Origin of the sequence: Shewanella sp. SM20 (assembly GCF_025654545.1) — a bacterium.
Taxonomy (GTDB): Bacteria; Pseudomonadota; Gammaproteobacteria; order Enterobacterales; family Shewanellaceae; genus Shewanella; species Shewanella oncorhynchi.
The window spans coordinates 1-57,671 of record NZ_JAKKRK010000029.1 but is presented as its reverse complement, the minus strand read 5'-3'; the positions used below and the strand labels follow the sequence as shown (position 1 = coordinate 57,671).

General features: G+C 46.2%; 52 protein-coding genes and 1 pseudogene (1 of these 53 running past the window's edge). 17 read left to right on the top strand and 36 right to left on the bottom strand.

Going from position 1 to position 57,671, the window contains the following annotated elements:
* Both L5M18_RS13495 and L5M18_RS13490 read right to left on the bottom strand, forming a co-directional pair.
* A protein-coding gene (locus tag L5M18_RS13495; protein ID WP_263197299.1) for a 3'-5' exonuclease crosses the window boundary here: on the bottom strand, positions 1 to 889 show its 5' portion. It extends 44 nt beyond the left edge of the window; 889 of the gene's 933 nt are visible here — the first part of the coding sequence; the start codon lies at positions 887 to 889; its stop codon lies beyond the left edge, outside the window.
* Positions 890 to 924: 35 nt separating this feature from the next.
* Entirely contained in the window at positions 925 to 1,857 is a 933-nt protein-coding gene (locus tag L5M18_RS13490; protein ID WP_105251669.1) for a DUF808 domain-containing protein, read from the bottom strand.
* A 239-nt stretch (positions 1,858 to 2,096) separates the two neighbouring features.
* Here L5M18_RS13490 and rpiA point away from each other — a divergent pair, with 239 nt between their 5' ends.
* Positions 2,097 to 2,759: a ribose-5-phosphate isomerase RpiA gene (rpiA, locus tag L5M18_RS13485; protein WP_028761507.1), complete on the top strand. Its 663-nt coding sequence runs from the start codon at positions 2,097 to 2,099 to the stop codon at positions 2,757 to 2,759.
* Between the two features lie 171 nt (positions 2,760 to 2,930).
* Here rpiA and L5M18_RS13480 read toward each other — a convergent pair whose 3' ends face one another.
* The gene (locus tag L5M18_RS13480; protein ID WP_113941194.1) at positions 2,931 to 4,121 is read right to left on the bottom strand and encodes a class I SAM-dependent rRNA methyltransferase; all 1,191 of its coding nucleotides are present in this window, start codon (positions 4,119 to 4,121) and stop codon (positions 2,931 to 2,933) included.
* A gap of 281 nt (positions 4,122 to 4,402) precedes the next feature.
* The gene (locus tag L5M18_RS13475) at positions 4,403 to 5,608 is read right to left on the bottom strand and encodes an endonuclease/exonuclease/phosphatase family protein (protein WP_263197297.1); all 1,206 of its coding nucleotides are present in this window, start codon (positions 5,606 to 5,608) and stop codon (positions 4,403 to 4,405) included.
* Between the two features lie 772 nt (positions 5,609 to 6,380).
* Between L5M18_RS13475 and L5M18_RS13470 the strand changes: the two genes are divergently transcribed.
* From L5M18_RS13470 to L5M18_RS13455, 4 genes are all read left to right on the top strand, one after another.
* Positions 6,381 to 7,088, top strand: coding sequence for a hypothetical protein (locus tag L5M18_RS13470; protein ID WP_263197296.1), 708 nt, complete (start codon positions 6,381 to 6,383; stop codon positions 7,086 to 7,088).
* A 19-nt stretch (positions 7,089 to 7,107) separates the two neighbouring features.
* A complete protein-coding gene (gene mgtE, locus L5M18_RS13465; protein ID WP_173243187.1) occupies positions 7,108 to 8,481 on the top strand; it encodes a magnesium transporter in 1,374 nt (457 codons plus the stop codon).
* Positions 8,482 to 8,774: 293 nt separating this feature from the next.
* On the top strand, positions 8,775 to 9,863 hold the full coding sequence (locus L5M18_RS13460; protein ID WP_028761511.1) for a methyl-accepting chemotaxis protein: 1,089 nt from the start codon (positions 8,775 to 8,777) through the stop codon (positions 9,861 to 9,863).
* Between the two features lie 216 nt (positions 9,864 to 10,079).
* A complete protein-coding gene (locus L5M18_RS13455) occupies positions 10,080 to 10,853 on the top strand; it encodes a substrate-binding periplasmic protein (RefSeq protein ID WP_263197295.1) in 774 nt (257 codons plus the stop codon).
* Between the two features lie 94 nt (positions 10,854 to 10,947).
* On the opposite strand, the gene L5M18_RS13450 is transcribed toward L5M18_RS13455, so the two are convergent.
* From L5M18_RS13450 to L5M18_RS13415, 8 genes are all read right to left on the bottom strand, one after another.
* Positions 10,948 to 11,682: an RluA family pseudouridine synthase gene (locus tag L5M18_RS13450; RefSeq protein ID WP_263197293.1), complete on the bottom strand. Its 735-nt coding sequence runs from the start codon at positions 11,680 to 11,682 to the stop codon at positions 10,948 to 10,950.
* Positions 11,683 to 11,898: 216 nt separating this feature from the next.
* A complete protein-coding gene (gene carB, locus L5M18_RS13445; protein WP_263197291.1) occupies positions 11,899 to 15,123 on the bottom strand; it encodes a carbamoyl-phosphate synthase large subunit in 3,225 nt (1,074 codons plus the stop codon).
* 27 nt (positions 15,124 to 15,150) lie between these two features.
* On the bottom strand, positions 15,151 to 16,311 hold the full coding sequence (gene carA / locus L5M18_RS13440; RefSeq protein ID WP_263197289.1) for a glutamine-hydrolyzing carbamoyl-phosphate synthase small subunit: 1,161 nt from the start codon (positions 16,309 to 16,311) through the stop codon (positions 15,151 to 15,153).
* Positions 16,312 to 16,479: 168 nt separating this feature from the next.
* Entirely contained in the window at positions 16,480 to 17,292 is an 813-nt protein-coding gene (dapB, locus tag L5M18_RS13435; RefSeq protein WP_105251661.1) for a 4-hydroxy-tetrahydrodipicolinate reductase, read from the bottom strand.
* 71 nt (positions 17,293 to 17,363) lie between these two features.
* Positions 17,364 to 17,981 (bottom strand): FKBP-type peptidyl-prolyl cis-trans isomerase, encoded by a 618-nt coding sequence (locus tag L5M18_RS13430; protein WP_006083907.1) that lies wholly within the window; start codon positions 17,979 to 17,981, stop codon positions 17,364 to 17,366.
* A gap of 218 nt (positions 17,982 to 18,199) precedes the next feature.
* Positions 18,200 to 19,009 carry a M48 family metallopeptidase gene (locus L5M18_RS13425; protein ID WP_168822741.1) on the bottom strand — a complete coding sequence of 270 codons (810 nt, stop codon included), beginning with the start codon at positions 19,007 to 19,009 and terminating at the stop codon, positions 18,200 to 18,202.
* A 149-nt stretch (positions 19,010 to 19,158) separates the two neighbouring features.
* A complete protein-coding gene (locus tag L5M18_RS13420) occupies positions 19,159 to 19,743 on the bottom strand; it encodes a GNAT family N-acetyltransferase (RefSeq protein ID WP_263197286.1) in 585 nt (194 codons plus the stop codon).
* Positions 19,744 to 19,880: 137 nt separating this feature from the next.
* Positions 19,881 to 21,206: a DEAD/DEAH box helicase gene (locus L5M18_RS13415; RefSeq protein ID WP_263197284.1), complete on the bottom strand. Its 1,326-nt coding sequence runs from the start codon at positions 21,204 to 21,206 to the stop codon at positions 19,881 to 19,883.
* 526 nt (positions 21,207 to 21,732) lie between these two features.
* On the opposite strand from L5M18_RS13415, the gene L5M18_RS13410 reads away from it, so the two are divergent.
* The gene (locus L5M18_RS13410; RefSeq protein ID WP_113941185.1) at positions 21,733 to 22,011 is read left to right on the top strand and encodes a DNA polymerase III subunit epsilon; all 279 of its coding nucleotides are present in this window, start codon (positions 21,733 to 21,735) and stop codon (positions 22,009 to 22,011) included.
* 730 nt (positions 22,012 to 22,741) lie between these two features.
* Here the strand turns inward: L5M18_RS13410 and L5M18_RS13405 are convergent.
* The 3 genes from L5M18_RS13405 to dnaK form a co-directional block, all read right to left on the bottom strand.
* Positions 22,742 to 23,335, bottom strand: coding sequence for a hypothetical protein (locus L5M18_RS13405; RefSeq protein ID WP_263197283.1), 594 nt, complete (start codon positions 23,333 to 23,335; stop codon positions 22,742 to 22,744).
* 296 nt (positions 23,336 to 23,631) lie between these two features.
* Positions 23,632 to 24,753 carry a molecular chaperone DnaJ gene (dnaJ, locus tag L5M18_RS13400; protein WP_263197281.1) on the bottom strand — a complete coding sequence of 374 codons (1,122 nt, stop codon included), beginning with the start codon at positions 24,751 to 24,753 and terminating at the stop codon, positions 23,632 to 23,634.
* A 110-nt stretch (positions 24,754 to 24,863) separates the two neighbouring features.
* Positions 24,864 to 26,783, bottom strand: coding sequence for a molecular chaperone DnaK (gene dnaK, locus L5M18_RS13395; RefSeq protein ID WP_105251655.1), 1,920 nt, complete (start codon positions 26,781 to 26,783; stop codon positions 24,864 to 24,866).
* Positions 26,784 to 27,071: 288 nt separating this feature from the next.
* Between dnaK and L5M18_RS13390 the strand changes: the two genes are divergently transcribed.
* The 3 genes from L5M18_RS13390 (at position 27,072) to L5M18_RS13380 (ending at position 29,126) form a co-directional block, all read left to right on the top strand.
* On the top strand, positions 27,072 to 27,992 hold the full coding sequence (locus L5M18_RS13390) for a DMT family transporter (protein ID WP_113941182.1): 921 nt from the start codon (positions 27,072 to 27,074) through the stop codon (positions 27,990 to 27,992).
* 119 nt (positions 27,993 to 28,111) lie between these two features.
* Positions 28,112 to 28,588 (top strand): Cys-tRNA(Pro) deacylase, encoded by a 477-nt coding sequence (gene ybaK / locus L5M18_RS13385; protein ID WP_263197278.1) that lies wholly within the window; start codon positions 28,112 to 28,114, stop codon positions 28,586 to 28,588.
* A 229-nt stretch (positions 28,589 to 28,817) separates the two neighbouring features.
* Complete coding sequence (locus L5M18_RS13380; protein ID WP_219251162.1) at positions 28,818 to 29,126, top strand: hypothetical protein; 309 nt, start codon at positions 28,818 to 28,820, stop codon at positions 29,124 to 29,126.
* A 104-nt stretch (positions 29,127 to 29,230) separates the two neighbouring features.
* On the opposite strand, the gene L5M18_RS13375 is transcribed toward L5M18_RS13380, so the two are convergent.
* The 5 genes from L5M18_RS13375 to L5M18_RS13355 form a co-directional block, all read right to left on the bottom strand.
* Complete coding sequence (locus tag L5M18_RS13375) at positions 29,231 to 30,508, bottom strand: glutamate-5-semialdehyde dehydrogenase (RefSeq protein WP_263197275.1); 1,278 nt, start codon at positions 30,506 to 30,508, stop codon at positions 29,231 to 29,233.
* A gap of 12 nt (positions 30,509 to 30,520) precedes the next feature.
* On the bottom strand, positions 30,521 to 31,639 hold the full coding sequence (gene proB, locus L5M18_RS13370) for a glutamate 5-kinase (protein ID WP_105251651.1): 1,119 nt from the start codon (positions 31,637 to 31,639) through the stop codon (positions 30,521 to 30,523).
* Positions 31,640 to 31,840: 201 nt separating this feature from the next.
* Positions 31,841 to 33,130: an NCS2 family permease gene (locus L5M18_RS13365; RefSeq protein ID WP_263197273.1), complete on the bottom strand. Its 1,290-nt coding sequence runs from the start codon at positions 33,128 to 33,130 to the stop codon at positions 31,841 to 31,843.
* 240 nt (positions 33,131 to 33,370) lie between these two features.
* A complete protein-coding gene (locus tag L5M18_RS13360) occupies positions 33,371 to 33,709 on the bottom strand; it encodes a carbon starvation protein CstA (RefSeq protein ID WP_263197270.1) in 339 nt (112 codons plus the stop codon).
* 25 nt (positions 33,710 to 33,734) lie between these two features.
* Positions 33,735 to 34,061, bottom strand: a complete 327-nt coding sequence (locus L5M18_RS13355; protein WP_028761704.1) for a winged helix-turn-helix domain-containing protein — start codon at positions 34,059 to 34,061, stop codon at positions 33,735 to 33,737.
* A 207-nt stretch (positions 34,062 to 34,268) separates the two neighbouring features.
* On the opposite strand from L5M18_RS13355, the gene L5M18_RS13350 reads away from it, so the two are divergent.
* Both L5M18_RS13350 and L5M18_RS13345 read left to right on the top strand, forming a co-directional pair.
* The gene (locus L5M18_RS13350) at positions 34,269 to 34,820 is read left to right on the top strand and encodes a DUF924 family protein (protein WP_263197268.1); all 552 of its coding nucleotides are present in this window, start codon (positions 34,269 to 34,271) and stop codon (positions 34,818 to 34,820) included.
* Between the two features lie 151 nt (positions 34,821 to 34,971).
* Positions 34,972 to 35,829, top strand: coding sequence for a substrate-binding periplasmic protein (locus L5M18_RS13345; protein WP_173243155.1), 858 nt, complete (start codon positions 34,972 to 34,974; stop codon positions 35,827 to 35,829).
* A gap of 15 nt (positions 35,830 to 35,844) precedes the next feature.
* Here the strand turns inward: L5M18_RS13345 and L5M18_RS13340 are convergent, their stop codons facing one another.
* The 3 genes from L5M18_RS13340 to L5M18_RS13330 all read right to left on the bottom strand — a co-directional run bounded on the left by L5M18_RS13340 (position 35,845) and on the right by L5M18_RS13330 (position 37,377).
* The gene (locus L5M18_RS13340) at positions 35,845 to 36,282 is read right to left on the bottom strand and encodes a universal stress protein (RefSeq protein WP_028761701.1); all 438 of its coding nucleotides are present in this window, start codon (positions 36,280 to 36,282) and stop codon (positions 35,845 to 35,847) included.
* Between the two features lie 171 nt (positions 36,283 to 36,453).
* Positions 36,454 to 36,885: a universal stress protein gene (locus L5M18_RS13335; protein WP_028761700.1), complete on the bottom strand. Its 432-nt coding sequence runs from the start codon at positions 36,883 to 36,885 to the stop codon at positions 36,454 to 36,456.
* A gap of 108 nt (positions 36,886 to 36,993) precedes the next feature.
* Complete coding sequence (locus tag L5M18_RS13330) at positions 36,994 to 37,377, bottom strand: STAS/SEC14 domain-containing protein (protein ID WP_263197266.1); 384 nt, start codon at positions 37,375 to 37,377, stop codon at positions 36,994 to 36,996.
* Positions 37,378 to 37,603: 226 nt separating this feature from the next.
* Between L5M18_RS13330 and L5M18_RS13325 the strand changes: the two genes are divergently transcribed.
* The gene (locus L5M18_RS13325; RefSeq protein ID WP_028761698.1) at positions 37,604 to 39,028 is read left to right on the top strand and encodes a coniferyl aldehyde dehydrogenase; all 1,425 of its coding nucleotides are present in this window, start codon (positions 37,604 to 37,606) and stop codon (positions 39,026 to 39,028) included.
* Positions 39,029 to 39,045: 17 nt separating this feature from the next.
* On the top strand, positions 39,046 to 39,651 hold the full coding sequence (locus L5M18_RS13320) for a TetR/AcrR family transcriptional regulator (RefSeq protein WP_198571794.1): 606 nt from the start codon (positions 39,046 to 39,048) through the stop codon (positions 39,649 to 39,651).
* A gap of 147 nt (positions 39,652 to 39,798) precedes the next feature.
* On the opposite strand, the gene L5M18_RS13315 is transcribed toward L5M18_RS13320, so the two are convergent.
* From L5M18_RS13315 to L5M18_RS13270, 10 genes are all read right to left on the bottom strand, one after another.
* Positions 39,799 to 40,605 (bottom strand): CsgG/HfaB family protein, encoded by an 807-nt coding sequence (locus L5M18_RS13315; protein ID WP_105251644.1) that lies wholly within the window; start codon positions 40,603 to 40,605, stop codon positions 39,799 to 39,801.
* Complete coding sequence (locus tag L5M18_RS13310) at positions 40,605 to 41,000, bottom strand: curli assembly protein CsgF (RefSeq protein ID WP_131523187.1); 396 nt, start codon at positions 40,998 to 41,000, stop codon at positions 40,605 to 40,607. The genes L5M18_RS13315 and L5M18_RS13310 overlap by 1 nt, the downstream gene beginning before the upstream one ends.
* A 10-nt stretch (positions 41,001 to 41,010) precedes the next feature.
* Complete coding sequence (locus L5M18_RS13305; RefSeq protein WP_131523186.1) at positions 41,011 to 41,421, bottom strand: curli production assembly/transport protein CsgE; 411 nt, start codon at positions 41,419 to 41,421, stop codon at positions 41,011 to 41,013.
* 298 nt (positions 41,422 to 41,719) lie between these two features.
* A complete protein-coding gene (locus L5M18_RS13300) occupies positions 41,720 to 43,408 on the bottom strand; it encodes a sensor histidine kinase (RefSeq protein WP_263197262.1) in 1,689 nt (562 codons plus the stop codon).
* A 71-nt stretch (positions 43,409 to 43,479) separates the two neighbouring features.
* Positions 43,480 to 44,958, bottom strand: a complete 1,479-nt coding sequence (locus L5M18_RS13295; RefSeq protein WP_263197260.1) for a sigma-54-dependent transcriptional regulator — start codon at positions 44,956 to 44,958, stop codon at positions 43,480 to 43,482.
* Positions 44,959 to 45,081: 123 nt separating this feature from the next.
* Entirely contained in the window at positions 45,082 to 46,281 is a 1,200-nt protein-coding gene (locus L5M18_RS13290) for an FtsX-like permease family protein (protein WP_263197259.1), read from the bottom strand.
* 10 nt (positions 46,282 to 46,291) lie between these two features.
* The gene (locus tag L5M18_RS13285) at positions 46,292 to 47,602 is read right to left on the bottom strand and encodes an ABC transporter permease (RefSeq protein WP_113941170.1); all 1,311 of its coding nucleotides are present in this window, start codon (positions 47,600 to 47,602) and stop codon (positions 46,292 to 46,294) included.
* Positions 47,603 to 47,613: 11 nt separating this feature from the next.
* Positions 47,614 to 48,363: an ABC transporter ATP-binding protein gene (locus tag L5M18_RS13280; protein ID WP_028761691.1), complete on the bottom strand. Its 750-nt coding sequence runs from the start codon at positions 48,361 to 48,363 to the stop codon at positions 47,614 to 47,616.
* A gap of 98 nt (positions 48,364 to 48,461) precedes the next feature.
* On the bottom strand, positions 48,462 to 48,725 hold the full coding sequence (locus L5M18_RS13275; RefSeq protein WP_263180161.1) for a hypothetical protein: 264 nt from the start codon (positions 48,723 to 48,725) through the stop codon (positions 48,462 to 48,464).
* 109 nt (positions 48,726 to 48,834) lie between these two features.
* Complete coding sequence (locus L5M18_RS13270) at positions 48,835 to 50,097, bottom strand: efflux RND transporter periplasmic adaptor subunit (protein ID WP_113941198.1); 1,263 nt, start codon at positions 50,095 to 50,097, stop codon at positions 48,835 to 48,837.
* Between the two features lie 354 nt (positions 50,098 to 50,451).
* Between L5M18_RS13270 and pyrC the strand changes: the two genes are divergently transcribed.
* Both pyrC and L5M18_RS13260 read left to right on the top strand, forming a co-directional pair.
* On the top strand, positions 50,452 to 51,483 hold the full coding sequence (gene pyrC / locus L5M18_RS13265) for a dihydroorotase (RefSeq protein ID WP_263197258.1): 1,032 nt from the start codon (positions 50,452 to 50,454) through the stop codon (positions 51,481 to 51,483).
* Between the two features lie 131 nt (positions 51,484 to 51,614).
* A complete protein-coding gene (locus L5M18_RS13260) occupies positions 51,615 to 52,661 on the top strand; it encodes a hypothetical protein (RefSeq protein ID WP_263197257.1) in 1,047 nt (348 codons plus the stop codon).
* Between the two features lie 383 nt (positions 52,662 to 53,044).
* Here the strand turns inward: L5M18_RS13260 and L5M18_RS13255 are convergent, their stop codons facing one another.
* Together L5M18_RS13255 and L5M18_RS13250 are read right to left on the bottom strand one after the other, a co-directional pair.
* Entirely contained in the window at positions 53,045 to 54,232 is a 1,188-nt protein-coding gene (locus tag L5M18_RS13255; RefSeq protein WP_263197256.1) for an MFS transporter, read from the bottom strand.
* A 98-nt stretch (positions 54,233 to 54,330) separates the two neighbouring features.
* Positions 54,331 to 55,020, bottom strand: coding sequence for an SDR family oxidoreductase (locus tag L5M18_RS13250; protein WP_049821802.1), 690 nt, complete (start codon positions 55,018 to 55,020; stop codon positions 54,331 to 54,333).
* Between the two features lie 118 nt (positions 55,021 to 55,138).
* Between L5M18_RS13250 and L5M18_RS13245 the strand changes: the two genes are divergently transcribed.
* Together L5M18_RS13245 and L5M18_RS13240 are read left to right on the top strand one after the other, a co-directional pair.
* Positions 55,139 to 56,062, top strand: coding sequence for a LysR family transcriptional regulator (locus tag L5M18_RS13245; protein WP_263197255.1), 924 nt, complete (start codon positions 55,139 to 55,141; stop codon positions 56,060 to 56,062).
* A 298-nt stretch (positions 56,063 to 56,360) separates the two neighbouring features.
* Positions 56,361 to 56,813, top strand: a complete 453-nt coding sequence (locus tag L5M18_RS13240; protein WP_263197254.1) for a hypothetical protein — start codon at positions 56,361 to 56,363, stop codon at positions 56,811 to 56,813.
* 676 nt (positions 56,814 to 57,489) lie between these two features.
* Here the strand turns inward: L5M18_RS13240 and tnpA are convergent.
* Positions 57,490 to 57,671, bottom strand: a pseudogene (gene tnpA, locus L5M18_RS13235) (IS200/IS605-like element ISSod23 family transposase); the annotation flags it as partial.

Genomic DNA, 57,671 nt, shown 5'->3' with positions numbered 1-57,671 from the left:
TTGAAGGAATTAATAATGCGGCTTTTGCGGCACTCGATGCATGATAAAAGGGTGTCAGTTGAGTGATTAGCGCGTTGAAGCATTTGAGTGCGGCCAAGGCATCGGCGGCGGCATAATGAATTTGCGCACTGGATAAAGGCACGAGCTGCCAATTCGATAAGGTGACTTTTTTAGGTTTGTCGATACGAACACCCAAAAGCGCCGCAACTAACTGGCGCGTCCCCATTTCCTTCTCCGCTCCAAGTTGAGCCAGTGCCCAATTTAAATCTAATGTTGATGCGACATTAATGCCCCATTGTCGCCTGAGAGCATGTGCATCACTGCGTAAACCAACCCCGACTTTGAGTATGGTTTCATCTTCTAATAAGGCTTTTAACTGGGTGAATTGCTCGCCCAAAATGGCATGCTGAAATAAATAACAGGTATCCACTGTCGCGATTTGAATAAGACTCAAGGGATGTTGCACGCCGCGCTCAAAGCTTGCACGGGTTTCAGTATCAAAACCTAAGACTTGCTCAGCCTGTAATAGTGCTAATACTGTATTAAACTCCGACGGCTCAACTACCTCGATGCGGACATGTTGAAATTCAAAAGCGGCTAACGCTGCAAGTTCAATATCATCAATACGTGTAGTCAAAGTGATACGTTGCTGCAGCCACAAATATGCCCACTGACGCTGCGCTTGAAGTTGAGTTTTAGCTTTAATCGCATTTTCAGCCTCGGCCGATACCCGCTCACTTTTCAGCGACTCAGTCGAGGCATTGAGGTTATCAAGATAAGCCGTGCCAGCAGCATCCATTGCCGCCATTAACCCATCGGCATCTTTGCCAAACTCTTTACGTAACCAAGCCAACTTACTCGGGGAGACACAGTACTTCATTAACTTCATCGTGCTCATCCTTGATGGTTGATGCGCGCAGCTAGTTAACTACGCAATTTCTGTATTCCAGTCATCGCAATAAGTGCAACAGCGCCAGCAACGACACCAAATAAGCCATTAAGAATACTTGGCGTGAGCACAGCAAACACAGGTCCAACAACACCTATGGCAGCAACCGCTTGTTCAGCATGGTGGATTTGCTCGCCGACCAGGTGTAGGCCATGAGTTAAAATCCCACCGCCCACCATAAACATGGCTGCCGTGCCAATAATCGTTAAACTTTTCATTAATACGGGAGCTGCACTCAATAAACCAAAACCTAATTTACGGTTCATTTGAGTTAATACAGAGGCGCCTTCACGTTGGCTTAAGTACAAACCCGCATCATCCATTTTCACAATTGCCGCCACTAAGCCATACACGCCTATGGTCATGACTATCCCAATGACAGCTAACGTAAAAAACTGTGTCGATAGGGATTTGTCCGCCACGATACCAAGGGTAATGGCAATAATTTCCGCCGATAACACAAAGTCGGTACGAATCGCCCCTTTGACTTTTTCGGCCTCGTAGGCGGCGAAATCTTTAATCTCAGGTAACTCATTCTCTACTTGGGTTTCGTGTTGTTGCTGGCCTTTTCTATGGCTATAGCTGTGATGCAGTTTTTCAAACCCTTCGTAGCATAAAAACAGTCCACCAAACATTAATAAAGGGGTGACAGCCCAGGGAATAAAAGCGCTGATAAGCATTGCTGCTGGCACTAAAATCAACTTATTACGGAATGATCCCTTGGCCACTGCCCACACTACAGGTAATTCACGATCGGCGCTTACGCCAGTCACTTGCTGGGCATTGAGGGCTAAATCATCCCCCAGTACACCCGCGGTTTTCTTTGCCGCTACTTTACTCATTACCGCTACGTCATCCAAAATCGATGCGATATCGTCGAGTAAGGTTAATAAACTCGCTCCTGCCATGCTAAATCCTCAATAAATCATTCTGCTTTTGCCATAGTAGCTTAGTTAGATTAGTGGCGTATAGCGAAATGCTTTCCAACTTAACTGCTTAAGTTACTTACGTTATTGGGACTGGTTGCTAATGTGAAAATGCCAGCAATCTAGATCACACCCACGGTGGAATTGCGCCACATTATTTATCGGAAAAGAGTATACTAAGCCCAGAATTTTTTACTCATTTGCCGTTACAGGATGTCAACATGACTCAAGATGAAATGAAAAAAGCTGCCGGTTGGGCCGCACTTAAGTACGTTGAAAAAGACAGCATTGTTGGTGTTGGTACGGGTTCGACTGTGAATCACTTTATCGATGCACTGGCGACCATGAAAGCCGATATCGAAGGCGCAGTCTCTAGCTCTGAGGCATCAACTCAGAAAATGAAAGCGCTGGGTATTCCCGTTTATGACTTAAACAGCGTCGATCGTTTATCTGTCTATGTGGACGGTGCCGATGAAATCAACGACCGCATGGATATGATTAAAGGTGGCGGCGCGGCATTAACTCGCGAGAAAATTGTCGCGGCTGTGGCTGAGAAGTTTATCTGTATCGTGGATAACACTAAGCAAGTCGACATACTAGGCGAATTTCCACTACCCGTAGAAGTCATTCCGATGGCACGCTCTTATGTGGCGCGTCAACTCGTTAAACTTGGCGGCGATCCTGTGTACCGTGAAGGCGTTGTGACCGATAACGGCAACGTGATCCTCGATGTGTACAATCTTAAGATCCTTAATCCAAAAGAATTAGAAAGTCAGATCAATGAGATAGTCGGTGTAGTGACTAACGGTCTGTTTGCCAAACGCGGGGCGGATGTGTTACTCGTTGGCACCCCTGATGGCGTAAAAACCTTTACCGCCAAATAAGTTCTGCGTTTAAAGAATCCATCGCAGTCACAAGGCTGCTGATTGTAAAAATACGCTGTAAAAATGCCAGCCACTTTTTTCAAAGGGCTGGCATTTTTTATGGTTCTTTTTAGGGTTCAATGTTATCTAACTCAGCTGCCCATCGCAGACAGCTTATATCAAACGCTTGGCTTACCAAGCTCTGGCGACTAGACCTTTTAAGTAGAATCCTTCTGGGAAGGCGCTACCGATAGGGTGATCGCTCGCTTGGCTTAAGCGTTCGATAAACTGGATTTCACGTTTCGCATCGAGCGCGGCATCGGCCACGATTTTTTGGAACAGATCCGCAGGCATTAATCCTGAGCAAGAGAAGGTCAATAACACGCCGCCCGGATTCAATAACTGCAATGCAATCATGTTGATGTCTTTATAACCACGGCAAGCCCCGTTTAACTGCGCTTTGTTATCGGCAAACTTAGGTGGGTCGAGTACAATCACATCAAAGGTTTTGCCTTCATCACGGTACTGGCGCAGCAACTTGAACACATCGGCTTCGTTGTAATGCACATTGTCATCACTCAAACCGTTCACTTGCATATTGAGGCGCGCTGTCGCCAAGGCGAGAGAAGACACATCGACGTTTTCAATACAGGCAGCGCCTGCTTTCGCAGCGTACAGACCAAAAGTCCCCGTGTAGCAAAAACAGTTCAATACCGATTTATCTTTGACAAAACGGGCGGCAATGGCGCGGTTATCACGCTGATCGAGATAGAAACCTGTCTTATGGCCTTTAATCACATCGACGGCGATCTTGATGCCGTTTTCTTCGATAATCACTGGCATTTCTGGCAGAGTGCCGTGCAGTAAACCCGTAACAGGCAGCAGGCCTTCTTTCTTACGTGAATCCACATCGGAGCGCTCATAGATAGCACAATCTGGATATTGCTCAGCCAATAGCTCGACTAAGGTATCGCGCCATAGATCAGCACCTGTGCTCAGTAACTGACACACCAACACATTGGCATATCTGTCGATGGTGATCCCAGGTAAACCATCGGACTCAGCAGCCACTAAACGGTAACCCGTTAAGCCTTGCTCGCGAATTAGATCGTTACGGCCGATTTGCGCCCGCTGTAAACGTCTGGCAAAAAACGCGCGATCAATTTCTTCTTCGCGATCGAAAGTCCAAATCCGCACTTGAATTTGCGACTCAGGCGACCAAGCACCACGACCTAACCAATGACCATCATGCGCGACCACATCGACTGTCTCACCCGCTTCAGGTTTTCCCTTAATGTTATGAATAGCATTGGAAAATACCCAAGGATGGCGACGCTCAAGTGACTTCTCGCGGCCGGGTTTAAGTTTGATTCTGATAGCCATAGTTGCCTTTAAAAATAGGGCCGCCACTAAAAAAGGGCTGCTGTCTAAAAAATGGGAAACGGATGATATACCCAATGTCACCTAAGTGCGAGTACCGAACACGCCGAAGCGCTTATTTACCATCATCCACGGGTGGCCGATCATACCTTATTTTAACGGTTAATTCTGAATGATATTCATGCGAAATAATGTTGGAATGGTTAATGAAACAACGCTAACAAAACCGTAAAGACAACTGACATGATTTGAAATAAGACGAATTAATCAGTGAACACGAGAACTTAGCTACGTAGCGCTAACTCAACAATGACGGGCGCATGGTCAGTACTGTAGGCGTCGCGTTCATATTCAGGTCTGACTAAGTGTCTATCGCAGGTCTGATAATCTACGACTTGTGCTAAACTGCGGCCATGGCTCGCATCAAACTCACTCGAAAGCAAAATATAATCCAGCACTGAACCTTTAGGGCCATAGTAATGGGTCGCCGCTCTGTGTTCCCTATGGTAAGCGGTATTGCCAGTCAAACTGTCCCTCAAGTTCGCTTCAATAAATAACTCATAGGCATCCTTAAGTTGATACTGAGCAAACACCGCCGCTAATGCCGCATCGGATAAATGCCCAAGGCCAGCGGCTTTAATGTCATTACTGTGGATACTCTCGCCCTGTATCGTTAACGCATCTAAGGCGCCCATTGTCAGACTGTCATTAAAGTCTCCCATCACGATAACGGGATGTTTAGATTCTTGCCTGCGTACCAATATGCCATTGAATAATAATGCAGCTTCCGCGCCGCGCTGCATGGTAGATGCCCAGCGGCCTAAGGCTTGCTCTGTGAGTAATTGGGTTTCTGAATGCAGTTTCATGCTTGCTGCGGGAGCCAAGTTATCTAACCCAAGTGGCTGATGTTCGAGAGGTTGATGTTCAAGGGACTGATGTTCAAATAGCTTAGGCTCGAGCGCTAATCCGGCACGTTTTGACTTAAAGTGCATCACATAATAGTCACACTTGCCGATATGTGGCACTTCAACGGTTGCGCGCAGCACCTTACGGCTAAAGGCAAATTCACTCGATAATCCCATGGCTGCCACTAAACGCGCATCAGGTTCGACACTGCTGATTTCCACTATGGGATAACGGGAGGCAAGCGCGACCACAGGGCTACGATAAATGTAATCACTGATAAGAGTTGGCTCATCAACGATCGCAAAATACCCTAGACCTTGCTCACTGGCGATTTGTTTGAGCGGTTCAGGGCTAAACACTTCTTGAAATCCCACAATATCGGGCTGGCGATGTGCGAGAAACTCACTCAACCACTGACACTTTTTCTGCCATTGCCCATGGCTATAGATATTTTCAAAATCATAGTAAGCCAAAGGCGGCTCAATAAAGTTAAACAGATTGATACTGGCGATCTTGATATTCGCGGTGCATTTATGATCGATAGGTGCAGCCATTGATTCCAACTCATCAATATTGTGTGCCACAGCTTAATCCCCCAAATCTGAATACAGCAAACTCTCTTAATCTGACTTAATCTGACTTAATCTGAGTGAGCACAATGACTCACCGCAGGCACGACAAGGGTATACCCGAAGTGCACTAATGCCAAATCCCCCAATGGATAAAGTGTTAACTCATCTCTGGCGACTCAAATACAGCTTACTGAGATAAGTCATACCGTTAAAAACCACAATTCAATATCACAGTTAAATCCGACAACAAAAATCAACCGCTACCCGCAAAAAAAACAAACAATCACACAACAATGATTAGTACACAAAACCATCAGCACTCCCAACAAAATCACGCAAGCCCAAGAATGATCATAAAATTAACTTTTACTTAAAGTGTAAATTCAAACAAAAACATATGTAATAACATGTGCGGTTGACTTTACATTTCAGTCCCTTAGAATGTGGCGACTTTAATCATTGCGGAGACCCACTGTGGGCACACACATAAGCGACAGTAGATGCCCTGTCCAAAAGACAGGATTTAACGCCTAGCACTAGCCCGCAATATTTGCTGCTACCTGCTAAGCAGGGTAGTAGTGTGAACCATTCTTCACTCAGCCTCCCCCAAAATATCAATCACAGACAATAAGCCTGAGCCTATGGCTACGCTTTAGCAATTCCAGCATTTTGCTGGGGTTCGGTTATGTGTATTTATTGCATCTCAAAGCAAGTTTTTTGCCTCAGTGGACTTAGTTTTCCCTATGGATTTACACCTATGGGTTTACATCTGAGGAGCCTAAATATGGCTTACATAAACAACACATCAATTTTGCGATCTTTATCCTGTGCAAGTATCAGCTTGTACTACAGCATGAGTGCAGCGGCATCCCATCTCGAAGTGGATGATCCTGCCCTCGCGGAGCGCTGTGAATTAGAAATGGGCTGGCAACAACCTAGGTCGGATCATGCTCGCCCACAATTAAACGCGGCCACGACTTGCAGCCGTAATCAATGGGAATGGCATTTAGGATTAGCGTCCAATGCCAATGACGATATTCGTGGGGAGCAAGCTGAAGTCGGCATTAAGCTACCGCTCAACGTAAACTCCCACTCAGATCCAGAGCAGCAACAGGATGATTGGCACAGCGCACTGGTAATCAACTTGCAGAAAAACCTCGATGCCAGTAACGAATTAGCCACCGAAGTCTTCGGCATTTTTGGCAAAACCTTAGGCGATTCTGATGTCAGTCTCTATGCCAATTTAGGTTTTACCCATGAATTTAATCAATCAACCCAATTACTTGTGGGTATCGCGGCAGCGTATGAACTCAGTAGTCACCATCGCGTGATAGCCGAGATTTATCAAAAAGAATTGAGCGAGACTACCTATCAGTTCGCTTATCAACACACGCCACAACAACAGCTACAGCTCGAATTGAGCTTAGGCAATGCCCTTAGTGGCAACGCGCTGCAACTTGGCGCAGACATCACCTTTTACTTTGGTCACTAGATCGTTGAGAGAATGAACTATGAACATGAATAACAGCACAAACAACACTAAAAAAATCATCCATAACCTGCAAATGATTATCGAGCAACGCAGTGCCAGCGCCATGGCTGAATTAGCCGAAAAACGCCACCCTGCCGATATTGCAGCCGTATTTAACGTCTTTAATCAAGCTCAACAAGTCCTATTATTGCAACTGGCCTCACCTAAGGTTTGCGCCAATTTGTTTCGCTACCTGACCGATGAATTGCAAGCCAGCTTAGTACAGCAATTAGATAAAACCACGCTATCTGCGCTACTGGTTCACATGGCTGCAGATGAACGTGCCGACCTCTATAATCTGCTCGATGAAACCCAGCAAGCGGCGATTTTACCTGCGCTAGCATTGGCCAAACGGGAAGATATGCGCACCCTCGCCGCCTATGATAAAGCTAAAGTCGGCGCGGTCATGACTTCGGATTACACCTTGCTCAATAGCCGCCATACTGCGGCAGAAGCCATTGATACTCTGCGTACTGAAGCGGCTGATAAAGAAACGATTTATCAAACCTATGTGGTGGATATGTTAGGCCGCTTAATAGGAACTGTATCTTTAAGGCAGTTATTGCTGGCGCAACCGCACGAGCGAGTGGTCGACTTTATGAAACCCGATCCCGTCGCGCTCGATGCCAATGCCTTTCGCGAAGAAGCGGTGCAGATGATCGCCCATTACGACTTAATGGCGCTGCCAGTAGTCAATGGCAAAGGTCAGCTCGTCGGTATCGTCACCTATGATGATGCTATGGATATCGCCAGCTCACAGGCGGATCTTGAGTTCACAAAAACCGCGGCCATCGGCAATATTGACCATAACCTCAAGACTGCCAGCATAGGCTTACTTTACCGTAAGCGCGTGGTTTGGCTGGTAATCTTGGTTTTTGGTAATATTTTCTCGGGAGCGGGGATCGCCTTCTTCGAAGACACCATTGCCAGTTATGTCTCTTTAGTCTTCTTCCTACCTCTGCTGATCGATAGCGGCGGCAATGCGGGCTCACAATCGTCAACCTTAATGGTACGCGGCCTAGCCACAGGGGAAGTGGTTCTCAAGGATTGGTTATCTATGCTAGGGCGCGAGTTATTTGTTGCTGGATTATTAGGAGCCAGCATGGCAGCTGCAGTGTCCTTGCTCGGATTTTGGCGCGGCGGACCTGAAATCGCGCTGGTTGTAGCACTCACAATGCAAATTGTGGTGATTATTGGCAGCTTGATTGGTATGTCTCTGCCTTTCTTACTGAGCAAGTTAAAGATGGACCCTGCAGCCGCTAGTGCGCCACTCATCACCTCCATCGCCGATATCATAGGTGTACTCGTGTATTTCAGCATAGCCACAGTGGTGCTCGACTTACCTATGCCATAGGCCTAAGACCTAAGACCTAAGACCTAAGACCTAAGACCTAAAACCTCAAAGTGAACCAAGCTAAGTTAACCTTAGCGTGGTTCACTTATCATTCGATAGTACTAACCCATTTATGACAAGGCATAAAAGCTTCAATAACCTTAAAAAAATTAAGAATAAAGCTTAAAGATCAGTTAATATTTCCATACCTGAATCCTTTTACTTTTTATTAACATTGCAGTATTTACCGCTGAGCCCAGTCACAGTAAGTCGATAAGCAATAGTGATAGTCCTAGCGACTTGAGAGGTTTTATATGTGGTTTAATTCCCAGCTCAAAGCTGAAAACCAGGCGCTTAAAGAGCGACTCATCCAACTAGAACGCCAACACCAAAATGAAATAGATGAACTGCGTGGCATGATCCGTGAAAATGAGACCATGCAGCAACAGTCGCGCCAAAATGCAGACCACTACACTGAAGTGATCGCCTGCCAAAACCTAGGCGGAGATATGCTTAATGCCGTGCGCGAAGGCTTAGCCAGCAGTGCCGAATTGCTCTCTGCGGAAAAAGAATCACTGTCTGAACTCAATCACGTTTTTGATCAAACCCGTGTGGCCATTGCTAATTTAGGCACTAGAGCGACTTATATTAATGATCAAGCATCGAACAGCATGAAAGCTGTCACAGAACTCGATGCTACGACCTCTTCAATCAATCAATTTGTCGCGGCTATTCAAGGAATTTCAGAACAAACAAACTTGCTGGCATTGAACGCCGCCATTGAAGCCGCCCGTGCAGGCGAAGCGGGACGGGGGTTTGCCGTGGTGGCCGATGAAGTGCGCCAGCTTGCAAGCAAAGCCCATGAAGCCAGTAGCCATATTGAAAAGCTCGTGAAACAAATCGTCGCACAAGCAGCTGAGATTAAAGAAATTGTTCATAACAATCAAAGCAGTGCCGTTGATGTAGCCACCTCCTCAACCCAAATTGGTCAAGTCGTTGAAGATGTCCTGCAACGCTCAAAACAAATGCAGCACGTTATCCATAACGCAGCCACAGCGTCATTCTTGAATACCACTAAGCTCGACCACGCAGTCTGGAAAAGTAGCGTTTATCAATTAATTGAAAAACCACAGCATAACCACAATGTGAACTCACACACTGAGTGCCGCCTAGGGCAATGGTATTTCAAAGGATTTGGTGCCGAGAATTATCAGCATTTAAGTAACTTCAAAGCATTAGATGCACCACATAAAGCGGTACACGAGGCAGGAAAAGCGGCGCTCAATGCGAGACAAAAAGGTAATTTGCCTGAGATGGTCAAACAACTGCACTCAATGGAAGACGCCAGTATGCGTGTTGTGCATTGCATTGATAACCTTATGCGAGATGTATATCGAGCGTGAGATATAGGCACAGAAAGATAAGCTATCACCCATAAATAAGCCAACCTAAGAGCGCCATACTCGCGCTCTTTTTTTATCGTTCAAAACGGTATAGTAAATTTAATCTTAGAAAATGAACCCCTAGCTATACTTGATTTAAACACAGCCTTCATCTTTAATCGTTTCAAGAGCAAGCAGTGAGACTCAATTATAACATTCTAATTTTTAGGGTTATTAATGAAATTAGTCACAAACTTTTTGCTATCACTTATCCTCTGCAGCGCTTTCTCCCTGAGCGCACAGCCGCTAAACATCTATACGGAAGAATGGTCACCGATCAGTTTCTCTGTTGATGGCAAACCTGCTGGTTTAGCAGTACAAGTCGTAGAAGAAATTCAAAAACGCATCAAGAGTCCAGACCCAATTAAAGTCGTACCTTGGGCTCGCGGCTGGAAAATGCTGACCGAGCAGCCCAACACTGTGTTGTTCACTATGACGCGCACCGCTGAAAGGGAACAGATGTTTACTATGATAGGACCCGTTGCTGTCGGCACAACCAATTTTTATGCCTTAAAAAATAGCGGCATAAAAATTACCTCGATAGAAGATGCTAAAACGGCGAAGGCAATTGGCGTCTATCGTGCCTCAGTGGAGGAGCGCTTGCTTACCGAACACGGCTTTACCAATGTCGCCGCCTCATCAACGCCCTTGTTGAGTGCGAAACAATTGATGAAGCACCGCATCGACCTTTGGTGTAATGCCAATCTCACCGCGCCAAGTATTTTGTCGGATGCTGGCGCGAGTATTGATGATGTAGAGTCCCTCTTCACGATTAGCGCTAATCATCTTTACATTGCCTTCTCACAAGGCACGCCCAATGAGGTGATCGAGCAGTGGAAAAGCGCCCTAGAAGCGATAAAAGCGGATGGCACCTTCGCAACGATTTACCATACTTGGCTCCCCAACGATGCACCGCCAATGCAGACCGAACGTATCGGGCTGGGTAACTAAACCCACTGTTCTAGGTTTTAAGTGCTAGATGTTAAGTGCTAAGTTTTGATTTCTAAGTGCTAAGCGCAAAACTCTATAACTCTTTAGCAAGCTCTTAGAAAGGACACTCGCAAATCCAGTCGATACGCTCACCCGTGATAGGATGATCAAACGCTAAGCGGGTCGCATGCAGCATTAATCTGCTGTTACTCACCACTTCTGTCATGTGTGGATCAGGTGCTGCAGCGTTATCAGCCACACTCTCACCCACGCCACCATAGAGATCGCAACCCAGAATCGAGTGACCAAATTGCTGACTGTGGATCCGCAGTTGATGGGTTCGGCCAGAGACGGGAGTAAATTCGACCCGCGTGGCAAAAGGGTCGGTTAACCGCTCGATCACCCGATATTCGCTGATCGCAGGTTTACCTGTACTGTGGCAAATCTTTTGTAGTGGGAAATGGTCACTATCTTTAGCGATCGGCAGGTTAATCACTCCAGCGTCATCGCCGATATGCCCGTGCAGCAAGGCGGTATAACGCTTCTCGACCGTGCGCGCCTGAAACTGCTTGGTCAGCAAGCCATTCACGCTTTTATTCAGCGCCACCAGCATGATGCCCGAAGTGCCAAAATCAAGCCTGTGCAGCAAAGTGGCCGTCGGAAAATCCTGCACTAAGCGATAATGCACTGAATCGAGATTCAACGGATTCTTCCCCGACAGACTCAATAATCCGCTCGGCTTATCAATCAGCAGAATGTCGCTATCTTGATAAAGCACGCGTATTTGCCCGAGGCAAGGCGGCGCAATAAAAGTATCAACTTTGGCAAGGCTATCGGCAGGAGCAGACATAGTTTTCAGGCAACCTAAGTAGGAAATCAAATGAGTTAAGTCATACTCAAAACAAGCTGAACAACTCAATAAAACAAACTCAAAAACTCAGTAAAACAGACTAAGTAACTCAATAAAACAAATTCAAGAATTGAGCAAAACAGACACAGGCCTAAATAATAAGGCCGCATAACCTAAGTTATGCGGCCCTCTAATTGACGGCATTAACGCTGTGGCTTATTTAGCCAGTACGCGCAGATGCAGTTCTTGTACTGACGTCACATTAGTACGGTCATCAGCAGCATGGGCCATACAAGTGGCGAATGCAGCGTTCATAGTCGTGGTGTAGTTAACTTTGTAACGCAGTGCACCGCGGCGCAATTGACGAGAATCTTCAATCGCTTGGCGACCTTCGGTAGTGTTCACGATATAAGTGTATTCACCATTCTTGATGCGATCGAGAATGTGTGGACGACCTTCGTGTACCTTGTTCACTAGACGTGGGTTGATACCCGCTTCGCCAAGGATAATCGCAGTACCGTGAGTGGCATCGATTTGGTAACCGAGCTCGATTAACTTAGCCGCTAAATCGGCAACGCGTTTCTTATCGCTGTTACGCACAGACAATAACGCACGACCCGACTTAGGCACTTCAGAAGTGGCACCTAACTGCGCCTTGGCATAGGCTTCGGCGAACGTATCGCCCACGCCCATGACTTCACCGGTAGAGCGCATTTCTGGGCCTAACAGTGGGTCAACACCCGGGAACTTGTTAAATGGCAACACCACTTCTTTCACTGAGTAGAAAGGTGGGATCACTTCTTTAGTGAAGTTTTGCGACGTTAAGCTTTGACCCGCCATCACACGCGCGGCAATCTTAGCTAAAGGCACACCTGTTGCTTTAGACACAAATGGCACAGTACGGGCAGCACGTGGGTTAACTTCAATCATATAGATTTCGTTATCTTTCACGGCGAACTGTACGTTCATCAGGCCAACAACACCGAGTTCCATCGCCAACTTGCCGACTTGAACGCGCATGCGATCTTGGATTTCTTGGCTTAGCGTGTATGGCGGCAGCGAACAACCTGAGTCACCTGAGTGAACACCCGCTTGTTCGATATGCTCCATAATCGCGCCAATCACCACGATTTCGCCGTCACATACTGCATCGATATCCACTTCAATCGCATCATCTAAGAAGCGATCGAGCAGTACTGGCGACGCGTTCGATACGCTCACGGCTTCGTTGAAGTAACGCAGCAAATCTTGCTTGTCGTAGACGATTTCCATCGCGCGGCCGCCCAGTACGTAGGATGGACGCACAACTAACGGATAACCGATACGCTCAGCGGCAATCACAGCACCTTCAACCGTAGTCACGGTATCATTTTCAGGCTGCTTCATCTCTAAGCGTTGAATAGCTTGCTGGAAACGCTCACGGTCTTCGGCGCGGTCGATGGCATCAGGGCTAGTACCAATGACAGGTACACCAGCGGCTTCTAAGGCACGGGCCAATTTCAATGGCGTTTGACCACCGTACTGCACGATAACGCCTTTTGGCTTCTCGATACGGACGATTTCTAATACGTCTTCCAGTGTGACGGGTTCGAAGTACAAACGGTCTGAAGTGTCGTAGTCGGTTGAAACGGTTTCAGGGTTACAGTTCACCATAATGGTTTCATAACCGTCTTCACGTAGCGCTAACGCCGCGTGCACACAGCAATAATCGAACTCGATACCTTGACCGATACGGTTTGGCCCGCCACCTAACACCATGATTTTGTCACGGGTCGATGGGTTAGCTTCACATTCCTCTTCGTACGTTGAGTACATGTAAGCTGTGTCTGTTGCAAACTCAGCCGCACAGGTATCCACACGCTTGTAGACTGGGTGCAGGTCAAACTTATCACGCAGCTTACGCACTTCGGCTTCGTTCACGCCTAATACATCGGCCAGACGCGCATCAGCAAAACCTTTACGTTTCAGTTTACGCAGTAAGTCATGATCCAGACCAGCCAGCCCAACTTCAGCAACCACACCTTCAAGCTTGATCAGCTCTTCGATTTGTACGAGGAACCAAGGGTCGATATTGGTCAGCTTAAAGATTTCATCTAAGCTCAGCCCCGCACGCATCGCATCGGCTATGTACCAAATACGGTCGCAACCAGGCTCTTTCAGCTCAAGGCGAATACGCGCCATCGCCTCAGGCTTAGACATGTCAGTGATAGGGTCTAAACCGTTACGGCTAACCTCTAAACCACGTAATGCTTTTTGCAGTGACTCTTGGAAAGTACGGCCAATCGCCATCACTTCACCCACAGATTTCATCTGTGTGGTTAAGCGATCATTGGCGCCAGCAAACTTTTCAAAGTTAAAGCGTGGTACTTTAGTCACAACGTAATCGATAGCAGGCTCGAATGACGCTGGCGTGCGACCGCCAGTGATGTCGTTCATCAGCTCATCAAGGGTGAAACCAACCGCTAACTTAGCGGCGATTTTCGCAATCGGGAAACCCGTTGCCTTTGATGCCAATGCTGAAGAGCGCGATACACGTGGGTTCATCTCGATGATAACCATACGGCCATCTTTCGGGTTGATACCAAACTGTACGTTCGAACCGCCGGTCTCAACACCAATCTCACGCAGTACGGCCATAGAGGCGTTACGCATGATTTGGTATTCTTTATCAGTCAGGGTTTGCGCGGGTGCAACTGTAATAGAGTCGCCCGTGTGCACACCCATAGGATCGAAGTTTTCGATGGCGCAGACGATAATGCAGTTATCGTTGCGATCGCGGACCACTTCCATCTCGTATTCTTTCCAACCGATCAGTGATTCGTCGATCAGCAGTTCACTCGTTGGCGATAACTCTAAGCCCTGTGAACAGATCTCTTCGAACTCTTCCCTGTTGTAAGCGATACCGCCACCCGAGCCACCCATAGTAAAGGATGGGCGGATAATGCAAGGGAAACCCACTTGATCAAGTACGCCATAAGCTTCGTCCATATTGTGGGCAATGCCCGCGCGTGGACAATCAAGACCAATACTTTTCATCGCTTTATCAAAGCGGCTACGGTCTTCAGCTTTATCGATGGCATCGGCAGTCGCGCCAATCATCTCGACGTTAAATTCTTTCAGTACGCCTTTGGCTTCAAGTTCTAATGCGCAGTTCAGTGCGGTTTGGCCGCCCATGGTTGGCAGAATCGCATCAGGGCGTTCTTTAGCAATAATATTACGGACCACTTCCCAGTGGATCGGCTCGATATAAGTAGCATCGGCCATTTCTGGGTCAGTCATAATGGTGGCAGGGTTAGAGTTCACCAGAATGACACGGTAGCCTTCTTCACGCAGCGCTTTACACGCTTGTGCGCCAGAATAGTCAAATTCACATGCCTGACCAATCACGATTGGGCCGGCGCCTAGGATAAGAATACTCTTTATATCTGTACGTTTTGGCATTGCTTCTCTCTTCTCCTAGCTAGCGTACTACTTGGCGTTCTGACGGTATATGTCGATTAGCTCGATAAAGTGATCGAACAGCGGGGCGGCATCGTTCGGGCCTGGGCTCGCTTCAGGGTGACCTTGGAAGCTGAATGCGGGCTTGTCCGTGAGATGGATACCTTGGAGTGAACCATCAAACAGCGACTTATGCGTCACCTTAATGTTGGAGGGTAAGGTCGTTTCATCAGCAGCAAAACCGTGGTTTTGGCTGGTGATCATCACGTTGCCTTTCTCGATATTGCTCACAGGGTGGTTTGCACCGTGGTGACCAAACTTCATCTTCAAGGTTTTTGCACCTGAGGCCAGCGCGAGTAGCTGATGACCTAAACAGATACCGAAAATCGGCGTGTCGGTTTTCAGAATTTGTTGAATCGCTTCAATCGCGTAATCGCATGGCTCTGGATCGCCAGGGCCGTTCGAAAGGAATACACCATCGGGATTCATCGCTAACACTTCGGCAGCTGAAGTTTTAGCAGGCACTACGGTAACGTCACAACCGCGGTCCACTAACATGCGCAGAATGTTTTGCTTAACGCCGTAGTCGTAGGCTACTACTTTGTATTTAAGCTCATTTGCTGGCGTATCTTCTGGTAAGCCGCCCACTAAACGCCAGCTACCTTTACGCCATGGATAGGCAGTTTTGGTCGTGACTTCTTTAGCGAGATCCATGCCTTTTAAACCGGGGAAAGCTTTGGCAGCGGCGAGCGCTTTTGCTTCGTCTAAGTCTGCACCTGCCATAATACAACCGGCTTGAGCACCTTTTTCACGGAGAATACGAGTTAACTTGCGGGTATCGATATCTGCTATGCCAACGACATTGTTCGCTTTGAGATAATCACTTAAGCTTTGTTGATTACGGAAACTACTTGCGATGAGCGGAAGATCACGAATGATAAGACCACAAGCGTGAACCCCATCGGATTCAATATCTTCATCATTGGTACCAGTGTTGCCTATGTGTGGGTAGGTTAATGTTACAATCTGGCGTGAGTAGGATGGATCAGTTAAAATTTCTTGGTATCCTGTCATGGAAGTGTTAAAAACAACTTCACCAACAGAGAGACCATCGGCACCAATTGCTGTGCCAGAGAATACAGTTCCATCTTCGAGTACGAGTAAGGCAGACTTTGTCAACGCGACCTCCATAAAGAGCCAAGCCACTGAAATATAATGTTTTTATGTTATGTTAAGATACCAATTTCCGCTAATTTACGAAATTTTGACAAATTCCAGCGAGTTTACAGTAAAAACGCGAAACCGTCCACCCACTGGTAACTGGGTGCAAAAAAAAACGCCATATCGGCGTTTTTAATATTAATGCAAACCTAAAACCTGCTGCATATCATACAAGCCCGGCTTTTGCTCCACGAGCCAGTGAGCAGCACGCATAGCACCATTAGCAAAGGTCATACGACTCGAAGCTTTATGGGTGATCTCTAAACGCTCACCGATATCGGCAAACATGGCCGTATGTTCACCAACGAGATCACCAGCACGAATAGTCGCAAAACCGATAGTTTCACGGTCACGTTCACCCGTGATCCCTTCACGGCCATATACGGCACATTTTTCAAGATCGCGACCTAAGGTCTTAGCAATCACTTCACCCATTTTCAGGGCTGTACCCGACGGCGCATCTTTTTTGTGTCTGTGGTGGCCTTCGATAATTTCGATATCCGTGTAATCACCCATGACTTCGGCAGCCAGTTCGAGTAATTTCCACATCAAATTGACACCCACAGACATATTCGGCGCCATCACGACCGGCGTTTGCTCGGCAAAGGCATTGATCTGTTCTTTTTGAGCATGATTGAAACCGGTTGTGCCAATCACCATGGCTTTCTTATGGCGAACACACCAATCTAAATGGACAATACTGGCGTCTGGCGCGGTAAAATCGATCAACACATCAAAATCATCGGTCGCATAATCGAGCGAATCCATGATCATGACGTTTAATTTACCCACACCAGCTAACTCACCCGCATCCACACCCACTAAACTTGAGCCTGCACGCTCAATGGCGGCACCCAGTAAAATATGGTCGTGATTGTAGGCCGCTTCAATAAGAGTGCGTCCCATACGACCACCGGCACCGACGATTGCCACTCTCACTTGTCCACTCATTTCAATCTCCTCAATCTTTCTTTGTATTCCATAAGAAAACGCCTAAGACAGGCTTAGGCGTTTTTTCAATATTAGATGATATCTAATAATTCAACTTCGAATACCAAAGTTGAATAAGGAGGAATCGATGCCCCCGCGCCGCGCTCACCGTAAGCTAAGTGATGTGGCACAAATAATTTCAACTTAGTGCCTACTGGCATCAGTTGCAGTGCTTCAGTCCAGCCAGCGATAACACCAGAAACTGGGAACTCAGCAGGTTGGCCACGAACTACAGAGCTGTCAAACACATCACCATTGATGAAAGAACCATGGTAGTGAGTACGAACAGTATCTTCGTAAGTTGGAGTAGCACCGTCACCTTGGACTAATACTTCGAACTGCAGACCAGAGTCAGTCACAGTCACGCCATCACGCTTAGCATTTTCAGCTAAGAAAGCATCGCCTTCAGCAGACGCAGCAGCAGCAGCTTGCTCTTGAGCAGCTTGAATACGACCGCTAATTTCAGTGAAAGCAACTTGCAGATCTTGCATAGACACAGCACTTTCTAAACCGGCAAACGCATCGGCTAAACCCGCTTGAACGGCTGGAATATCCACGCCATCAAAAGAATTGGCGGCCAGTTGCTCACCCATTTGACGGCCTACACCGTAGCTTGCTTGCTGTTCAACAGTACTGAATTTATCAGACATAATTAACGACTCTCAATTATCAGTGGAATTTTGCGCGCCAGTTTACCATAGTTCAGCGAGCTATGCTGATAAACTGACTGCTTATTTAACTAAGGAGGCTTTTTTACACACTTATTGCGTATTTATCCAAAAGCATAAATAGGTTAAGGACACATATCTCTGCGCAAACGACAGCGAACACTCACCAAACGGGCACTTAGATCTTAATAGACTTCAGCTTATTTCGGCGCCACACATTGATTCTTCACCTGCGCTTTAGCACTGGCATAAAGTGGCTGCATCTGTGCTTGCAATTGTTGCAGCTGAGCAATGCGATTACTGTTTGATGGATGGGTCGATAATAACTCCGGCCCTTGGCTACCGCCCACCTTCGACATATTCTGCCATAACTCAACACTCTGAGCCGGATTGAAACCCGCTCGAGCCATTAACTCTACGCCCATGATATCGGCTTCGCTCTCTTGGGCGCGACCAAAAGGCAGAATAACCCCCACCTGAGCACCGAGTCCTAACGCCGACATATATAAGTCGCGATTCGACACACCACTCGCCCCTAGCGCCGCATCGGCAATCTGCATTCCAACGCCCGTTAGCTGCCCACGGGAAACCTGCTCGTTACCATGTTGCGCCAACACATGCGCGACTTCGTGACCGAGCACCGTGGCAAGCTGATCTGGCCCCTTAGCAACCTTTAGCAATCCGGTATAAACCCCAATATGCCCACCCGGCAGAGCAAAAGCGTTGACTTGTTCTGAGTCAAACAAAACCACATCCCAGCGCTGGGTTTGGTCCGGCAGCACTGCAGTAATACGATTAGCGACACAATTGACGTATTGCGTCAGCTTTTTATCACTACTCACTTTTTGCTGTTTTTTCATTTCCTCGAAGGAGGAATCGCCCATCTGCTGCATTTGCGCCGCTGAATACAACAAGGTCTGCCCTCGCCCCGTTGGCGATTGCGTGGTCGCACAGGCCGATAATCCGAGCACGACCGCCATACCCACTAAGCCTAAACGCATTGATTTCATGTGGCACTCCTTAAATCCCATGACGGGCGTGAAGATCTTTGAGCCAACACGGGCTCAACTAATGGCAAGATTTTACTGAGATAGACAAGATAAGCCAAATAGAGAAACACTGGCGGCGCGCGTTAGCGATACTTTGCACCTAAAAGGAATTAATACTCTTCCTTTAACAAGGCATAGACGAACTCATCGCCCCACGCGCCTTTAAAGAAGATGTTTTTCACATAATGGGCTTCGCGCCTAAAGCGGAGTTTTTCGAGTAAGCGACAGCAGGCAAGATTTTGTGCATCGGTGATGGCAATAACTCTATGCTGATGCAATTCAATAAAGAGGTAATCCAGCAATGCGCTGACGGCCTCAAAAGCAACATGTTTACCTTGATGTTCAGGCGCAATCGTAAAGCCGATTTCTACCTGCTGCTCATCAATAAAGTGCAGCGCCAGATCGCCAACTAATTGGGTCGGTGTTGTTCCCAACGCGCCAGTAACAATCGCAAGCTGAAACCAAGTATCAACCGCACCAAATTGTGCATAATCCATCTTCTCGAACAACGCGAGTGCATCGCTATAGCGGTAATCCGTCCAGCTTTGATATTTAGCGACCTTAGGGTCGGCTCGATAGGCGGTAAAAGCCTCAAGATCCGCTCGCTGGAATGGCCTAAGTACAAAGTGCTCGGTCGTTAAACCGTTATTCACCACTTTATGAAGTGCTTTGCTTAACGCCAATGTTGATCCCATGACTTAGTTCCTTAATGTAAATAAGTCACTAAGTTACACCCAGAGCGAAAGTGATAACAGCGGCCAATGCGCTTTATTCTGTTATCTGTTTAGTGATTGAGGCACGCCAAGCTTGAACGCTATGAATAGCTTCAAGCTCAGCGCTTACCTTTAAACTCTTTGGCGCTGTGCTTATTGATGCTACGGCGATTCGCCTGCTTATCCCGTGGTGGTCGCTTACGCTCAACTTTTCCCTCAGTGGCGCCATCTGTGATTTTTTCACTCGGCTTATCCGTTACCGGAAAGTCAGCCAGTAATGCCAGCGGTAACTCCCGCGCGGTTAAACTGCGGATCGCCGTTAAAGTTGCCATTTCACTGTGGCACACAAGGGAAATCGCCAGCCCTTTTTCTCCAGCGCGCGCGGTGCGGCCAATGCGGTGCACGTACACAGGCGCACTCATGGGTAAATCGAGATTGATAACAACAGGCAAGGCATCAACATGAATGCCGCGCGCCATCAAATCTGTCGCCACTAATACTTGGATACGATTGGCTTTAAAGTCGGCCAAGGTTTGGCTGCGAACGGTTTGCTCTTTTTCACCGTGCAGCGCGGCGACTTTCATCCCCGCTTTAGCGAGTCGTTTAGCGACGGCATCGGCATCATCACGGGCGCTGATAAACACCAACACCTGCGGCCATTGATATTGTTTTAACAGAGCAATTAATGCCTGTGCTTTGCTGCCCTTGTTGACTAAATAGAGTTGTTCTTCGATTTCACCAGCCACTGAATTCACCTTGTGGGCTTCGACCCGTAGCGGCTGATTCACCAGCAGCTTGCCCGCCAATGTATCCAAAGCCTCGGGCAAGGTGGCAGAAAACAACGAGGTTTGCTTAAGCTTAGGCATAAACGCCATCAGCTTTTGCACATCAGGCCAAAACCCCATTTCCAGCAGGCGGTCAGCCTCATCCAGCACAAGATGTTTTATCGAATCGAGGCTGACGTGGGCCTGTTTACATAAATCCAGTAAACGCCCAGGGGTTGCCACTAACACCTGCGGCTTGGTTGCAAGTTCAGCTAATTGATCTTCCAAGGGGACCCCGCCACACAGAAGCTGAATGTTCAACGAAGTCGATAACTGACTCGCCACTGTTTGCAGCGCCTCAGTCACTTGCAGCGCTAATTCCCGTGTAGGCACCAGCACTAACGCCAGTGCATTTGGAGGCTGTACAGACTTAGTGCACTGTGTTTGCTGTTGCAACAAAATTTGTTGTAGGAGTGGCAAACCAAAAGCTAAGGTTTTCCCGCTACCAGTTTGTGCTAAGGCTAACAAATCCCGTCCTGCAAGAATGGCCGGAATCGTGAGTTGCTGTACCTTTGTCGGATGTTTAAGACTTGCAGGCAAGGCCTTAAGTAACGCCGAATTTAAGCCAAGCTCAGCAAAAGTTAACGACTCAGGGGAAGAAGAAAGCTCAGGAAAGGACATCACAGCACCGGATCAAAACATGGGAGCGAAAGTTTACTGAGAGTTGCCTTTGAATACCAATGTTGTTTCGGCTTTTACGCAAGCCTTGGCACAGTTTGCAACGGTACTGTTTGCAACAACAGCTACGACATTTGCGTTACGCCACTAAGAAAGTCTAGTTTGAAACTTCGATTGAATTTCTAAACCAAAGGTCAAATCAATAGCCGACCTAAAGAGAATCAACTGCAATCCCCTCTTGGATCTCCCCTGCCAACAAGGTCCATGTCTAACGGCCAGTTCGCAGGAATAGGTGAATTACTGTCGCTTCGGTGTTCGTGGTTTATCTTAAAAGTGACTCTAGCCGCATCTTTCTTATGTGCGCAAAGTTAACGCAGGTGATGGAATGGTAGATTTTAATCCCACAGCTTTCGTGAGCGCTTATGGTAGAATCCCGCCCAATCAGCTTTATGAATGTGCAATACAACTCATTTGTTTAACTGAACGTAGTGGAACACTACCGTGATTAACTAAATGAGGAGAAAAGATTATGAGTAAGTTAAATGCCGCAGAACGTAAAGCCCGCGATAACGCCCGTTTTTCACAACGCGTCGATGAACGCCGCACAAAAGGTGAAGACGTCGTCGCCTACGTACTGGGCAACAAGCTCGCGTTTAAGTTTCTGACTAAACCAGAAAGACACGAATTTAAACAAAGAGAAGCTGCACTTGAAGAAGAAGCCAAACTTAAAAAGCAGCAAGCGTTTCAGCTTAAAACCGAGCAAGAATTAGAGAAAGTCGAAGCCACATTTACTGTTCCAGAAGAGTAACCTCTCAAAAGAGCCATTGATCATCATTGATGGCTCACGCATACCCCATTTCCAAATTTCGTTTGGATTTTTAAATCCAAATCAAAATCAACGACGTAGGACTTCTCCCCTGATTTTTTATTAAGAAATCGACCAAGGAGGACTGCTCGTCCTATCCTCCTTAGATGCTCCCTTGACGAACAACCTCCATGTCTAACTGCCAGCCTTGGCTCTCGTTCGAAACGCTGCTACGCAGCACTCACCCTAGCGAAGTTACATGCATTGCTCATTCATTAATAACAGCAAGGTCTCATACTCCAACAAAAATTGCCTAATGGCTCAGATGGCACATCCATGTGCCCCCGAGCCTGCACCATCATCCATGATGTCGCCACGGCATTTTTACTCCGTATTTAGACAACTTCGCAGGGAATATGAACTCCTGAAGTTTCAGTGTTACTTATTCGTATTTAAAAAAAGAACTAACACTCCATCTTTCTAAAATTTAATAATGAGTGTCTCAATAACATTTCCTGCCTGTCCAATCATTTCAATGACACGGCATACAAACCTCCTTGTTCAATGCTTAAGCAAAGCTGGAGATTAACTACCACGCAATTACTGTGGATGCCCGTCTGATCTTCTGGGCATTATCATGAAGGGAGTAGTGGCTATATTTAAATTTGGTACAAGTTTTATTATTTAGTGGACAATTAAATTAATAGGTTTGCAAGTCCGTGGTCTGCTCTTGTTAGCTGCATTGATTGTCTGCATATACATTACCAGTTTTAGGGCAGATTCTAAAAACACATAAAACATTTTCTGCATCACCATCATCGCCCCAAAGAGAAACTTCATAACCAGCTTGAGGAGGAATGACTATTATTATTTCTTCACTATTGTTAGTGAATTGGACTTGTGGAAGTAGATTTTTGAAATCATTAAAATCCATTTTTAGGATTTGTTCGTGTGCAAATTTCACTTTTAAAAATGAGGTTGGGTAATTTTCATAGGGCCAATCATTTTCAGCTTCTCGGGGATGGACTGATTGTATCTTGATACTTCCGTCATATCTTATTTGATATTTGATTGAACCACCATCATGCATAAACGGATAAATTAATGCTATGCTAGAAAACTGGATGTTGTCGAATAAATCTAATATATCTCTGTTTAATGTAAACAAAAGATGTAACTTTGCTGTCTCGGGAAAGTTAGATATTAATGGTAAGTTACCGCCAAAATATGACTCAGACTCTTCAGATATATTCAATGCTACGAGATTTCCCTTATAGTAAATTAAGGGTTTTCTGATTTGTCCATATTCTCCAGTTATTGAATCCATAATTACTCTCTCATTAGCAGTTACGGTGCATATTAAGTGTTACTTTTCATTATAGTAACGCTATTTACGGTCATAGTCATTTTGTTTTATAGCAACTGCTTGATTCCGAATTCAACTCCGAAGTACGACACAGGACAATTAAGCAGCTAATTGGTGAAACACCACCGCAGGCTGCTTCAACTTTAAACACTTTAATATTTGGGCATAAATCCGAATATAAAAAAGCCCTGCAAGGTTAACCATTGCAGGGCTTTTTTCTTCTAGTGCGCAGCTAACCTCTGCGACACTAGACCAAGTTAGCTATTCAGATCTTGAAAGAACTTTTTCACGCCATCGAAAAAGCCCTCAGCCTTTGGGCTGTGTTTTTTCGACTCACCAGTTAAGGTGGCTTCAAATTCGCGTAACAGTTCTTTTTGACGATCGTTTAAGTTAACTGGGGTTTCCATAACCACTTTGCAGAGCAAGTCGCCTACCGCATGGCTGCGAACCGACTTGACGCCTTTGCCACGTAAACGGAACATACGGCCCGTTTGCGTTTCGGCTGGGATCTTCAGGCTGACTTTACCATCCAGTGTTGGCACTTCAATCTCACCGCCTAGGGCCGCTTTACTGAAGGATATCGGCACTTCGCAGTAAAGGTTATTGCCATCACGGACGAAAATCGCATGCTCACGCACACTGACCTGAACGTATAAATCCCCTGGAGGCGCGCCAAACTCACCCGCTAAACGAATACGGTCGCCCGTATCTACGCCGGCAGGGATCTTAACCGATAAGGTTTTGCTCTTTTCAACACGGCCATCGCCATGACACTTAGTGCAAGGATCTTTGATGATCTTGCCGCGGCCATGACAGGTTGGACAAGGCTGTTGCACCGCAAAGAAACCTTGGCGCATTTGGACTTGGCCTTGGCCATGACAGGTGCCACAAGTGGTTGCAGAGGTGCCTTTTTTAGCGCCGCTGCCTTCACATAGATCGCAAGTCGCCAGTGTTGGGATACGCAGTTCTTTGGTTAAGCCTTTAACGGCTTCTTCCAGTGATAACTCTAGGTTGTAACGTAAATCTGAGCCGCGGGCCGCTTGGCGTTGACCGCCACCACGACGTCCACCGCCGAAAATATCGCCAAAGACATCACCGAAAATATCACCGAAATCGCCTTGACCACCACCGTAACCACCGCCACCGCGATTAGGATCCACACCCGCATGACCAAATTGGTCATAGGCCGCTTTTTTGTCGGCGTCGGTTAGGATCTCGTAGGCTTCTTTAATTTCTTTAAAGTTAGCTTCTGCGGTTTTGTCGCCTGGGTTGCGATCTGGGTGAAATTTCATGGCCAGACGTTTGTAGGCCTTTTTAATTTCACGTTCGCTGGTGTCACGACTGACACCTAATACTTCGTAATAATCTCGCTTTGACATAATCTCATGCTTCTCAGCTGGTGTTGAACAAACGGGCGTTAGGGTTGCCCCGTAACGCCCGCCTAGAAATTAACGCTTTGAAATCAATCTATTTGATTGAAAACAAGTCATTATTTCTTGTCGTCTTTCACTTCTTCGAATTCAGCATCGACAACGTCATCGGCAGCAGCGTTAGCCTGTTTGCCCGCGTCGGCATTGTCGCCGCCTTGAGCTTGAGACTTAGCTTGAGCGATTTCCATCAGCTTAGCAGATGCTTCGATCAAATTTTGAGTTGCCTTTTCAATGGCTTCTTTGTCATTGCCTTTGCTGGCAGTGTCAACAGCGGCCATAGCAGCTTGGATTTTCTCTTTATCTTCGCTTGGCAATGCATCACCCGCTTCTTCCACTTGTTTCTTAGTCGCGTGGACTAAGCCGTCAGCTTGGTTGCGTGCTTGCACTAACTCTTCAAACTTCTTGTCTTCATCTGCGTGAGCTTCGGCATCACGTACCATTTGCGCCACTTCTTCTTCGCTTAAGCCAGAAGAGGCTTTGATGGTGATGTTTTGTTTCTTGCCGGTTTTCTTGTCTGTCGCAGACACATGCAGAATACCGTCGGCATCGATGTCGAACATCACTTCAATTTGTGGCTGGCCACGTGGAGCTGGCTCAATACCGTCTAAGTTGAACTGACCTAATGACTTGTTCGCGCTCGCTTGCTTACGCTCACCTTGCAGTACGTGAATCGTCACTGCGTTTTGGTTGTCATCGGCTGTTGAGAACACTTGCTGCGCCTTAGTAGGAATAGTGGTGTTCTTTTCAATCAACTTAGTCATCACGCTGCCCATGGTTTCGATACCCAGAGACAGTGGTGTTACGTCTAACAGTAATACGTCTTTCACGTCGCCTGACAGTACGCCCGCTTGAATTGCAGCACCTACGGCTACCGCTTCGTCTGGGTTCACGTCTTTACGAGGTTCTTTACCGAAGAAGTTTGTCACTGCTTCTTGAACCTTAGGCATACGTGTTTGACCACCCACTAGAATCACTTCGTTGATGTCTGTTACAGATAAATCTGCATCAGCCAGGGCAACTTTTAGTGGCTCTAATGTACGGATAATCAAGTCTTCAACCAGTGATTCCAATTTAGCACGAGTGATTTTAATCACTAAATGCTTAGGACCTGTTGCGTCTGCCGTGATGTATGGCAGGTTCACTTCAGTGTGGTTGGTGCTTGAAAGTTCAATTTTCGCTTTTTCTGCTGCTTCTTTCAGACGTTGCATTGCTAATGGATCTTTACGCAGATCTAAGCCTTGCTCTTTCTTGAATTCGTCAGCTAAGTAGTTGATCAAACGGTTGTCAAAGTCTTCACCACCTAAGTGGGTGTCACCGTTGGTTGCCAACACTTCAAATGTTTGGTCGCCATCGTTGCTGTCGATTTCGATGATAGAGATATCAAATGTACCACCACCTAAATCGTATACTGCAACAATGTTGTCGCCTTGTTTCTTATCGATACCGTAGGCTAATGCTGCAGCCGTTGGTTCGTTGATAATACGTTTAACATCAAGACCTGCGATACGACCCGCATCTTTAGTCGCTTGACGTTGTGAATCGTTAAAGTAAGCAGGAACAGTAATAACCGCTTCTGTTACTTCTTCACCTAAAAAGTCTTCTGCGGTTTTCTTCATCTTTTTCAAGATTTCTGCAGAAACTTGTGGTGGAGCCATCTTATTGCCACGCGATTCAACCCATGCATCACCGTTGTCGGCTGCAATGATTTTGAATGGCATGATGTTCACGTCACGTTGGACTTCGTCATCTTTAAAGCGACGACCAATCAAACGCTTAATCGCGAAGAATGTGTTAGTCGGGTTAGTCACAGCTTGACGTTTTGCTGGCGAACCGACAATGGTTTCATCATCTGTATAAGCGATGATTGACGGGGTTGTGCGATCGCCTTCAGCGTTTTCTAACACACGTGCTTTGCCACCATCGAGGACAGCTACACAAGAGTTTGTTGTGCCTAAGTCGATACCAATAATTTTACCCATGAGGTCCTCCGAAAAATTTCATTCAATCTAAATTTGTTTAGTTGGTTTTGATATGGGGCTAGACGGTTGAAATATCAAGTCCATCGTTGGCCACCTTCTCTGCCTTGATACCTATATTGGGACAGGGAATTTAATTACAAGGGCGAACAAAAAAATTTTCTGATTTATCTTTCTCGCATCTACAGCGGGATAAAATATCCAATCACATAAAATAGTCTTGCTTATCAACCCAAGCTGTTATTCAATCGGCCCACATTTGGCGGATGTTTATCCTAGTAAGGTAGCAGAGTGAAGTCTTCGAATTTAGCGTACGTGTATGGCATGGCGGCGGTCTTTCTCTGGTCTACAGTGGCCACTGCCTTTAAGATTGCCTTGAGTTACTACACACCGCTGCAACTGGTGTTTGTTGCCGTACTCACTTCGATTATTGCCCTTGCCGGAATCCTTGCTTGGCAAAAAAAGCTTTCCTTACTCAAGCAACAGTTTTTACGCCGCCCCATGTTTTATCTGGTGACTGGACTCATCAATCCCTTCCTTTACTATGTCGTGCTATTTAAAGCGTATTCCTTACTGCCAGCGCAGCAAGCGTTGTCACTTAATTACACTTGGGCGGTATTACTACCGTTACTGGCCGCGCCTTTGTTAAAGCAACATTTGCGTAAGAGCGACATAGCTGCCGCGCTGATTGCCTATACAGGCGTGTTTATCATTGCTACCGGCGGCGATATCAGCGGCTTTAGTTTTGATAGCCCGCTCGGTATCGGATTGGCGCTGACCAGCACCTTACTCTGGTGCCTATATTGGATCGTCAACACCAAAGATCAAGGCGATCCTGTGGTCAGTTTATTATTGAGTTTTCTTATCGGCTTACCTTTTATTGCCGTCACCTTAGTGCTGACAGATACCCTACCCAGTTTTAGTCTTAAGGCGATATTTGCAGGTATGTATGTGGGCTTGTTTGAAATGGGCATTACCTTTGTGCTCTGGTTAATGGCGCTGAAAACCGCCACTCGCACTGCGAACATCAGCACTATGGTGTTTTTATCTCCTGTGATGTCGATTGGTTTTATCGCGTGGATTTTGCAAGAAACGATTGCGATGGCAACCTATCTCGGCCTAGCCTTTATTTTATCGGGGATGATGTTACAGCAACTTCTGCCCCGTTATTTAGAGCGTAAAAACAAGATAAGCACAAAGCTAGCGGAATAATCGTTGGGTAGCAGCCTTAAATAATGTTAGCTCACGGCAATGAGCCAATTAAAAGAGCTGGCTAACATTTTAAGCCAAGATTAAGCGCTAATATCTCCCATTTTGTGAAGGAGTATAAAATGACCCCGGCCGTCCGATTGGCGAAAAAAGCCAAGATCGCGTTTGATATCTTAGAGTACAGCCACGATCCACACTGCGCCGCCTACGGCGAAGAAGCCGCTAACACCTTAGGGCTCGAACCCGCGCAAGTATTTAAAACCCTTTTAGTTGCCATCGACAAAGCTCATGCGCCGATTGCCGTCGCGCTCGTGCCCGTCGATCATCAGCTTAATCTAAAAGCCGTAGCTAAATGCTTAAGACAAAAGAAACTACAAATGGCCAATGCCGACCTAGCACAAAAATCCTCAGGCTATCTGGTTGGCGGTATTAGTCCCTTAGCGCAAAAGAAACAATTGCCAACCTTGATTGATGCCAGCGCTCAAGGCTTCGATAGAATCTATGTGAGCGCCGGCAGACGCGGTTTAGAAATAAGCTTAGCGGCAACAGACTTAGCCCTGCTTTGCAAAGGCGAATTTGCCGATATCAAGATGATTTAAGCTAGATGCTTTAAGCTATCTCGACCACATTAAGCACAAGTCATTCGACGTTAAGTAAGCAATTCACTCCACTTTAAGTTGTACGCGCTCATATTAGATAAATGATGAACAAGGCTCAAACGGCAACAAACTGGCCAGCGTACTGAGTCTAACAATGGAAAGCGTTTGATAAAGCCGAGATATCCGTCTATAAATTGTACTGAGATACAAATCGACTAAGGATAGTCAGATGGAAAAATCAACCCAATGGAATCCAGAAAATAGCATCAGCCCTATCAGTTGGTGCGCCATGCTACTCTGCATCGCCTTATTTATTTATGAGCATTTCTGGGGAAACAGTTTTACCACTATGGTAGTCATGCTCTATTGCAGTTTTATGCTGCCTTCGGTTTTACTCACTCGCAGAGTACAAGAAAAGTACTTTATTTATACCTTGGAATACATCAAGGCCTTTCGTAAATTCACTGTCGTTATGTCGACGATATTTTTCTGTATCTGGTTACTTGTTACTTATACCCCGCTCGCCATAAGCAGCTAAACTTGTTAGCCAAACACATTGATGTCGCTATTCAGTTGGATACCGCAAACAAAAAAGCCGTCAACGTAGTAGGTTAACGGCTTTGGGTTTATCGGTATTTACCGCTAAACACGACTAGTGTAATCACCCCAAGCTAACCACTTATATGTGGTTAATGCCTCAAGCCCCATTGGACCGCGAGCGTGCAGTTTTTGCGTGCTCACCGCCACTTCAGCGCCAAGACCAAACTGACCGCCATCGGTAAAACGCGTACTGGCATTCACATACACGGCGGCTGAGTTCACTTCATTCATAAAGTGTGCCGCTGCATGAATATCATCGGTCAAAATGGCCTCCGAATGGCCGCTAGAATACTGGCGAATATGACTAACGGCGGCATCGATATCGCTCACGACTTTGATACCTAAGGTTAACGACAACCATTCGATTCCAAAATCCTCAGCCTTAGCAAGCGTCACCTCGAACCCTAAACCATCCAGCAGACTAAAACTTGTGTCACAAACTGAAAAACGCACGCCTAGACGATGCAGATATTCGGCAATTTGCGGTACAAAGCTGCTAGCCACGCGCTCATCCACCAGCAAGGTATCAAGAGCATTGCACACCGTTGGACGCTGCACTTTGGCATTAGCGATTACGCCTAAGGCACGCTCAAGGTCGGCATTTTTATCGACATACAAGTGGCAAATACCAATGCCGCCTAAAATCACTGGAATCGTCGCTTGCTCGGCACATAAGCGCTGCAATGCTTGACCGCCGCGCGGCACTATCATGTCGACATATTGATCGAGCTTAAGTAAACCTGTCACTAGGGCTCTGTCTGAAGAATCAATAAATTGCACCGCATCTATGGGTAAACCTTGGGCAACAATCGCGCCGCGGATCACTTCGCTGATAAGCTTATTCGATTCAAGGGTTTCTTTACCGCCACGGAGGATCACCGCATTACCCGTTTTAAGGGCAAGTACGGCGATATCGACTGTCACATTCGGGCGCGCCTCGTAGATAACCCCAATCACGCCCAGCGGTACGCGGCGACGAGTCAGCCTTAAACCGTTATCTAATAACTTGCTGCCAAACTCTTCACCCACGGGATCAGCAAGGCGGATCACATCGCTGATATCACCGATAATGCCCGCTAAACGCGCATCATCGAGCAACAGTCTGTCGATCATCGCCTCAGTTAATCCATCGTTCTTAGCGGCGGCAACGTCTTTAGCATTAGCCGCTAAAATGGCGGCGGAGTTTGCCGTCAGCGCATCGGCAATAGCTTCGAGTAAGTCAGCCTTTTGGCTCGCCGTTAAATTGGCTAAAGCATAACTGGCCTGTTTGGCATTTTGGCCAAGTTGCTGTAAATACTGATCTTGATTCATTTGACTCAAAACAGACCTCGCTTATAAGACAACCATGTCGTTGCGGTGCACTATTGCGTCACCATAATCGTAACCGAGTACAGACTCGATCTCGTCGGAATGCTTACCCGCAATCAAACTCAGGGCTTGGCCACAGTATCGTGTCATCCCTTTAGCAATCACTTTACCTTGTTGATCAACTAATTGTAGCGTCGCACCACGTTCAAACTGACCTTTAACGCCTACGATACCTTTAGACAATAGACTGCGGCCCTTGTCAGTCACGGCTTTGACCGCGCCCGCATCAAGCACTAAAGAACCTTGAGTTGCAGGTCCCGCTAGAATCCACTGTTTGCGGCTTTCGAGCGGGTTTTCGATGGCACTAAAGTGAGTACCGACGGACTCTTTGGCGACCACTTTTTTGATCACATCTGGGTGATGGCCAGAGGCGATAACCACTTCGATACCAGCACGGCGAGCAATATCCGCCGCTTCCAATTTAGTCGACATACCACCTGTGCCTAAACCCGATACAGAACCGCCCGCCAGCATACGCAGACTATCGTCAATCTTCACCACCTGTGAAATCAACTTAGCGTTCGGGTTAGTGCGCGGATCGGCATCGAATAAGCCCTTTTGATCCGTCAATAAAATCAATAAGTCAGCGTCACATAAGAGTGCTGCGCGCGCCGATAAATTGTCGTTATCGCCCACTTTGATCTCATTGGTGGCAACGGCATCGTTTTCATTGATGATCGGCACAATATTATTCGCCAACAAGGCATTGAGCGTGTCGCGGGCGTTAAGGTAACGCTCCCTATCCTGCAAGTCGGCACGGGTCAGCAGCAATTGGCCCACATGCAGCCCATAAATACTAAAGAGTTGTGCCCAAGCGAGGATCAACTGACTTTGCCCGACAGCGGCTAACAATTGCTTATTGGCCATAGTGTCGGGCAGCGTCGGGTATTGGAGATGTTCACGCCCAGCGGCAATTGCCCCTGAGGTGCATAATACGACTTCGACCCCTGACTTCATCAGTGCGGCCATTTGACGAGCAAGCTCAACCATGTGGGCTTTATCTAGCTGTTTACTGCCAGAGGTCAGCACACTCGTCCCTAACTTCACTACCACGCGGCGATACGCAATCTCACTTAAGTTCATTATTCATTTGTAACAAAATAACCGAACAATCCTTATACCTAATCCGCTGAGTAATTGGTAGCAAGGAGTTATTAACTCGAGATAAATTTTCGTTTTTGCTTAGAATCGCGCATTAAAAAGGGCCATCGATTAGATGGCCCTCAAAAATGTAAACAATCTACGTTGCGAGTTTTTACTGTGCAGGTGAATTAATCGACAGCATCAACCATAGACAAACTTAGCTACGAACAATGCGGCTAATACTAAAATGCCCACATTAAGATCGCTAAAGCGACCTGTGAGTAATTTGATTGCTGCATATGAGATGATCCCAAAGGCAATGCCCGTCGCGATAGAAAACGTTAGCGGCATTAATATACACACAACCACCACAGGCGCGGCTTCAGTCAAATCTTCCCATTCGACATGCACCAGTCCCGACATCATCAAAATCGCTACATAAAACAGTGTACCCGCCGTCGCATACGCTGGGATCATGCCCGCCAATGGCGACAGGAATAACGCAGCAATAAAGAGTAATCCCACGACAACTGCCGTCAAACCAGTACGACCACCCGCGCTCACACCCGCCGTACTTTCGATATAACTTGTTGTCGTCGATGTACCAAAAGCCGCGCCCGCAATGGTCGCTAAACTGTCGGCAGTTAAGGCACGGTTTAATCGCGGTAAACGGCCCTTCTCATCGAGGAAACCACCGCGCTGCGCAACCGCAACTAAAGTGCCAGAGGTATCGAAAAGATCGACGAATAAGAAGGCAAACACCACAGATAACATGCTGACTTCAAAGACTTGGGATAAATCCATCTTCAAAAAGGTTGGCATGATCGACGGCGGCATAGACACAATGCCGTGATACTGCACATCGCCAAACACTAATCCCAGCCCTGTGATAATCAAGATACTTAGGATAACCGCCGACTTCATTCCACGTTGCACCATAGCAATGATCAGGAAAAAACCTAACACAGCCATGACCGCCGGAAATGCCGTGATATCGCCTAAGGTCACTAGCGTAGCAGGACTTGCCACCACAATACCGGCGCTCTTAAGGCCAATCAGTGCAAGGAACAAACCAATACCTGCAGCAATACCGATACGTAACGACATGGGAATACTATTTACAATCCATTCTCGAATACGCACTAAGGACAAGATTAAAAAGCAAATTCCCGACAGGAACACCGCGCCTAATGCAGTCTCCCAGCTGTAACCCATTTCACCCACGACTGTGTAGGTAAAAAAGGCATTAAGTCCCATACCTGGAGCAAGCGCAATTGGATAATTCGCCATCAGCCCCATAACCAAACAGCCGACAGCCGCAGCCAAACAGGTCGCCACAAATACAGCACCATGGTCCATGCCCGCATCGGCTAACATCATTGGGTTCACAAAAATGATGTAGGCCATAGTCATAAATGTTGTCAAACCTGCGACCGCTTCCTGCTTGAGGCTCGTTTGATTTTGTTTCAGTTTGAACAGTTTTTCTAACATGGAACAAGGTTCCTTTTTATTTTAAGTATGTAGGGTATTTAGATGTGAACACTATGTAACGTGATGACATTTACAGCCGATTATAGGGAGTTTAGGCTGGTCAGGCCAGAAAATTGGCAAAGGAGTAACGAAGAGAAAATGCTCAAATATCTATACAAACGAATGCAATATCCTCAGGTGAGACTCGCGTTGAAGGTTAAACCTAAAAATGAACACATGATGAACGAGATGATTCACTCGTTAACGACCAATGCTGATTTGTAGCCATAAACAGCCTACATAAAGAGTAGCAAGAATATATACAGCAGAAATAACTAAATTCAATTTCCACAAACTCAACCAAAAACTCCCTTTAAAATAGGTACGTAGCCTTACTTCTGATTTGCATAATGTTAAAGAAGAAGGTACCAACATTAACGCAGAACAGCCAAAGGTTGGTAATACCATAAAAATCATGCCTAAACCCGCAGCCCCAGCAGAAGCTTCAGATGTTTGACCGTCAATAGATGCTAGCGTTATATATCCTAAAATGACGCCTGCGATGGCAAGAATAAAACCTAACAGTTGAAGAGTTCTCAAATTCGTCCTTGGTAACAAACAGCGTTTAAATTGACTTCTCGTAAAACCCTATCAGCTCAGCGATTTCGCTTAGATGGGTATCGACCCAAGCGCTGCTGATCGGCCCCCAGGTGACTATGCGGTAATAACCTGAATTGTTACGGCTGCCTTCCTGCACAAACTCGACTCGAATACCTATATCCTCAAAAGCTGCGATAGCATCCTGTAAAGTTCGGCGAGGCATTCCGGTTAACTTATTGAGTGATAATAGATTATGGCGGTCATCATCCATTAAATGCGCCAAATATAACTTACGCAGAAACGCCTTATTTTGCTTTGAAACCTGTTGGGATGCTGGCATTGAAAGTGACATAGGATGACCTATCTGGAAACAAAAGTAATTATCATCAAAACTACTTTATATTCAGTCAATAAGGCAATAGCCAATGCTAAATACTTACGGTTCGCGACAAGATCATCAGATAACAAATCTGCACTTAAATCAAACGAAACGACTTGTCATCCTCCCCCAACAACTGTTATTTCTAATATCACTCAACACCTATGAAGAAAGGCTAAAATGAGCCAGACAATCACAGCAGACCAAATACTGACATTTTGGTTTGAAGACATTGACCCAAAGCTCTGGTGGATTAAAGATGTTGAATTTGATACCCAGATCAAACAGCGCTTCGAAAGTGTGCTATTTCAAGCCAAACGGGGAGAGCTTTCCCATTGGCGAGTCACGCCCCAAGGCCGATTAGCGGAGATCATAGTGCTCGATCAATTCTCCCGTAATATTTACCGCGATACGCCTACCGCATTCGAAGCCGATGCGATAGCCTTAGTGCTCGCCCAAGAGGCCGTTGCCCAACGGGTCGATACCGCACTAAAATCCAAACAAGTCCCTTTTCTATTTATGCCCTATATGCACAGCGAATCGGCAACCATTCACCAAGTAGCAGTAAAACTGTTTAATCGCGAAGCTGCGATAACAAACCTAACGTTTGAACTGCGCCATAAAGCGATTATCGACAGGTTTGGCCGCTATCCACATAGAAATATTATCTTAGGCAGGGAGTCTACGGCGGAAGAAATTGCTTTTCTGACTGAGCCGGGCTCATCCTTTTGAGCTTGTCATAGGTTAAAGCGTTAATGTGTATTTGATAAATAAAGCCGTGCTGAGTTCACAGACACACTACACTTACTCAAGAAAGTCATGGAATGACTTGGCGAGTATCAAACACAGTTACAAGTGTATACCGCGGAGGTGTTGGTAACTTATGGCGCATAAACTCAATAAGCCAAATAGCTCAGTGGCTCGTCGTAACCGCTATAAATTGATGGGGTTACTCATCCTATGCGGCGCTCAGCTCGGCCAAGCGGCTGAAATTAAGATAGGCGTCAGCCTGTCTATCCCGCCCTATGTCATCCAAGCAACAAATAGCGGGATCGAACTCGAATTACTTAACCAAGCCCTCGCCGTTAAAGGCCATACAGCTTCTATCCACTACTTACCACTGGCGCGCACTTTCCATGAACTCAGGGAGGGTAAACTCGATGGCATCATCAACATCAAAGAAGGAATGATTAACAACGTTTTTTATTCAAACGTTGCGATAACCTACCAAAACTGCGCCATTAGCCTCGAGAGTAATCAATTTAACATCAATAGCATAAACGATTTAAACAACAAACAAGTCGTCGCCTTTCAACGTGCATCATCGTTACTGGGGGAAGAGTTTGCCAACATGGTTAAGACCAATAGCGGCTACCAAGAACAAGCGAGGCAAGTGCAGCAGGTTTATATGCTGATGAAGCGCAGGGCCGATGTCGTTGTGATGGATAAAAATATTTTCAAATACTACTTAAAGCAGGCCTATCTTGAGGGAAAACTCACTGAAAAAGACTTAAAACAACAGGCGATTTGCCACCAAATATTCCCACCTACAGAATACAAGTTCGCATTTCTCAGTGAACAAATTCGGGATGATTTTAATGCGGGACTCAAACAAATTACCCAAGATGGTAGCTTAGTGGCTCTGCAGGAAAAGTATCGACGCCTGATGTCATTTGACAATGAAGCCGAGGCGTCGACTAAGTTAACAGAACCTAAAATGATCAAAAATGATTCCTACTAAACTTATCCCATAGTGTTATTTCACCACCAACACAGGGCACTTAGCATACTTAACAATATCCTGTGTAACGTGGGGTTTTAAAAAGTCAGCTAAACCGCTGCTACCATGACTAGCGATAACCACCATGCCCACATCAACGGCTTCCGCTAAAATCTCATCAATAGCATCACCATGGCGCACGACTAACTTAATATTGAGCCCTTCGGTAAGGTTCTGCTGCATTTCCTGCTGCAAACTTTGCATTTTTGCATCAACGAAAGCTTTGAGTTCATTTTCCAATGTAGCGGGAATATCGACCGCAATACCATAACAATGGGCGCCACGGGCAGGGCTAGTCACATGCAACAACCGAATATCGACTTGATAAACATTTGCCATTTCAACCGCATATTTTAACGCATGGGCCGCAGTGGATGAAAAATCCGTAGGGCATAACACTTCTTGAGTACGCATAAGCTTATCCATCATTTGAGTTTTTAATTAAGCTAATTATTAAGGCCAAAATACCACTATTTTATAGCAGTTTGCTATGCTTCTTGCGTACCCATTTCAATTAATTATTCTTTATCAATCAAAAAGAAAGGACGCTATAAGCGCCCTTTGGATTTATAGAGTCAAAGCCAGTTACTTAACCACAAGCACAGGACAAGCTGCACCATTCGCCACCGCTTCTGAGACATTGGTGTGTAAAAAATGCGAAATCCCAGTTCGGCCATGGCTAGCAATTACTACCATGCCAATGTCTTTACTGTTGGCCTCTTCTAAAATTTGATAGACAGGATCGCCACGGCGGATCAAGGTAGTGATAGGAAGCTCAGTATTCAATCCATCCAATAGTGCTCGCATTTTAGTTGCCGCCGCTTCCTCCATGCTTTTAGCAAGCTCTTCAGGGGTAATAGATAGAATCATAAAGTTTTCATCACCGATCGGCTGTTCAACCACATGTAAGATTTTTAGCCCTACATGGTATAGATTAGCCATTTCAATGGCATAACTCAGTGCATGGGCCGCAGTTTCCGAAAAATCTGTGGGCCAGAGTATTTGACCTGTACGCATAATTTGTACTCCTTCTATGGCGCGAATGGATTGCTGGGTGAATCTTTACTGTGCTGCTATAACGCCCGATTTAGCGCATTGGCAGACCACAAACTTCATCTCACAACCTTAGTCTCTTAGCCAAGCAACAGCATCGCCATTATCAACAAAAAACCTTACCTCAGCAGGCGTAAACCAGTTTGCCAATTTAGCCAACACTTCCTGCAAAGTCGTCTTACCGACGATAGCTATTTTCTCGAAATGACGAATATGCTTCACCCCAAGTTTGAGATCGTCCCAAGCGGCCTGTAGTTCCAAGCCTTCCAACTCGGTGACATCTACCAAGGCGAAGATATCAGGATCTTTCACCCCAGCTAATGCAGACTCCAACACAGGCACCATCATTTCGTAGTCTTGATGAGTTAAGGTACCGATAGCTTTAAAGGTAACGAAAAAATCATCATCACCATAACGCTCAATACCAATCGAAATTCCGTTCTTTAACAATGCCATACATACTCCTTATGTAACAACCCTTGATTTAGTGTAAAAGCTAACGCCACAACAAGCCGTGATCTTGCTCAAAAATACACCAGATACCTTGCACCATCTCACTAAGCAAGCTAGGATAAACCGACTAATCAGTCGGTACTGACTTAATAAAAGACTCAATCTAGACGATTACTTAAATAAAGTACCGAATAAGACTCAGCCTACCATTTCCCTTGGAGCAACCACTATGAATATGGCCACCGAACACCTTAATACTTCGCCACTGACTCAGTTGCTCCAACGCCAACGCAGCAGTTATTTAGCGGCGCCGAATCCTAATTACGCTACGCGAGTGGAGCAATTAACTCGACTGAAGGCGGCCATACTGCAATTTCAAACACCCTTAGTCGAAGCCTTAAGCCAAGACTACGGCCATAGATCGATTGATGACAGCCTGATCTCAGACATTATGCCTGTCATCAACAACATCAATTACAGCTTGAAAAATCTCAAAAAATGGCTCAAACCCAGCGCTCGCCATGCGGGCATCTTACTCGCACCCGCCAAAGTCACAGTGCATTATCAACCTTTGGGGGTGATCGGTATTATCGTGCCGTGGAATTTCCCCGTCATGCTGTCAATTGGCCCGCTAGTGACTGCTATTGCCGCGGGTAATCATGCCATGCTCAAAATGTCAGAATTTACCCCAGCGACCAACCAAGTGATCAAACAGTTATTGGCACAAGTCTTCGATGAATCCCACGTGGCGGTTGTTGAAGGTGAGGCGGACATTGCTGCCCAATTTTCTGCCCTGCCATTCGATCATTTACTCTTTACAGGCTCGACCACAGTCGGCCGCCATGTGATGCGCGCCGCAGCGAATAACCTCACCCCTGTAACACTCGAATTGGGTGGTAAATCGCCTGTGATTATCGCCCCCGATATGCCGCTTGAGATAGCAGTAGAACGAATGATTTACGGTAAGTGTTTGAATGCCGGACAAATCTGCGTCGCCCCTGATTATGTGCTTTGCCCTAAAACCAAGGTGGATGACTTTATCGCCGCCTACCAAGCTAAGTTTAAGGCCATGTATGGCACCATTAACCACAATAAGGACTATGGCAGCATCATTAATACACGTCAGTTTGACCGCTTGATGACAGTGCTCGAAGACGCCAAAGCAAAAGGTGCCCGTGTTATTTCAGCAACTGACGAAGCCATAGATAGCCAACATCGTAAACTCGCAACTCAGTTGATAACTCACACCAGTGAAGACATGCTATTGATGCAAGAGGAAATTTTTGGCCCATTGTTACCGATTATTAGCTACGACACCTTAGATGAAGCGATTCAGTACATCAACCACAGAGCCAGACCCTTAGCGCTTTATGTGATGAGTTTCGATGAGCCAACTCAGCAAAAGATCCTCCAGCAGACCCATTCTGGCGGTGTTTGTATCAATGAAACCGTGTTTCATGTCGCCGCCGACGATGCGCCCTTTGGCGGAATAGGCCCGTCGGGCATGGGGCATTACCATGGCAAGGAAGGCTTTTTGACCTTCAGCCACGCTAAAACGGTACTCAGCCGTGGCCGATTCAACACAGGCAAATTTGTTCACCCGCCCTACGGCACTTTTATCCAGCGCATCTTAATGAAGCTATTTTTGCGCTAGTCATTGGGGGATAAATCTTGAATAAACCATCAACAACACAACCCATTAAAACCATGACAGATAAACGCCAAGCTATTCTCGATACTGCCTTAGCGCTCTTTGTCAGCCAAGGATTTCATGGCACGTCTACCGCCTCGATTGCAAAACAAGCAGGCGTAGCAACGGGCACCTTGTTCCATCACTTTCCTTCTAAGGAAGCCTTGATGGAATCTTTGTTTCTTACCATAAAACAAGAATTTGCCGATGCCTTACTATTAAACACCCATAAGGGCAGCGATCTTAAACACAATGCCCTACAACTATGGCAAAGTGCGATAGATTGGTCGCTGGATAACCCTGTCAAACAACTGTTTTTTCAGCAATATTCAATGTCGCCCATGATTGCTGCTAAGGTGCGCGATCAAGCCATGAATAGCATCTTAGGCTTTATTAGCGAACTCATTAAGCAGGGACAAATGATGGGGCTAATCGCCCATTATCCAGTGGAATTGATGCTAGAAAACTGCCACGGCCAATATCTAGCAGCAACCCGTTTCTTTATCGATAACCCGCACTTGGGGACAGATAGAACATACCGCGATGCCAGTTTTGAACTATTTTGGAAGGCCATGCAAGCGGACTAAAATAGCCAAATATCAACTGACTGCTGCAATAACTGCAATAAAAAACCGAGTCAGCTTAACTGGCTCGGTTTTCTTTTACGCTATCGCGACTAAGTGCTAAAGCAGAAGTCTGCTTTGCTCTAGCATCTAATACCGGCTTTCAGGCACCTAGCCCTGACTCAACTCTTGGGCTTTTTCTGCTGGCTGCGCCACTTGAGTTGGGCTCCAGTAACCTTGTTTGATACCCTTATCAATCAGCTCAGCGACCGCCAATTCAATGGCTTGTAATACGCAAAATTGCACTGGCTCATTGGTAGTAAAACCGACTTCAGCCTCAGCGAGTCGATTTAAACTCGTGTAACGGAACAAGCCCGCACGCATTTCTTGGGATAAAACACGTTTGCTGGTTGAGACCGACATCATGACCTTACCTGTGTGTACATCCACGGCGCGTAGATAAATGGTCACCAGATCTTCACGGTACATTTCAGAGGCGCCAATGCCGTAGTATTCGACACCGCTACCGCCTGTGCTAGTGTTGGTCTCATAACTAATCACCCCACCTTCGAGTAACAATCTGGCGGTGGATAATACGGGCACTTCATCGCCCTTAGTACCGCTCTGTTTGTTGCTGATCTTACGCTCGGTAAGCAAATTTTGTAGCCCTTCACGCTCAACGGGTGTAAACCATTTAGAGTCGAGCAAAGTCTGCATCAACATCGATGTTGCGCCCTGAGTCACCGCGGTCGAAAACGAACTCACGTTAGCCTGCGGCTTATATTGGCCAGTTTGATCGCGAAAGGAATACACGGCCACAGGGATAGGAAACTTAGGTCCAGGTTGAGTTTGCAGCCCACGCATCACCTCACTCAAGGGGTTAACCTCGGCAGCCGTGATATTTAAATCGGGTTTGGAGATCAGGCTACAGGCCGACACACTTAGCAGTAATAAACTCACTAACACTAGACGGGCCATTAGTTGACTCCTCCGAATGTCGGCATTTCAATCACAGTGACTTCACCGGTTGCAGTATTAGTAATAGTTAGCATCACGCCATTTCCCGTAGAAGCCACTTCAATCCGAAAATCACCTGTATCGTAAACACCATCGGTAATTTCACCATCAGCAACACCGCGGGTGATTGAGTTAATGATATTACGTTCTAGGGATTCTTTAAAACGGGTGACAAAGTCCTTCTCGGTCGAGGTAGATTTATTGTCATTCTGGGCTTGGGCTTTATTTAATAGAAAAGCCCCATTTTGTGGATTGCCGCCAAAACTGGGATTCACTGGCGTATAAATCAATTCAGTGGCTTGGCCACTGCTTGCCACACATAGCGTGACAAGAGCAAGTAACGTCCTGTATGTCATTATTATTATCCTAAAAGTCGTCCGATGTTCCTGAAAAATCACCTGTTATTGCATTGGCTCTGACTTGCGCTAAATAATCAATCGTAAGCAAAATCGCCTGCTCTGCGCTCTCTTTAATCGGATTTGCACGACGACCAAAATGGGTGGTGTAAATCCGAGTCCCGTTTACCTCTAAGGTTAAAACGGTTCCAGCCTGTGGAAACACTGTCTCATACAGAGTGACGTTAAAGCCTTGGGTAAAGGGCAGTTCGCGCCAATAGCTTGAGTAGTAAAAGCCAAAGTCCTTACCAAACCGAGTCAAGGTTCTATCTATTACTAAGCCACTAATTTCAATGTCGTTATCGGCAATAGTGATAGGGGAAGCCAGCAGCAGGAATGGACATAAAACGTAAGTAAGCAGACGCTGTTTTAACTGTTTCACTTATCCCTCCTTAACCTTTTTAATCGAACCTTAAAAACCGCGCTAACCTCTGTTAGAACAAGGTGAGTTTTAACGCAAATTTTCGATAAAACAGGTTAACAGGGTTAAAGATCTCCCGTCATTACGCTGGGGGGCAAATTAGCCCGAAGAGCTAAGGTAAAAAGGCAAAAATAGCCCATTTGGCTAATACGCCAAGAGGCAGTTGAGGATAGGAGTTATGCTTTAAACAAGCGGATAAGATAAGCAATAAAAATGCGACTTAAGAGTCGCATTACGGTGTTGATTCAAAACGCTAGCATTATTGTGGCAACCATAGTCGAACCAACAGGCCACCGTCACTGCGATTATGCATGCTAATACTGCCATCATGGGCTTCGATAATTTCACGGCACAAAGGTAAACCTAAGCCTGTACCCGATTGTTTTGTTGAGTAAAACGGCAGTAGCGCCTGCTCTAATACTTCACCAGACATACCTGCGCCGCGATCCTCAATCACAATACTAAAACCTCCACCATCCACTAAGGTTTGATACCGAATCGATAGAGTGACATCCTCGGGGTTTGAGCCAGATTCATGGGCGTTTTTAAGTAAATTGAGGAGCACTTGCTCCATCTGTCCTTGGTCGAAATAGCCATCGACCTCAGGTAACTCATGAGTAAGTTTAAAGGGATAATGCTGAGTTAACTGGGCAGTAAATTGCGTCCAATTCACCTGACGCCGTTGCGGGAGCGGCAACTTAGCAAAACGGGCATAGTTGAAGATAAACTGGCTTAGATGACTGGTGCGATTCTCGATAGTATCGAAAATCAGCTTAAGTTTTGGATTATCCAGATCTTTAGTCAGTAACCGCCCCGAGTTCACCATAGAGGCGATGGGCGCCACCGAGTTATTGAGTTCATGGCTAATAATGCGGATCACTTTCTTCCACACTGCCACCTCTTGACGATTGAGCTCGCGGGTCATCTGCTTGAGCAAAATCAAGTTATGCTGTTGGTTATTCAATAAAAATTGGCCGCGACTTAAATACCAAGTTTCCACATCATCTTCACCCATGGCGAAGAGTCCGTTCTTTTCATGTTTAAGCGCTAAGGCCAATACTTCGGGCAAATCCACCAGCAATTCATCTAAGCTCAAGCCTTCCATTCTGCCCTTTTTATGGAATAGGTGACGCGCCGCATCATTGGCGTAAATGAGCCGCTGATGATCGTCCAGTAACAACATCACATTGGGAGAACTTTGAATCACCTTATCCAGTAATAACTCCCGCTGATAAATGTACTGCCTTTCTTGGCGCAATTTTGCCGCCGAATGGTTAAATAACTGCGCTAAGGTTTTGAGCTGACCTTCGCCATGTTCAGGAATACTCACACTAAAGTCATTATCACTAAAATTTAGCAAGCCGACTTCGAGGGAATCTAAACTGCGGCCGAGATGTCGAGTCAACCAAGCAATACCTAAACCACAGACAGCACAAGCGAGAAGCAACACGATCAAACCTTCACCTAAGGTCAAACTCGAGACACGCTCTCCCTTAGCTATCTCAGCGGATATCGCAGGAGATACAGGTGCTTTGGGCGGTAAAATGGATAGCGGTTCTATACGTAAAGGCTCAACCACATGAGGAATAGAATTAAACAGCCCTTCTTTAAGTTGTTCTAACTTGAAGAGTTTTATTTGTAACTGCTCTTGTTTAAGTTGTTCAAGCTTTTGCAGCTCGGCCTTAATCTGCTCGGCCCTCTGGTGCGCTTGAATCGCCGCAGCCTCCTGCAATTGCTCACTATTGTTAAGGGCGAGTTCGATGGAGGCGACCGTTTTCTCAAGCTCTGCAAAATCCAGTTGCACATTCACATCAGGGATTTCAATCGTGTTAGACGTGGCAACAGACGAAGCATAGGGCGAGATATACTTCACCAAGGCAAAACTCAGCAAGACGCCAAAGGCGCAGCAAGCCATTGAAAAAATGATAATTTTAGTTCGAATTAACACTCAGATTCCTTAATCAATAGCCTTTCTCTCGCCTAGAAGCTGGGACTTGGGACCTAGCATCTGCACTTAGCCTATGACTTATCTAAACCAAACTTGTCCATCCGCCGATACAGCGCTTGGCGACTGAGTCCAAGCGCTTTTGCCACCCGAGCAATTACGCCATGATGCTGTTTTAACGCCGCTTCGATATCTTCTCGACTCACGTCTATCGCCTCATTGGCATCCGACACTTGGGCACGAACAGACTCATGATAAAATGCGGTATTTACGGGGATGGAAGCGGGCGAATAAACAGGCAGAGGATCAGACTGTCTCAAGCCAGATAGCCGCGACTCAGATACAGCTGAAACACTGGAAGCCGATTTTATGACACTCGCAACAGGTGCCAAACCAAAGTCAGCTTCAGTCAACACATGGCTTTGCGCCAACAATACGGCCCGCTTACAGGCGTTTTCAAGCTCGCGCACATTTCCCGGCCAGCGGTGCTGTAATAACGCCTGCAACGCGGGTTTACTCAAGCTAAAATCGCTGCCGATAAAATGCTGCACTAAAGGTAAAATATCATCGATGCGTTGATTGAGCGGTGGTAATGCCAGTTCAATCACGTTTAAGCGGTAAAACAAATCCTCACGGAATCGCCCTTCAGCGATATCTTGGGCCAGATCCGCATTGGTCGCACTGATCACCCGCACTTTTACTTTCTGGGTTTTATGGCTTCCTAAGCGTTCAAATTCGCCGGTTTGTAGCACCCGCAATAATTTCACTTGCCCAGACAAAGGTAAATTGCCAATTTCATCTAAAAACAGCGTGCCACCGTCTGCCGCTTCGAAACGGCCAATACGCGCTTTAGTCGCGCCAGTAAAAGCGCCCGCCTCGGCACCAAACAGCTCGGCCTCTAATAAATCCATCGGCAAAGCACCGACATTGACCTTGATGAAAGGTTTGTTTTTTAAGGGTGAATTGGCGTGGAGAATATCGGCAAGCTTGTCTTTACCCGCGCCATTGGGGCCAGTGATCAAGACCGACACATCGGAGCGCGCCAGTTGCAAGGCTAAATCAATACAACGCTGCATTGCACCGCTGCCAAAGACAATACCGCAGAGATCCGCATCGGCGATCGCCACTTGGCGTTGATGATTCACCCGCTCCAAGCGGTGGTTAGCACGGGAGAGTTTATAAAGCGCAATCAGATTAGTGATGCTATTGAGTAGCTTAGCGTCATCCCAAGGTTTGCCCATATAATCGGCGGCGCCCGCTTTGACTAATTCAACGGCGGTTTCGAGCTGAGTCCACGCCGTCATCAAAATAATCGGCAAATCCCCTTGGCGTTCGCGCAGGGCGTAAAACAGCTGCCGACCTTCCTCACCCGAGGTGGTATCTCGGGTAAAGTTCATATCTTGGATCACTAAATCCACATCTTGCGTCGTCAATAACCCAAGGGCGTCCTCTGGGCTATGGCAAATCAGCACCCGATAATCATTGAGTTCTAGCATCAAACCTAGGGCTTGGCAGATGGCATGATTGTCATCGACGATAAGGATAGTATCCATAAGTGTGAGTGTTGTCCTAAGTAAAACTGTTAACCGTAAAGTAACAAAAAGTGCAATAACATCCTATTGTTATCACACTTTTGTCGAGCTTTTATCGTACCTTGAGTGACATCAAATATTCCGCTATACGCTGCGAGTTGCGGTTGCTGGCGAAATATTTGCCGCCTTACGCGCTGGTAAGTAAACCGCTAATGTGGTGACAATAAATAAACCTGCCACAGTAATTAGTGGGTAGCTTAAGTCCAACATAGGCAAGCTATAGATTTTCATTAACTGTTGGCCTAACTGTATCGCTAACAAGCCGCCCAGCACGCCTCCCGCTAAGCAAATCAAATAGTTCTCCACGAGGAAGTAACTGATAATATCTCGCTTTTTAGCCCCCAATGCACGGCGGGTACCTATCTGCTTAGTGCGGCGCTGGATATTAAACATCACCATGCCCGTTAAACCGAGCGAGGTGATAAGCAATAACAACACCACCATCATAGTTAACACAGTAATCATCAATTTATGATCGCGATATGAACTATCTTTTAAGGCCTCGATTGACTTAAAGCCATCGAGTACTCGGTTTGGATTCTCCGCCAGCAGCGCTTTTTTTATCGTGTCTTTAAGCTCGGCGTGAAACTCAGGTTTGGCCCGTACCATGTAAGAACTGCTGCCATAATCCACATTTTGAATCACGCTGTTTTCAAGACTAGAACTGTCAATCCACGCGCCTTGCAGTTTTTCGACTACGCCAATCACAGTGATCTGCGCATCCTTGCCCTCGTACAACACTTTACCAAGTGCGGATTCATCAGGCCAAATGGCTTTGGCTAACACACTGGAGATGATCGCTAATCGGCTAGGGCTATCGAGGTTATCCTTAAGTTCATGGGGGTAAAAGTTACGCCCCTCAATCAGCTTAAGGCCTAAAGTCTCAATGGTGTGATCTGTCCCTAAATACATGGCAAATTGCGGTGTCGATTTAGCGCTATCTGGGTCGGGGCCCAGATTTAACGTGCTCGACCAGCCGCCACCGCTTAACGGCAACATATTGGTTGAGGTCGCATCAATCACATTGGGTAGCCCCCGCAAAATTTGCTGATCAATTTTGTTTTGCGCGGTTTTATCAATCAATGAATCAAAGTTGAACAAGCTAAAGGTCAAGACTTCTGACTCTTTAATCCCCGAATCACGCTGCATCAGGGCTAAACGCTCTTGAATAATAAAGCTCGCATTCGCCACAATCGCCACAGACAAGATAATCTGAATAAGCAGTAAGACTGGACCGCTTTTACTGCGCAATAAACTGCTGAGAATAGGTTTAATATGCAACATAATGAGTCCCTTACTGGCTTTTAAGATAAACGCTAGGTTTAGTGCGACACACCACCCATGCGGGATACAAGCCAGCCAACAAGGCTGTGCCTACCGCAATACTTGGGGTGATAATCCACATACTCGCCGATAAATGGGTTAAACCCTTCGCGACCTCAAACTGGGCCGATAACCCATAAAGCGAAGCGTAGGCCCAAGCCAGTCCCAGCAAACCACCGAATAAGCCAATCATGCCCACTTCAACCATATATTGAGCGAAGATTTGACCACGGCTAGCACCGATTGCGCGGCGCACTCCCACCTCGGGGGCTCGCTTGAGGAACTTTGTCAGCATTAAACCTAATATATTGACTAAACAAACACTTAAAAACAGCGCACTCAAGCCAACCAAGATTTTATTGTCTTCGGGCACCACATGATTGTATTCAAGCCAAGTTGCCACATCGGATACTTTGACTGAGTCAGCGGCAGATTTATTATCCGTAAAACGGCCTAGGGCTTTTTGCTCCGCCACATAATTGCTGAGCCAAGAACGGTAACTGGCTACTGCGTCTTTATTTGGTAACTCAACCCAATACAGCAGCCACACTTTTTCAGAGTTAAGGCGATCGCTGTAACTATTCATCGTCTCAAACTTCCAACCCGACGTGTTACCCCATACATCAAACTCTTCGATAGGCGTCAGCGAAAACGGCACAAAAATTTGTTCCGTGTCGTTAAAGGCGCCGTTAGTGGGATCATAATATTTAGGCTTAGGATCCCAAGCATCAATCACCCCAACCACTTGATAAGGTTTACGATTAAGATAGATAACTTTGCCAACACTGTTTTGACCCGCAAACAACTTTTGATTGAGTTTATCGTTAATCACCACTTGATAAGCAGGTTCAGTGTCGACGGATTTATCCCACGCATTACCGTACAAAAATGGCACGTCAAACAGCTTAAAAAAGTCACTGTCCGTCACCCGAATGCTTTCTAAAATAGGCGCAAAATTGGCATCCTCCGTCTGCACTGCCATCCCAGTGCGAAACATCGCAGCTTGGCGTTTAGGTAAGGTATTGTTGCGCAGATTCATCGCGTCTTGGTAAGTCACTAACGAGTTTAACTCATCCCAAGAATCAGGGCCTTGGCTCCAAAGCTGTACCGCATTTAACTCATCAGAGCGTTCACCCGCAGGATTAAATGACATCATCTTGTACACGTTTAACGTAGTAATCGTGATACCAATACCAATCGAAATCGCCAACACCATCAACAGCGACAGCACTGGGGTTTTCTTAATGCTGCGCCAAGCTAAATCAACATAATAAAAAAACATAATGCATATCCTTAACGGTCGGCGTTGGCGACAAGTTTGTCGATATCAGTCGCAGCAGTGATATCACTGACATGTCGATGACCTTGATGATACATAGTAAAGTCACATACTTGACCATCGACAATTTGAATGTTGCGTTGGGCACGACGAGCGAGTTCAGGATCGTGCGTCACCATGATAATGGTCGTGCCCGCTTGATTGATATTTTCGAGTAATTCCATCACTTGACGTGCCATTAAGCTGTCGAGGTTTCCCGTAGGTTCGTCGGCGAGCAGGAAACGTGGCTCACCTGCCAAAGCACGAGCAATCGCCACCCTTTGTTGTTGTCCACCCGACAACTGAGTAGGTAAATGTTTGAGCCGTGAAGCTAAGCCCACTTGCTCTAATGCCTCTTGTACACGACGTTGGCGCTCCTTGGCGTTAAAACCACGATAGCGCAGCGGCACTTCGATATTCTCAGCTAAGTTAAGATCGGGAATTAAGTTAAAACCTTGGAAAATAAAGCCAATTTTTTCATTTCGGATAGTGGCGCTCTTGTTATCGCTCAAGTTAGACACGTTAATCCCATCGAGAAAATAGTCACCGTGAGTAAAACCTTCGAGTAAACCTGCAATATTTAAAAAGGTGGTTTTACCCGAGCCAGAAGGACCCGTGACCGCGACAAATTCGCCTTCATTCACCTCGAGGTTAAAATCGCGCAGGGCGTGGGTTTCTACTAAATCCGTTTTAAAAACCTTGCTCACATTCTTCATTGATAACATGTTAATTTCCTTTAAATAATCAAATCTATTTTGCGCCCAGACTCTGCGTCTACACCTTAGGCATCGACTCATGTACGACCGTAATCAGCACACCTTTATCAGCCAAAGAATGGCTCAACGACACACTCTAAAAACCACACAAAAACGCCCAATATAAGGTCGGCACTTTCGACCGAAACCTCACCCACTTGGCGAAACTCATCCAAAGGATTACTCCATTCCAACAAATTGAGTCCGAGGAAAAACCAGCTATTGGCCTCACCGATACTTAATTCCACCGCAACCACCAGTAATAATAAGGCTAGTACTCCAAACATTTTGGATGACATCAACACGCTGATATCAAATTGTTTATCACGCATATCCGGCTCCTATTCTTGTCCATGTCGCAGCAAGTTTCGTCATTCACCTTGATCACTGCGCTGTTAAATTCATCAGATTGGTTGTTTAATAATTTACGAATATCGGTCATCAATGAATTCTGACCTGTTCGGCGTGATTAAAGGGGTCGACACTTGAAATAACCCACTCATCTCCGGCTTTGCCACCATCAAGCACTTCGACTTGGCTCAGGCTAGTACTGCCGAGCTTAACCTCACGACGACTGGCTAAATCGCCCTCGATTTGATAAGCCACATTCCCCCCACCGCTGGTCATAAAGGCGCCGCGTTTTACCATAAGAACATTGGGTCTGTGCTCTAATAACACTCGGGCCGAGATGCGTTGATTCTGGCGCAGTGTTAGGCTGTCGCTTTGGTCAAATTGCACCCTAGCGGTCACTTCACGGTTACGCACTTCAGGGGAAATTGACGATAACTTGCCCATTAACTTAATACTGCCAAAACTCAACTCGACTTCCATGCCTAAACCCAGATCGTCCGCATAGGATTCAGGCACGGCTAACTCAGCTTCATAGGCGCTTAAATCCACGACGGTTAAAATCGGTTGGTTAGCGCTAAGACGGGTTTTCTGCTCGGTAATCCAGTTACCGATAATGCCGTTAACAGGTGCGACAATATTCAAGGCATCGACTTGACGTTCTAATTCACGCACCGCGAGAGTTTGACGCTCAACTTCTAGGGCTTTATTTTTAATTTCAAAGGTTAACGTATCTTTCGTTAACGCAACTTCTTGTTCGGCATGCTTAAACTTCAGCTTGGCTTTGTGTAAATCATCTTTGCCCTTTTCATAATCAATCTGGCCAATAAGCTGACTTTGAATCAGCTCCTCTCCGCGTCGGCTTTCCCTATCCGCCGCTTCAAGATCGACCGTTGCGATATCTAAGGTTTGATAAGCTTGTAATTGATCGCGTCTTGCATCCAACTTAGCGCGCTCTAATGCACTCTCCATGCCCGCTAATAGGGACTTGGCTTGCTCTAGCTGATTTGTGAGTCTTGGACTATCGAGTTTGGCGACCACATCGCCCTTATTAACAGTATCGCCAGGATTGCTGAGCAGGGTCACAGTGCCTTCCTCTGTGCTATACAAAATAGGCGCATTGGCCGCCACGATTTTACCTGTGGTCGCCACATCGCGGGTTAACGTTCCAACAAAGAGTTTTGCGGTAGTGATGTCGCTGCGGCTTAAGGATTTGCTCACGCTATCAGTGCCTAAACTTGCCCACACTAAGGCGCTGACTAATAAGGCGCAACCGCCAATGATCAGCGGTAACTTAAGACGTTTAGAGGTCGATGGCACAAGTACTGTATCTTGGCCGCTAGTATCTTTAATCATGGCTTTACTCGCTTCCCTGTTGGAATCATCAGTGCCGGAACGTATCAACGGACACTATTGGAAATCTCTACCCTAGAGATAGCAAAGCCTATGCCAAACAAGTAAAATCATTTACTTTCATAATCTTAATAAAAAATCACAGATAAAAGTGTCCGCGGACACTGGGGCTTTTATTTAAAAGTGTCCGCAGCAGTGAAATGAAAAGTGTCCGATTGAAAAAAAGCAGTTCCTAGATTCTAGGGTCTAGAATCTAGATTTATTAACCAAAACAGCCGAGTTTCCCTTTACAGTAAAATCCTTGCCACATAAGATCCCGCCACCCTCGCAGCAAAAACGATCAAAAGACCAAACCCTATGACTACAATAACAATCACTCGCCCAGACGACTGGCATATTCACTTAAGAGACGGCGCCCAACTTAAAGATACAGTGCGCGACATCAGCCGCTATATGGGCCGCGCCATCGTCATGCCAAACTTAGTGCCCCCCGCTATCGATACCGAAACCGCACTGGCCTATTACGATCGCATTAAAGCGCAGGTGCCCGCGGGCTCACAGTTCGAACCTTTGATGGTGTTGTATTTAACCGACAAAACCAGCCCAGATGAAATCCGCAGGGCCAAAGCCTCGGGTAAAATTGTTGCCGCTAAACTCTACCCTGCGGGCGCGACGACTAACTCAGATTCCGGCGTGACCGATGTGAAAAACATCTATCCCGTACTCCAAGCCATGCAAGAAGTCGGCATGCTGTTTTTAGTCCACGGTGAAGTCACAGATTCAGCCATTGATATTTTCGACCGTGAGCGTGTCTTCATCGAAAATATCTTAAGTAAAATTGTCGCCGATTTCCCAGCGCTTAAAATCGTGCTTGAGCATATCACCACCAAAGATGCAGTCGATTTTGTCACTCAAGCCTCTGATAATGTGGCCGCGACTATCACAGCCCACCATTTGCTGTATAACCGTAATCACATGCTGGCAGGCGGTATTCGTCCGCATTTTTATTGCCTGCCGATTTTAAAACGCAACACCCACCAGCAGGCGTTGTTAGGTGCAGCGGCAAGCGGCAACAAGAAGTTTTTCCTCGGTACAGATTCAGCGCCACACGCCAAGGATAAGAAAGAAGCGGCCTGTGGCTGCGCGGGTTCCTACACGGCTCATGCCGCCATTGAGCTGTATGCCGAAGCATTTGAGTCGGTCAATGCGCTGGATAAACTCGAAGCGTTCGCAAGCTTTAACGGCCCAGATTTTTATAATCTTCCACGCAATACCGATACCATCACGCTGGTCAAAAAGTCATGGGATGTCCCTGCAACTTACCCGCTTGGCGATACTAACGTAGTGCCTATTCGTGCTGGAGAAGCCATTGATTGGCAAGTTGAGTAAGCCTTAAGTCTTTAAAATCAAGTCGCCTACGGGCGACTTTTTTATCAGATTTTGATTTTTAATCCACAATCGGTCAGTATCCTGCGCTTAGAATACGGCCCTTACTTATCACCTTTTAAGAGAAAATCAGTATGCCCACAAGGATGTTATTCTCCGTTTTATCTTCAAGCCTGTTGCTGACCGCCACGATCTCTTTGCCGACCTTTGCGGCCAATGAACTCACAGGGATCTGGCAGGGACAGTTAGGTAAAAGCAAGGTCAGAATTTGTTTTAATCAATATGGAACAGGCAGTTATTACTATCAACGCTACTTAACGCCGATAAGACTCGAGCAGCAAGATGAACTGTGGAAAGAAGAAAGCAATACCGGAAATTGGCAGTTTGATAGTGTCACGCCACAAAAACTGAGCGGCCATTGGTTTAAAGATACCGCGAGTAAATCATTACCAGTGCAACTTGAGCGAGAAATCAGCCCAGATAAGGTCGAGGATTGTGGTGCCGATGCTTACAATCTACCGCTAGAAACCACGCCAAAACTCAGCCGAGGTAAATGGCAAAACTACGAAAATATTGAGTATCGCCCGCTGACGTTTGGCACAGATGTGGGTATCGAATTTAAAGGCCCACAAACGGGTATCTTGGCAATTAATCAATGGCTTGAACATAAGCTCACCGATGAAGCCCAACTAGCACAAACCTTTGATACTCGCCGCAGAATGCTGGCACAAATGGGCAGTTTTGTGACTGACGAAACCTTTGCCGAACCGATTTTTATTAATCAGCATTGGCTCAGTGTGCGCCTATATCGCTGGGCGGCAGGTTATGGCGCCAATGGTATCAGCCAAGAATTTGTGAGTTTCTCCCTTACCGACGGCAAACCTTTCCACCCATGGCAATGGTTTCTCGCCGATACTCAACCACAAAGCATGCTCGAGGGTATGAGTCATCCTTTACCCCCTGCATTAAGGGACAAATTGTTTGCTGGCAAAGCACCGGACGCAGAATGCCCCACATCCGACGGCTCGGGATATTACCAGCTCACCCTCGAGCCAAAGGGCATCAAATTCTGGGAAACGCCCCGCGGCGATGGCTGTGAAAATGAGTTTATCCTCAGCCCGCAAGAAGCCATGCCCTATGCCACCCAATGGGGACAAACACAGCTTAAGCTATTGGAATAGTGTACTTAACTGAGAAAATACTAGAGGGAAAGAAAGCAGTCATGGCGATGATGCCTAACTGCCAGTTCGCCATCCCTGACTCTCGTTCGTAACACTGCTACGCAGCACTCACCCTAGCGAAGTTACAGGTATTGATTAGTAGCTTCGCCGGGAGTTGGCATATTTCTGATGCTTAACATGGCCAGTTATTAAGTGGAATTTAAAAGTGTGTCTAGTCCGAATATAAATTAAGCAAGATAGACGATAGATGAATCAATCTTGCAGAATCACAAAGGTCAGCTACATTTGAGCCTAAAATACAAAATGCTCAATGAGTTACATTGAGCATTTTAGCTAAAATAAATGGCAGCCTATATCAGAAGTAATCAGACCTTCTACCACATTTAAATACTAGGCACAGCTACAGCATTCGCGGCACGTGTCTCACGTTTGTTTACCATCGAAATAAACACTAAGCCAAGCACAGGGACAATCACTGCTGCATAAGGGATCATGCCTGCGCCCATCTGGCTATCCAGCACCATCCCCCCTAAAAATCCACCGAACGCATTAGCTAGGTTAAAGGCTGAAATATTAGCGGTTGCTGCCAACTCTTGGCCTTCACCACCGTGATTCATTACCCGTAACTGCATCGCAGGAACATTAGCAAACGAAGCGATACCAAAGACAAAAACGGCAATCACAAACATCACTTTGCTGTCCAGCGCGAAACCAACCAGTAGCAGCGACACTATCATGGCTATCGCCCAAAACATCGACGATTTCTGCAGGTTTTTATCCGATGAACGCCCACCTAAAGTGTTACCCAATATCAAACCTAAGCCGACGATAACTAAAATCCACGTTACTGCATGTTCACTAAAACCCGTAATGTGCATCGCAATTGGCGCAACATAACCGTAAACAGTCATAAAACCGGACCAAGCAAACACTGTGATAGCAAGACTAATCAACAACATAGGGTTTTTAAACGCTCGCAGCTGAGCCGAAACATTTTTAGCTTCACTATGGCCGATCGCATTAATAAACTTGAAGATAGACGCGATTGAGATAACGCCCAATATCGCGACTGTGATAAAGGTGGTTTGCCAACCAAATTGCAGGCCAATCCAAGTGCCACCTGGTACACCCAATACGTTAGCTAAGGTTAAACCCGCAAACATCTGACCCACAGCACGTCCGGCCATTTTTTCAGATACCAAACTGGTCGCCACTACGGCACCTATGCCATAAAATGGGCCTTGAACTAAGCCGGTAATCACTCGGCTAATCATCAGCAAGGTGTAATTGGGGGCAAATGCCGACAGCAAATTACCCAAGATAAACAGCACCATTAAGCTGGTCAATACGTTTTTTTTATTGAACCGCGCCAAGTAAATCGTGAGGATGGGACCACCAAACACAATTGCCAATGCATAGGCGCTGATCAAATACCCTGCCTGACCTTCACTAATAGACAAAGACGTGGCAATTTGTGGCAGGATACCAGCAATCACAAACTCTGCGGTGCCAATTGCAAACGCTGCTAGCGTTAGTATCCACACTTGTAACGGCATTTTTTCCTTGTTCATTGTAATCTCGCTTATTTCAAATTTTGTGTAGGGAACATACCGGCGATGTGTTATCAGCTCGGTGCAATCATGGGTAAAAGCACTATTTATTCAGCGTATTAGTTAATCAGCGCGCCACCATCAACATCGATAATGGCGCCAGTCATAAAGCTGTTGTTAATGGCAAGGTAATAGGCCATAGCGATATCACTCGGCTCACCCACTTTAGCCACAGGCAATGTGGTTTTGGCTTGTTCGTACATCGCCGTTTGCGCTGGCATTGACCCGGTTCTTGTTAATCCAGGGCTAACGGCGTTGACTCTAATGGGGGCAAGCTCTTTAGCGAGCACCTTAGTAAAGGCTTCTAAGGCGGCGTTCATTGTGCTTTTAACATAGGTATTAGCGACCACTTTTCGTGACAGCATCCCAGTGGTTAGTGTGATAGAACCACCTTGTTTAATGTAACGAACCGCCTGTTTTGTAGCATTGATTGAACCCCAAAACTTAGTGTCAAAAGCCGCTTTAGCTTGTTGAATATCGACATCAACGACCTTGCCAGCTGGCGCAGAAGAACCCGCGGTGATCACTAAGTGATCGAACGCACCAATGGATTCAAAAAATCGATTTACCGATTGTTCGTCCGCCACATCTACGCCTGTTTGACGACTGGCGACATGGACAATCTGGTTGTCTACCGTTAGCTGCCTAGCAAGCGCAGCCCCTATTCCTGATGTTCCGCCGATGATGACAACCACAGCTTTATCGCTATTGCTCTGATTGCTAATCTGATTACTGATATGGCTGCTCATGTGACTACTCTCTGTACTGCGGATTGGTTAGTAGAGCCAGTATATTCATTCGACATATTTTGATAATTGATTAATATATGAATTCATTATTCAGCCCAGACAAACAATAGAAGTGAAAATGGATAAATTTTCAGATATGGCGCTGTTTATCAGCATAGTGAAACATCAAGGGTTGGCAGCGGCGGGTCGCGAGCTCGGACTTTCTCCAGCAACCGTCACGGCGCGCTTACAAGCACTTGAAGAACGCTACGGGGTTAAGCTGCTCAATCGAAGTACTCGACATCTGTCACTCACAGACTCTGGGGCCCTGTATCACCAAGCATGCTTGGGGATTATCGAAAATGTAAAAGAAACCGAAAATTTGCTGCAGAATGGGGTAAAAGAGGTCAAAGGCACCTTAAAAATTGCTGCGCCAAAAGATATAGGCAAACAATATATACTGCCGATTTTGTCCGTCTTCACCGACCGCTACCCCGATATCGTTCCCTATCTGTATCTCAATGATAATTTGTCTAATATTGCCGAATCGGGCATAGATGTCGTTATTCGCTACGGTGATTTAACTGACAGTAATCTGATTTTAAGGCGGCTCGCACCGAGTCGACGGGTGCTGTGCGCATCCCCAGAATACCTTGCGCGTAAAGGCACTCCCGTTAAACCGCAAGACCTCAGCCATCATGATTGCCTCGCTATGCTGCGCAGTAATGAAGAGCTCAAAACTTGGCACTTTCAAGACCAAGAAGGCCGCAACTCAGTCACTGTCACCCCAAAACGGTTTTCTGATGATGGCGAAGTGATCCGTTGCTGGGCATTAGAAGGCGCGGGGATCGCGTTAAAATCACTGCTCGATGTGCAAAATGACATTAATCAGCAACGCTTAGTGACAGTTTTAAATGGCTACATGAAAAACTTTAATAGCTCGACCACAGTCTCAAGTGCCGACCTCAACGTGGTATACATCAGCCGCCAATATCAGCCCAAACGACTGCGATTATTCTTAGATTTTCTGTTCGAACAATTTGAAAAGCAGCTGGAGCATTAATCGCTAAACGTCGATCAAACGGGGCAACTGCATCAACCGATAGACGCAAAGTATTTTATCGATGTGATCAACTGTATTTTAACGCATCACCTCGCAAGGATTACGTGTAAACAGCGCATGGCTTATGCCCCGCAATGTAAGCAGCAATAGCAGTAAGGTCATTACGGCTAAACCCGGCATAGAATTAAATGTACTTTTGCCCAATAGAAAATTGCTAAGCACCCTCTACAATTAACCATCAGCCCACACTGCAAACTAGCAATGAGCGATTAACAACTTGATACTAACGAGGGAACTCATGAACACTAAAATCATCATCACAGCAAGCATTGCACTATTAATATCGGCAAATAGCTACGCCATTAACGATGAATATCGCAAGTTACTCGAGCGCTCTGGCTGCACCCAAATATCAGAAGCCCAAGGCTGCGATATCCACAAAACCAAAGAGGAAAATGCTAAGGCAAGCGCCATGTCCCAAACCGCAGATGACGCTAAGGTAATCATTCCCAATGCCCGACAATGGCTTGCAACCGCCAGCTCAGGCGCGACGGTTGCCAACATTCAAATCGATGATAAAAATCAGGTTTGGGTTAATGGTAAACACGTAAAATCGAGCCATAGTGATGGCGCAATCAAATTCAAACAAGGCATGGTGGAGTTCACCATTTATCCTGATGCAAGCATGAATAAAGACAGCTCGTGGATTGATACCGATGCAGGAACTCAAGGCTCAATTACCGCGAAGTAACATTCAGTAGATGTCTGACAACGATGTGCTGAGCCATCGTTGTTGGGCAAACGCATTAGTGAGATTAAAGATTATCTCTTTGAAGTGATGGTGTTTGAGATTAATGATGAGTTGATTCAAGCCATATGGAGTTTTGCAACCAATTGATTGGTTTTTTTTTATAATTTTAAAAAAAGTCAAAGTCGTGTGAGCTTGACCTCTGATGTTAAATCAAGAGCCAACCAAGAGGGAATTAACAGCAACTCCCTCTTTAAGAGAGTGATTAGTTCTTTATTTTGTATGCATAAAATTAATCACTTACATTCCAGTGACACGCCATCAACTCATCCCTGAGGGCTCGACGACGGCATCCATGCCGCCAACGGCCACTTACATGCAAGTGCTTAATTTCGTCAACACTTGAGTAGTCTGTAGCTAAATGACTCATATCTCCGTAAACACCTTAGTAACCAGTCTCATACTCCAATAAAAATCACCTAACGGCTCAGAATGTGCCCCCGAGCCTACGCCATCATCCATGATGTCGCCACGTAATTTTTATCAATATATTTCAACAACTTCGCAGAGAATAGCGTATTCCTGTAGTGAAAGGTGATTACAGTTCATCTTAATAGTAAAGAATCCGCCTTCTTAGAAGGCGGCTTTGACTTGCCCCTGGAAGGGGCTATTCCAAAAACTACATCATCTGCAACGACAATTGAGCCTCATGTTCCTGATCTTGTTTATCTTGATGGCGCACATATCGTCTAATGATTTCTTCATTAACACCTACTGTATCTACAAAATAACCTCTGGCCCAAAAGCTATTGCCCCATAGCTTTTTACGTACATGAGGGAATTTATTGAATAGCCTTATCG

Coding starts and splice junctions, on each gene's coding strand:
- L5M18_RS13355 (WP_028761704.1), bottom strand. CDS start 34,061: ATGTCACTTTCAATGCCAGCATCCCAACAGGTTTCAAAGCAAAATAAG.
- L5M18_RS13450 (WP_263197293.1), bottom strand. CDS start 11,682: ATGTCTGCTCCTGCCGATAGCCTTGCCAAAGTTGATACTTTTATTGCG.
- L5M18_RS13345 (WP_173243155.1), top strand. CDS start 34,972: ATGGCGCATAAACTCAATAAGCCAAATAGCTCAGTGGCTCGTCGTAAC.
- L5M18_RS13255 (WP_263197256.1), bottom strand. CDS start 54,232: ATGAACAAGGAAAAAATGCCGTTACAAGTGTGGATACTAACGCTAGCA.
- L5M18_RS13420 (WP_263197286.1), bottom strand. CDS start 19,743: ATGGGATCAACATTGGCGTTAAGCAAAGCACTTCATAAAGTGGTGAAT.
- L5M18_RS13430 (WP_006083907.1), bottom strand. CDS start 17,981: ATGTCTGATAAATTCAGTACTGTTGAACAGCAAGCAAGCTACGGTGTA.
- dnaK (WP_105251655.1), bottom strand. CDS start 26,783: ATGGGTAAAATTATTGGTATCGACTTAGGCACAACAAACTCTTGTGTA.
- L5M18_RS13240 (WP_263197254.1), top strand. CDS start 56,361: ATGAACACTAAAATCATCATCACAGCAAGCATTGCACTATTAATATCG.
- L5M18_RS13245 (WP_263197255.1), top strand. CDS start 55,139: ATGGATAAATTTTCAGATATGGCGCTGTTTATCAGCATAGTGAAACAT.
- L5M18_RS13295 (WP_263197260.1), bottom strand. CDS start 44,958: ATGGATACTATCCTTATCGTCGATGACAATCATGCCATCTGCCAAGCC.
- L5M18_RS13290 (WP_263197259.1), bottom strand. CDS start 46,281: ATGTTGCATATTAAACCTATTCTCAGCAGTTTATTGCGCAGTAAAAGC.
- rpiA (WP_028761507.1), top strand. CDS start 2,097: ATGACTCAAGATGAAATGAAAAAAGCTGCCGGTTGGGCCGCACTTAAG.
- L5M18_RS13380 (WP_219251162.1), top strand. CDS start 28,818: ATGGAAAAATCAACCCAATGGAATCCAGAAAATAGCATCAGCCCTATC.
- proB (WP_105251651.1), bottom strand. CDS start 31,639: ATGAACTTAAGTGAGATTGCGTATCGCCGCGTGGTAGTGAAGTTAGGG.
- L5M18_RS13415 (WP_263197284.1), bottom strand. CDS start 21,206: ATGTCCTTTCCTGAGCTTTCTTCTTCCCCTGAGTCGTTAACTTTTGCT.
- L5M18_RS13260 (WP_263197257.1), top strand. CDS start 51,615: ATGCCCACAAGGATGTTATTCTCCGTTTTATCTTCAAGCCTGTTGCTG.
- L5M18_RS13285 (WP_113941170.1), bottom strand. CDS start 47,602: ATGTTTTTTTATTATGTTGATTTAGCTTGGCGCAGCATTAAGAAAACC.
- L5M18_RS13310 (WP_131523187.1), bottom strand. CDS start 41,000: ATGACATACAGGACGTTACTTGCTCTTGTCACGCTATGTGTGGCAAGC.
- L5M18_RS13350 (WP_263197268.1), top strand. CDS start 34,269: ATGAGCCAGACAATCACAGCAGACCAAATACTGACATTTTGGTTTGAA.
- L5M18_RS13460 (WP_028761511.1), top strand. CDS start 8,775: ATGTGGTTTAATTCCCAGCTCAAAGCTGAAAACCAGGCGCTTAAAGAG.
- L5M18_RS13250 (WP_049821802.1), bottom strand. CDS start 55,020: ATGAGCAGCCATATCAGTAATCAGATTAGCAATCAGAGCAATAGCGAT.
- carA (WP_263197289.1), bottom strand. CDS start 16,311: ATGGAGGTCGCGTTGACAAAGTCTGCCTTACTCGTACTCGAAGATGGA.
- L5M18_RS13275 (WP_263180161.1), bottom strand. CDS start 48,725: ATGCGTGATAAACAATTTGATATCAGCGTGTTGATGTCATCCAAAATG.
- dnaJ (WP_263197281.1), bottom strand. CDS start 24,753: ATGTCAAAGCGAGATTATTACGAAGTATTAGGTGTCAGTCGTGACACC.
- carB (WP_263197291.1), bottom strand. CDS start 15,123: ATGCCAAAACGTACAGATATAAAGAGTATTCTTATCCTAGGCGCCGGC.
- L5M18_RS13335 (WP_028761700.1), bottom strand. CDS start 36,885: ATGCGTACAGGTCAAATACTCTGGCCCACAGATTTTTCGGAAACTGCG.
- L5M18_RS13365 (WP_263197273.1), bottom strand. CDS start 33,130: ATGTTAGAAAAACTGTTCAAACTGAAACAAAATCAAACGAGCCTCAAG.
- L5M18_RS13280 (WP_028761691.1), bottom strand. CDS start 48,363: ATGTTATCAATGAAGAATGTGAGCAAGGTTTTTAAAACGGATTTAGTA.
- L5M18_RS13490 (WP_105251669.1), bottom strand. CDS start 1,857: ATGGCAGGAGCGAGTTTATTAACCTTACTCGACGATATCGCATCGATT.
- L5M18_RS13405 (WP_263197283.1), bottom strand. CDS start 23,335: ATGGATTCAATAACTGGAGAATATGGACAAATCAGAAAACCCTTAATT.
- mgtE (WP_173243187.1), top strand. CDS start 7,108: ATGAACATGAATAACAGCACAAACAACACTAAAAAAATCATCCATAAC.
- L5M18_RS13425 (WP_168822741.1), bottom strand. CDS start 19,009: ATGAAATCAATGCGTTTAGGCTTAGTGGGTATGGCGGTCGTGCTCGGA.
- pyrC (WP_263197258.1), top strand. CDS start 50,452: ATGACTACAATAACAATCACTCGCCCAGACGACTGGCATATTCACTTA.
- L5M18_RS13315 (WP_105251644.1), bottom strand. CDS start 40,605: ATGGCCCGTCTAGTGTTAGTGAGTTTATTACTGCTAAGTGTGTCGGCC.
- L5M18_RS13325 (WP_028761698.1), top strand. CDS start 37,604: ATGAATATGGCCACCGAACACCTTAATACTTCGCCACTGACTCAGTTG.
- dapB (WP_105251661.1), bottom strand. CDS start 17,292: ATGAGTGGACAAGTGAGAGTGGCAATCGTCGGTGCCGGTGGTCGTATG.
- ybaK (WP_263197278.1), top strand. CDS start 28,112: ATGACCCCGGCCGTCCGATTGGCGAAAAAAGCCAAGATCGCGTTTGAT.
- L5M18_RS13455 (WP_263197295.1), top strand. CDS start 10,080: ATGAAATTAGTCACAAACTTTTTGCTATCACTTATCCTCTGCAGCGCT.
- L5M18_RS13340 (WP_028761701.1), bottom strand. CDS start 36,282: ATGCGTACTCAAGAAGTGTTATGCCCTACGGATTTTTCATCCACTGCG.
- L5M18_RS13470 (WP_263197296.1), top strand. CDS start 6,381: ATGGCTTACATAAACAACACATCAATTTTGCGATCTTTATCCTGTGCA.
- L5M18_RS13270 (WP_113941198.1), bottom strand. CDS start 50,097: ATGATTAAAGATACTAGCGGCCAAGATACAGTACTTGTGCCATCGACC.
- L5M18_RS13410 (WP_113941185.1), top strand. CDS start 21,733: ATGAGTAAGTTAAATGCCGCAGAACGTAAAGCCCGCGATAACGCCCGT.
- L5M18_RS13480 (WP_113941194.1), bottom strand. CDS start 4,121: ATGGCTATCAGAATCAAACTTAAACCCGGCCGCGAGAAGTCACTTGAG.
- L5M18_RS13330 (WP_263197266.1), bottom strand. CDS start 37,377: ATGGCATTGTTAAAGAACGGAATTTCGATTGGTATTGAGCGTTATGGT.